The organism is Sphingobium aquiterrae (genome assembly GCF_037154135.1).
Taxonomy (GTDB): Bacteria; Pseudomonadota; Alphaproteobacteria; order Sphingomonadales; family Sphingomonadaceae; genus Sphingobium; species Sphingobium aquiterrae.
Genome location: NZ_JBANFL010000012.1, coordinates 114458 through 165996 on the forward strand (window position 1 = coordinate 114458; position 51539 = coordinate 165996).

Consider the following 51539-nt stretch of genomic DNA (forward strand, 5'->3'; position numbering starts at 1 on the left):
GTCGCCCCCACCATCCCCTGATCCGATCGCGCCATGGCCAAGCTCTATTTCTATTATTCCTCGATGAACGCGGGGAAATCGACAACCCTGCTGCAGTCCAGCTTCAACTATCGCGAGCGGGGCATGCACACCATGTTGTGGACCGCCGCGATCGACCATCGCTATCAGGCGAACCATATCACCTCGCGCATCGGGCTGGATGCCGGCGCCAACAGCTTTGACGAGGGGACGGACATCTGGTCGGCGGTGGCGGCGGAACATGCGCGGACCCCCATCGCCTGCATGCTGGTGGACGAGGCGCAGTTCCTGACGCGCGAACAGGTGCTGCAACTGGCGGCGGTGTGCGACCGGTTGAACGTGCCGGTGCTCTGCTATGGCCTGCGCACGGATTTCCGGGGCGAGTTGTTCGAAGGGAGCGCGCATCTGCTGGGGATCGCCGACACGCTGACGGAGATCAAGACGATCTGCGATTGCGGGCGCAAGGCGATCATGAACCTGCGTGTGGACGAAAGCGGGCAGGGGGTGCGCGAAGGCGACCAGACCGAGATCGGCGGCAATGACCGCTATGTCGCGCTGTGCCGGCGGCATTTCATGGAGCGTTCCGGGCGGGGATAGGCGCCCGCCGCCGATACGGTTTGCGACAGTTTTCCATGTCTTGCGACGGTTCCGCTCAGGCCCGGTTCAGCGCCGATGGGCTATGAAGATGCCGTTGTTCCGATTTGGAGAATGGACATGAAAAAGGCGCTTATCATAGCGCTCGCCATGGGTGCGGGCGTGCTGGCCGGCAATCCGGCCGTGGCTGCATCCGGATCGACGCCGCCGCTGATCGGGCACGAGCCGAGAATCGGCCAGGAAACCTCCATCCCCTTCGTCAACCATGGCGGCATCCGCAACTGGCAGGTGGTGGATGACGATATGGTACTGGTCGAGGGCACCGGCCATAAATGGTACAAGGTGGAACTGTTCGGGCCGTGCAACGGCCTGCGCTTCACGAACATCGCGCTGGGCTTTGAAACGCGCGGCGTCGACAGCTTCGACAGGTTCAGCGCGATCCGTACCCGCGACGGGCGTTGTGCGGTGAAGAGCGTGACCGTGGCGGCACCGCCGGCGAAGAAGGCGCGGAAGGGCTGAATTTGGTATCGGCAGGAAAAGGTGAGTAGGGCCATGCGCCTTGCGCCTGCCTTTCCGGCTGACATTGCCTCTGCGCGCGGATAAAGGCCGCGCATGACCGATGCGATGCCCATTTCTTCAGGCCCGGCGACGCCCATGCCGCGCCCTCCCGCCGACCTTGCCGCGCTGATCGCCCCGATTGACGCGGGCGACCTGCATCTGGAGCAGCTTGAAGACCAGCATCGCGCGGCATTGCGCGCGATCTGCCCGGTCGACGATCCGGTGTGGGAGGTCTATCCGGTCCGGCTGGCGGGCGAGGATTTCGACGCAGCCTTCGATGGAATCGTGCAGGACACGCAGCGTTATCCCTTCGCAATCTTCACGGGCGGCGCCCTGGTCGGGATGTCGGGCTTCCTGCATCTGGACAGGCCCAGCCGCGTGCTGGAAATCGGCGGCACCTATATGACGCCGGCTGCGCGTGGCACGGGTCTCAACAGCCGGATCAAGCCGCTGCTGATCGGCCGCGCCATCGCCGCCGGCTTCGACCGGCTGGAATTCCGCATCGACGCGCGCAACGCCCGGTCGCTGCGGGCGGTGGAGAAGCTGGGGGCGGTGAAGGAAGGCGTGCTGCGCAAGCAGCGCGTGACCTGGACGGGTCATGTTCGCGATACCGTGATCCTCTCCATCCTCGCCAGCGAGTGGCGGGCATGAGCCTGCACGGCTGGATCATCCTGGACAAGCCGCGTGGCCTTGGCTCGACGCAGGCGGTGAGCGCCGTCAAGCGCGCGCTGCGTGAGGCGGGCGAGGGGAAGACTAAGGTCGGCCATGGCGGGACGCTGGACCCGCTGGCGCAGGGCGTGCTGCCCATCGCGATTGGCGAGGCGACGAAGCTGGCCGGGCGGATGCTGGACAGCGACAAGATCTATGCCTTCACCATAGGCTTCGGCGCGCAGACCGATACGCTGGACATGGAAGGCGCGGTGATCGCGACGAGCGAGCATCGGCCGACGCTGGCGGAGGTGGAGGCGGTGCTGCCGCGCTTTACCGGCCCCATCGAACAGGCGCCGCCCGCTTATTCGGCGATCAAGGTCGACGGGCAGCGCGCCTATGACCGGGCGCGGGCGGGCGAAGAGGTGGAGATGAAGCTGCGGTCGGTGACGATCCATTCCCTCCTCATCCGTCATCCCCGCGAAGGCGGGAATGACGGCGATGGCATTGATGACATCACCCTCGTCGCCCATGTCTCCAAGGGCACCTATATCCGTTCCCTTGCGCGGGACATCGCGCTGGCGCTCGGCACGGTCGGCCATGTGACCATGTTGCAGCGGATCAAGGCGGGGCCGTTCACGCTCGACTCCGCGATTCCACTGGACAAATTGCGCGATGCTGCTAGGGAGCGCGCCATCGCGCAGCTTATGCTGCCGTTGACGGCGGGGCTGGACGACATCCCGGCTCTTCCCGTCTCTCCGCAGGATGCACAGGCGCTCCGCCAGGGGCGCGTGCTCATGGGGAAACCGCATACCGGCTTGTTACTGGCGATGGAGGGCGATGTGCCCGTCGCGCTGGTGGAGGCCAGTGGCCCGGAAATCCGGGTGGTGCGCGGCTTTAATCTCTAGTCTAGAAAGGAAGCCGATGTCGATTACTGCTGAGCGCAAGGATGCGCTGATCAAGGAACATGCCCGCGCCGAAGGCGATACGGGTTCGCCCGAAGTCCAGGTTGCGATCCTTTCGGAGCGCATTTCGAACCTGACCGAGCATTTCAAGGGTCATCACAAGGATAACCACAGCCGTCGCGGCCTGCTGATGCTGGTCAACAAGCGTCGCAGCCTGCTGGACTATCTGAAGAAGAAGGATCAGGCCCGCTACGCCGACCTGATCGCCAAGCTGGGCCTTCGCAAGTAAGCCCATAAAGGGACGGCCCCCGCGCGGGGGCCGTTTCTGATTCCGGGCCAGGGCGCAATTCGGCATCCTGTCCCGGTAAAGCCACCTCCGTTCGCCCCGAGCTTGTCGACGGGCTGCACTTCCGCGAAAAGGAAGGACGGGGCTTCGACAAGCTCAGCCCGAACGGGCTGGGGGGCACATTAAGGGGCAATGAGGCTCCACCAAAGGCCCCGCCCGGCAATAGGGCCCGGCGGGCGTAAGGAAAACACAGATGTTTGATATCAAGAAAGTCTCCATCGAGCTGGGCGGCAAGACCCTCACGCTCGAAACCGGTCGCATTGCCCGTCAGGCCGACGGCGCCGTGTTGGCCACCTATGGCGAAACCGTGGTGCTGTGCGCCGTGACCGCCGCCAAGTCGGTGAAGGAAGGCCAGGATTTCTTCCCGCTGACCGTTCACTATCAGGAAAAATTCTCCGCGGCTGGCCGCATCCCCGGCGGCTTCTTCAAGCGTGAGCGCGGCGCGACCGAAAAGGAAACGCTGACCAGCCGCCTGATCGACCGCCCCGTCCGCCCGCTCTTTCCCGAGGGTTTCTACAACGAGATCAACGTGATCGCGCAGGTCCTGTCGTTCGACGGCGAGACCGAGGCCGACATCGTGGCGATGATCGCCGCGTCGGCTGCGCTCACCATCTCGGGCGTCCCCTTCATGGGCCCGATCGGCGCCGCGCGCGTCGGCTACAAGGATGGCGAATATCTGCTGAACCCGTCGATGGACGATGTGAAGGCCGGTGAGCTGGACCTGGTTGTCGCCGCCACTCACGAAGCCGTGATGATGGTCGAATCCGAAGCCAAGGAGCTGTCGGAAGAGGTCATGCTGGGCGCCGTCGGTTTCGCGCATGCCGCCTGCCGCCAGGTTGTCGAGGCGATCATCAAGCTGGCTGAAAAGGCCGCCAAGGACCCCTGGCCGATGGCCGAGCAGGCCGATCTGTCCGCCGCCAAGGACAAGCTGAAGAAGCTGGTCGGCAAGCAGATCGCCGCCGCCTACAAGCTGACCGACAAGTCGGCCCGCTCGAACGCGCTGAACGAGGCCCGCGCCGCCGCGAAGGCCGCCTTCGCCGACGCCGCGCCGCAGGACCAGATGGCCGCGCAGAAGCTGATGAAGAAGCTGGAGGCGGAGATCGTCCGTGGCGCCATCCTGAAGGACGGCAGCCGCATCGACGGCCGCACCACCACGCAGATCCGCCCGATCGAGGCGATTGTCGGCTTCCTGCCGCGCACCCATGGTTCGGCCCTGTTCACCCGTGGCGAGACGCAGTCGATCTGCACCACCACGCTGGGCACCAAGGACAGCGAGCAGATGATCGACGGCCTGACGGGCCTGAGCTACGAGCGCTTCATGCTGCACTATAACTTCCCGCCCTATTCGGTCGGTGAAGTCGGCCGCTTCGGCGCGCCGGGTCGTCGCGAAGTCGGTCATGGCAAGCTCGCATGGCGTGCGCTGCACCCCGTGCTGCCGACCAAGGACGAGTTCCCCTACACGATCCGCGTCCTCTCCGACATCACCGAGTCCAACGGCTCGTCGTCGATGGCGACGGTCTGCGGCGGTTCGCTGTCGATGATGGACGCCGGCGTGCCCCTGACGCGCCCCGTTTCCGGCATCGCCATGGGCCTGATCCTGGAAGGCAAGGACTTCGCCGTCCTGTCCGACATCCTGGGTGACGAAGATCATCTGGGCGACATGGACTTCAAGGTTGCCGGCACGTCCGAAGGCATCACCACGATGCAGATGGACATCAAGATCGCCGGCATCACCGAAGAGATCATGCGCACCGCGCTCCACCAGGCGAAGGAAGGCCGCGCGCACATCCTTGGCGAAATGGCCAAGGCGCTGGATCACACCCGCACCGAGCTGTCGGCCCATGCCCCGCGCATCGAGACGATCCAGATCGACAAGACGAAGATCCGCGACGTCATCGGCACCGGCGGCAAGGTCATCCGCGAGATCGTGGCCGAGACCGGCGCGAAGGTCGACATTGACGACGAGGGCGTCATCAAGATCAGCTCGTCCGACATCGACCAGATCGAAGCCGCCAGGAAATGGATTCTGGGCATCGTCGAGGAAGCGGAAGTCGGCAAGGTCTACACCGGCAAGGTCGTGAACATCGTCGATTTCGGCGCGTTCGTGAACTTCATGGGCGGCAAGGACGGCCTGGTCCACGTTTCCGAGATGCGCAACGAGCGCGTCGAGAAGCCGACCGACGTCGTGTCGGAAGGCCAGGAAGTGAAGGTCAAGGTCCTCGAGATCGATCCGCGCGGCAAGGTGCGCCTGTCGATGCGCGTTGTCGACCAGGAGACCGGCGAAGAGCTGGAGGACACCCGTCCTGCCCGCGAACCGCGCGAGCCCCGTGGCGATCGCGGCCCGCGCCGTGACGGCGAAGGCCGTGGCGACCGCAACCGTCGTGGCGGCGGCCGCGGTGATCGTGGTCCCCGTCGCGAAGGCGGCAATGACGACGGCCCGAGCACGCTGCCGGACTTCCTGACCCAGGATTGATCCCGTCATCCCGAATGCAAGACAATGGGCCGCCCGGCATGTTCGGGCGGCCCATTTTCATGGTGTGGAGCTTTTCAGGGCGCGGGATGCGGGAAGGACGCGTCTTCGTTCCTGCTCGCCGGCAAATGGTCATTTGCGTGGCTTCCGCCGCAACGGCTTGATCCATATTGTGGTGGAGGGGTAACGATCGGCTATGATGCAGGCTTAACCGATATACGGGGGCAGGGCGTGCAGAGAAGGAATGAGCTGTTCGTAGAGCGCCTTCCGCTGGTCGTGGGCGGCCCGTGGCTGGCCTATGCGGCGGCGGCGGGGCTCAGCCTGCTGGCGCTGGCCGTCCGCTGGTCCGCATCGGGGATGCTGCATGCCGGATATCCCTATGTCAGCTTCTTTCCCGCGGTCATTCTGACATCCTTCCTGTTCGGCGTCCGGCCGGGCATCTTTGCCGGCATCCTGTGCGGCCTGTTCGCCTGGTATCTTTTCATCCCGCCCATCGGGACATTCCAGCTGGGCGCCGATGCGATCGTCGCGCTCGCTTTCTATTCCGCCGTCGTCACGATCGACATTGCGCTGGTATACTGGATGCAGCGCGCGAACCTCAATCTGGCGCTGGAGCGGGAGCGGAGCGCGGGACTGGCGGACCATCGCGAGCTGCTGTTCCGGGAATTGCAGCATCGCGTGTCCAACAATCTTCAGGTAGTGGCGGCGCTGCTTTCCCTGCACCGGCGGCAGGTGCAGGATGAAGCGGCCGGCAAGGCACTGGAGGAGGCCGCATCGCGGCTGGGGTTGATCGGGCGGATCAGCCGGGCGCTTTACGATCCGCGCGGGCAGGCCCTGGGCGTTGGCCCCTATATCGCCGATCTGGTGCGCGACATCATGGAATCGAACGGGCGCGATGACGTGGTGGTGGCAACGGATGTCGAGGACGGCGTGCTGGTGCATCCCGACACGGCGGTGCCGCTGGCGCTGATCGTCGCGGAAACGGTGAGCAATGCGCTGGAACATGGGTTCCCCGACCAGCGCGGCGGGCGAATCACCTTGCGGCTGCACAGCGGAGAAGGCCGCCGCCTGATCCTTGAAGTGGTGGATGACGGCAGGGGATTGCCCGACGGATTCCGCCTGGAGGATCGCCCGGACAGCATGGGCCTGCGGATCGCCACGGTCTTGGCGCAGCAGCTGCGCGGCAGCTTTCTACTCGTTCCGGACGAGGCGGGCGGTACGCGTGCCGTGCTGGAGATGCCCCTCAACGCCGTGTGATGACGCTCCCCGCAACTGCTGCTTGGCGACGCGGCTGGGCTGAGCTATGACCGCGCCCATGCAGATGTTCTCCAAGTCGCCGCTGGGCCGGATCGCTCGTGCGGCCAGTGCCCCCATCCTCGTCTCCGCCCTTGGGGTTGCGTTGCTTTCGGGCTGCTCCACGACCAAGAACAAGGCCGATACGCTCTATGTCGCGCGCGATGTGTCGACGCTGTACAATGCGGGCAAGTTCCGGCTGGATCGTGGCCAGTACAAGCTGGCTGCCGCCCTGTTCGACGAGGTGGAACGCCAGCATCCCTATTCCCCCTGGGCGCGCCGTGCGCAGCTGATGGCGGCGTTCAGCTATTATATGAACCGCGACTACACCGAGTCGATCGGGGGCGCGCAGCGCTTCCTGTCGATCCATCCGGGCAACAGGGACGCGCCCTACGCCTATTATCTGATCGCGCTCTGCTATTATGAGCAGATTGCCGACGTGACCCGCGACCAGAAGATCACGCAGGATGCGCTGGGCGCACTGGGCGAGCTGATCCGCCGCTATCCCGAAAGCCGCTATGCCGCCGACGCCCGGCTGAAGCTGGACCTGGTGAACGATCACCTGGCCGGCAAGGAAATGGAAATCGGCCGCTTCCACCAGCGGCGCGGACAGTGGCTGGCCGCGACCCTGCGGTTCCGCACGGTGATCGACCAGTATCAGACGACCACCCATGCGCCCGAGGCGCTGGAACGTCTGGTGGAAAGCTATCTCTCGCTCGGCCTGCCCGAGGAAGCGAAGAAGGCTGCCGCCGTGCTGGGCGCCAACTATCCCGGCTCCAAATGGTATGAGCGGTCGTACAAGCTGATCCGGGAACATGCGTCCAAGGCGTAGGACCGACCGCTATTCCGCTCATGCGGGCCAGCGATGAGCGTTGCCCTGCGTTCCGGGCCCGGCCTGGGCGCGATGCCGGCAAGTCCTTCGTTCATTTGTTCCCCTTTTGTGCGTTAGGGGGTAGAAGCATGCCATGCTGACGGCCCTTTCCATTCGCAACGTGGTGCTGATCGAGGCGCTGGACCTGAGCTTCGGGCCGGGTCTTGGCGTGCTGACGGGGGAGACCGGCGCGGGCAAGTCCATCCTGCTCGATGCGCTGGGGCTGGCGCTGGGCGCGCGGGCGGAAAGCGGGCTGGTGCGGCAGGGCGAGGCGCAGGCGAGCGTCACCGCGACGTTCGAGACGCCCGGCGCGGATCATCCGGTGCGGGCGGCGCTGGCGCAAAGCGATATCGAACTGGAGCCGGGCGAGCCGCTCATCATCCGCCGCACGGTGAAGGCCGATGGCGGCAGCCGCGCCTTTGTGAACGACCAGCCCTGCTCGGCGGCGCTGCTGCGGGAAATCGGGCCGGGGCTGGTGGAAATCCACGGCCAGCATGACGATCGCGGCCTGCTCAATCCACGCGGCCATCGGGCGCTGCTGGATGCCTTCGGGCGCTGCGATACGCGCGGCGTGGCGCAGGCGCATGACGCGTGGCGCGCGGCCGAGGCGCGGCTGGAAACCGCGCGGGCGGAGATTGCGGCGGCCGCGCGGGATCGCGACTATCTGGATCATTCCGTCAAGGAACTGGCGACCTTTGCGCCCGAGCCGGGCGAGGAGGCGACGCTGGCCGAGGAGCGCGGGGCGATGCAGACCGGCGCGCGGCTTGCCGAAGACCTGACCACCATCGACGGATTGATCGACGGATCGGATGGCGGCGTCGCGCGATTGCGGCAGGCGGCGCGCCGGCTGGACCGGATCGCGCCCGAGCATCCGTTGCTGGCAGAGGCATTGGCGGCGTTCGACCGCGCGCTGATCGAGGCGGGGGAAGCGGAGGAGCATCTGGCCCTGGCACGCGAAGCGCTGAGCTTCGATCCCGCACGACTGGATGCGATCGAGACACGGCTGTTCGAACTGCGGGCGCTGGCGCGCAAGCATCAGGTGCAGCCTGATGATCTGGCCGCGCTGATGGCCCAGATGCGTGAAATGCTCGGCATGATCGACGCGGGCGAGGAGGGGATCGCCGCGCTCGAGGCCGATGTCGCTGCGAAGGCCGCGACCTATCGCGCCGGGGCGCAGGCCCTGTCGGCGGCGCGCGCCGAGGCTGCGGCGCGACTCGACAAGGCGGTGGCCGCCGAGCTGGCGCCGCTCAAGCTGGACGCGGCCCGGTTCCGCACCGCTGTCGCGCCATTGCCCGAGGCGCAGTGGAGCGCGCAGGGCGCCGACCGGGTGGAATTCGAGATTTCGACCAACCCCGGCGCGCCCTTTGCGCCGCTGGCCAAGATCGCGTCGGGCGGCGAGCTTTCCCGCTTCATCCTGGCGCTCAAGGTCGCGCTGGCGCAACAGGGCGGGGCCGACACGATGATCTTCGACGAGATCGACCGGGGCGTGGGCGGCGCGGTGGCCTCTGCCATCGGCGAACGTCTGGCCCGGCTGGCTCATGGACAGCAGTTGCTGGTCGTGACGCATAGCCCGCAGGTCGCCGCGCGCGGACAGGCGCATATGCTGATCGCCAAGGCCAGCGACGGCACGGTGACACGCACCGGCGTGCGCCCGCTGGACGAGGCAGAGCGGCGCGAGGAGATCGCCCGCATGCTCTCCGGCGCGGAAATCACGGCGGAAGCACGGGCGCAGGCGGAACGGTTGCTGGAGCGGGTGTGAACCCGGACAGGTTCGGGTAGATGCTGGGGTGATGGAAACGAAGTTCATGACATCGAAAGCTCGTCACCCTGAACCTGGTTCAGGGTCTATTTCTCCCCACATTCTGCGTCACCCGGAGGCGAAATATGCAGGCGAGTCACGTGCCTCGACTGTACTGAAACGCGTTCAGCATGACGATCCTTATGTGACGAATTTCAGTTCCAGATGACTAGGCAGGGCTTCGACAGGCTCAGCCCGAACGGCTAGAGGAGCAGCCATGACTCACGACCGCCGCGATATCCTCGCCTTCGCCGCCGCCGGCCTTGCCGCGAGCGCCCTGCCCGGCAGCGCCGCCGCGCAGGAGGTTCCCGCTCATTTTGGCCTGATCGGGCAGATGCTGGCCGTGTCCGGCAAGCGCGACGAACTGGTCGCTTATCTGAAGGAGAGCATTGGCGACATGCCGGGCTGTCTTTCCTATGTCGTGGCGCTCGACACGGCGAACCCCGACGCCATCTGGATCACCGAGGTCTGGGACAGCCGGGAAAGCCATGCCGCTTCGCTCAGGCTGCCCGCCGTGCGCGCGGTGATCGCCAGGGCGCGGCCGATCATCGCGGGTCTCCCCCAGCATTTCGAAACGGTGCCGGTGGCGGGCACGGGCACGGGTGTCGCCGCCCGATGAACATGACGGAGATGAGCGAAGCCGAGGCTGCCAACCGCCTGATGCGCCTTGCGAAAGAGATCGCGCGGCATAACCGGCTGTACCACGATCAGGACCAGCCGGAGATCACGGACGCCGATTATGACGCGCTGATGCGGGAGAATAACGCGCTGGAGGCAGCCTTCCCGCATCTGGTCCGCGCGGATTCGCCCAATGCGCAGGTGGGGGCGGCGCCGACATCGGGGCTGAGGAAAGTGCCCCATGCCGTCCGCATGATGAGCCTGGACAATGGCTTTTCGGATGAGGACATCGCTGAATTCATCGCCCGCGTGCGCCGCTTCCTGAACCTTGCCGAGGACGTGCCGGTGGCGATGACGGCGGAACCCAAGATCGACGGCCTGTCCTGCTCGCTGCGCTATGAGAAGGGCGAGCTGGTGCTGGCGGCGACGCGCGGCGACGGGCAGACCGGCGAGGATGTGACCGCAAACGTCCGCACCATCGAAGATATCCCCCAGACGCTGTCCGGCCCCGGCATTCCCGATCTGTTCGAGATCAGGGGAGAGGTCTATATGGCCAAGGCCGATTTCACAGCGCTCAATGCCCGGCTGCTGGCCGAGGCGGACGAGCCGGAAAAGGCGCGGCAGTTCGCTAATCCCCGCAACGCCGCCGCCGGATCGCTGCGGCAGAAGGATGCTAGGGTGACGGCGAGCCGGCCCCTGCGCTTCCTCGCCCATGGCTGGGGCGAGCATAGCGCGGTGCCCGCCGACACGCAGCTGGGCGTGATGCACGCGATCCGCGACTGGGGCGTGCCGGTGTCCGACCGGCTGGCCTGCGTCGATGGGCTGGATGCCGTCATCGCCCATTATCGCGATATCGAGGCGGTGCGCGCGGAGCTGCCCTTCGATATCGACGGCGTGGTCTACAAGGTGGACCGGCTGGACTGGCAGCAGCGGCTGGGCTTTGTCGCCAAGGCGCCGCGCTGGGCGATCGCGCATAAATTCCCCGCCGAGCGGGCGCAGACGACGCTGGAGGCCATCGACATCCAGGTCGGGCGCACCGGCAAGCTGACGCCGGTCGGGCGGTTGACGCCGGTGACGGTGGGCGGTGTCGTGGTGTCGAATGTCACGCTCCACAATGCCGACGAGATCGCGCGGCTGGGCGTGCGGCCCGGCGACAGGGTGGTGGTGCAGCGCGCGGGCGACGTCATCCCGCAGGTGGTGGAAAATCTGACGCGGGACGAGGCGCGCGATCCCTATCCCTATCCGGATCATTGCCCGGTCTGCGGATCGGAGGCGGTGCGCGAGGAGGGCGAGGTGGATATCCGCTGCACCGGCGGCCTCATCTGTGCGGCGCAGCGGTTCGAACGGCTGCGGCATTTCGTCAGCCGCGTGGCGCTGGACATCGAGGGACTGGGCGAAAAGACGATCCAGGAGTTTCTCGATCTGGGCTGGATCACCGAGCCGGCCGATATTTTCCGCCTGAAGCGCCATCGCGACGATCTGGTCGGGCGCGAGGGGTGGCAGGCGAAGTCGGTCGACAATCTGCTGGCGGCCATCGAAGCGAAGCGGGAGCCCGATGCGGCGCGGCTGCTCTTTGGCCTGGGCATCCGCCATGTCGGTGCGGTGACGGCGCGTGACCTGTTGAGGCGCTATACGACGTTGCCGGCCATCCGCACGCTGGCGGAGGAGATCATCGCCCTGCGCGAGGCCACCCAGCCGCTGCCCGAAGAACTGGAGCATCGCTTCCATAATCGCCTGGACAAGGCGATTGCCGAGCTGATCGGGGTGGAGAATGTTGGCGCGGCCGTGGGCCATGCGCTCGCCGATTTTTTCCATGAGCCGCATAATGTGAAGGTCTGGGGCGATCTGCTCGGCGATGGGGAGAAGAAGGGGGAAGCCGCCCCGCCGCCCTATATCGTAGAAACGCAGGAGAGCAGTGTCACCGGCAAGACCGTGGTCTTCACCGGCAAGCTGGAGACGATGAGCCGCGACGAGGCAAAGGCGCAGGCCGAGCGGCTGGGCGCGAAGGCGGCGGGCTCCGTAAGCGCGAAGACCGATCTGGTTGTGGCCGGCCCCGGCGCGGGTTCCAAGCTGAAACAGGCGGCGGTACTGGGCATAGAGGTGATCGACGAGGCGGCCTGGGCGACGATCGTGGCGGCGGCGGGCGAGGCGGTATAAGAGGCGGTATAAGCTGGGGCTTGAACAAGATGTGGACGAAGGCGCGGGTTGGTGCTGTACTGACTTGCCCTTGGTCGCACATGGGCCATGCAACCGCGCATGGGGAAGGGGCCGGAATCCGGAGCGATGACGAGCAACGAAATTCAGCTCACCGATACATGGCCCCTGGTCCATAGCTGGCCGTTGCCCTCGCTGTTCGGTGCCGTTGGCACGGCGGCTGGAAATCTCCCGTCCATGGCTCCGGCCAATCTCGATCAGATGCGCGGGCTGGCGGACATCGGCTTTTGGGAGTGTGACCTGCGCGACAATGCGCTGAACTGGACGCCGGGGGTGTTCGACCTTTTTGGCCTGCCCAGCGATGTCCCGCTGCTGCGCGCCGACAGTGTCGCCTGTTATTACGAGGAATCGCGCGAAGCGATGGAGGTGCTGCGCGCCTATGCCATCCGCCATTGCCGGGGCTTCACGCTGGACGCGCGGCTCATGCGGCCGGACGGCGGGCAGCGCTGGATGCGGCTGACGACCAGTGTCGCATGCACGAACGGCCGCGCCCGGCGCCTTTATGGCACGAAGCAGGATGTGACGCTGGAATATGAGCGCCGCAACGCGCTGCAGGGCGCGACCGATATCGATGACCTGACCGGATTGGCCACGCGCGCCGCCTTCGAGCGCTATTTTGCAGAGATGCTGCTGGACGATCGCCTTGCCTCCGCCGCGCTCCTGCTCATGGATGTGGCGCAGGTCGAGCCCATCCGTGGCCGCTTTGGCGCGGCGGCGGGCGACGCATGCCTGGGCGCGATCGGGGCGGCGCTCACCCGCAATGGCGGCGAGGTGCTGATGGCCGGGCGGCTGGAGGATTGCCGGTTCGGCATTCTCGTCCAGGCATCGCCTGGACGGGGCGGGCAGGGGCGATCGGTGGCCCGGCTGATCCAGGCGGTGTCGCAGCCGATATTCTGGCAGGGTTATCTTTTGCGCGTGGTGCCGTCCTGCGGGATGGTGCTGATGTCGGAAGCGATAGCCAGCGACCCGGACGCGCTGTTGGCCGTGGCCGCGGAAAGGCTGAACGCCGACCGGCATTGCCGGGATGGATCGAAATGCGAAGGGCCGGCCGGTTCCCTGATGGCGCGCTGATGGCGCGCAGGCGCAGCGGCTGCCCGGTCAGCGGCGGGCGTGTGCCGCGTCGTTCGGGAACCAGCGCATCACGCTCCAGGCCGCAGGCGTCCAGATGCCGATGCGGACGCCGATGGCGCGCAGCCTTGCGCCCGTCCATTCATTGCATGTCCGCACCGCGCTGTACCGTCCATGTGACGGGTAGAAGGCGTCGTCGGCACCATAGCCGGGAATGGCCGGCCCCGGCACAAGGTCCGCTTCGATGGCGGTCAGCAGCAGGCGATATTGGGCGCGGGAAAGGGTGACGGGGCGCAGATCCGGCCCGCGCCACAGGCGGCGCAGATGATCGACATGGATAAGCGTGCGGTCGCTGCCGATGGCGGCACGGGCCACTGTCGCCATGTTGACATCCGCCCATGTCGGCGTGTTGAGATAGAAATCCCGCTGGCCCCATCCGACGATCACCCACTGCCCCGCATGGGTGGGATCGCGCAGATCCCGCGCCGGAAAGCGGCGGTGCCAGTCGTGCAGTCCATCGGCAATGGGCAGGACCAGCCCGGTGTGGACGCCGTTGGAATAGACGTGGATGGTAATGCCGCCGCCGCCATCGAGCAACGCCCGGTCGCGATTGGCGGGGGTCAGCGATCCCTCGATCACGGCGACCGTCCACAGCGAAAGGGCGAACAGCAGCACGCCGGCAAACCCCAGCAGGATGCGGCTCGCCCGGCGGATCACCAGCTGCCATAGCCCGGCGCTTCGCCCACCGCATCGGCGGCCCAGCGGCGCGGACGCTTCCAGCCGATGCGAGGGCGCTTGCGCAGGCGCAATGTCGGCCATGGCCCGGTATCGATCCGGTCGGCAAGGCGCATGCCCTGCTTGCGATAGGCGGCGATCACCCGGTCGGCCTGATTGTCGAGCAGGCCGGCGAGGATGAGCGTGCCGCCCTCCTCGATCATGGCGCAAAGCGATGGCGCGAGTTCGATCAGCGGCCCGGCCAGGATATTGGCGATCAGCAGATCATAGGGCGCGCGATTGACAATGCCGGGATGATCGACGCCCGCCGCCGTGAACAGTGCCAGATGGCCCGGCCCCATGCCCAGCGGCACGGCGTTCGCGACGGCATTTTCGTCCGTCACCACCACGGAGACGGGGTCGATGTCCGACGCGGTCGCATAGGCGCGCAGCCACAGATGCATGGCGGCAAAGGCGAGCAGGCCGGTGCCGGTGCCGACATCGGCGATATTGCCGAAACGGCCGCCGATCGCGCGTAGCCGGTCCAGCATGCGCAGGCAGCCGCTGGTGGTTTCATGCTGGCCGGTGCCGAAGGCGGCACTGGCGGGGATGAGGAAGGGGACGACGCCGGCAGGCACCGGATCGGCAGCGCCGTTACGGATATAGAAGCGCCCGGCGGTGACGGGTTCCAGCCCCTGCTGGCTCATCGTCACCCAATCTTCCTGTGCCAGCCTTTCCAGCACCGGCTTGGTGGCGCGGGCGCTGGGCACGAGGGCGCGGATCAGCTTGACCGTGGTCGCATTGGGCTTGCCCTCGAAATAGGCGTCGAGGCGCCAGCTGTCCGGATCGTCGGTCTCCGTCTCGCTGGTCATCAGCACCGGCGGACTGTCCAGCAACGCGAAGGCCGCGATGTCGCCATCCAATGCCTCGGCCTCGGCGCGGGTGCAGGGCAGGGTGAGTTTCCAGCTTTCAGCGGACATAGCTGGCGCCATTGGCGTCGAGGATCGCGCCGGTCATCGAAGGGGGCGCATCGAGCGCCAGGAAGGTGGCGACCGTGGCGATCTCGGCAGGATCGGCCACGCGGCCCAGCGGGATATCGGCGAGCAGTTTGTCGCCGCCCCGGCTGGCGAGATAGTCCGTCGCCATGCCGGTCATCGTGAAGCCGGGGCAGACTGCGAAGGCCAGGATGCCCTGCGCGCCATAGCCGCGCGCGATCGTCTTGGTCATGCCGACCATGCCGGCCTTGGACGCGGCATAATGCCAGTGCGCCGGGCTGTCGCCGCGATAGGCGGCGCGGCTGGCGATATTGACGATGCGGCCGCCGGACCCGCGCCCCTGCCAGTGGAGCACCGCCGCGCGGCACAGGATGGCGGACGCCTCCAGGTTGATCGTCATGGTACGGCGCCACTGGTCCAGCCAGACATCGTCCGGCCCGTCGAGCGGCGACGCCTCGAATATGCCGGCATTGTTGACGAGAACGTCGATCCTGCCGTCCAGCGCCTCCAGCGCCGTCTGCCACAGGGCGGCGGGTGCGCCCTCGACGGAAAGATCGGCGTCGGCGCTGGAGGCGGCGAACAGGGTGATGCCGCGATCTCGCAGCGCATCGGCAATGGCGGCGCCAATGCCCCGGCTCGCGCCGGTCAGAAGGATATGGGTGGTCATGCCGCCCGATTAGCCCACAAGCGTGCGGAACGAAAGGCGCCTGTGCGATGCGTTGGTCGGGCGCTGGCCGGTGACACGCCGAGACGCGCCGATATCCGGGGGCGTTGGCGCAATCCCTGCGGGAAAGCGCGGATGTCCCGCTCAGGATGTCCCGCTCAGGCGACCTTGCGACCGAACTCCGCCGATGCCTCGCGCAGGGCGGAAAGCTTGCCTTCGACCGTCACGAAGCCGCGTTCCAGCTGGTCGATTTCCGAAGCCACCACCTCGGTATCCTGACGGATGGCAAAGATGGTCGCGGACATCGAGTCCGCCGCCAGCGCGGTTTCATCGACGGCGGCGGTGATCATGGTCACGGTCCGCGCCTGGACATCCATGGTCTTGCGGATGCGGTCGGCGGATGTCTGCACTTCATCCACGGTATCGCGGATGCGCTGGTTGGTGAGCACCGATTGTCTGGTCGACGCCTGGATCGCGGCGATCTTGCCGACGATGTCGTCCGTGGCGCGCGCGGTCTGGTTGGCGAGGCTCTTCACTTCCTGCGCTACCACGGCAAAGCCTCGGCCGGCGTCGCCCGCCCGCGCGGCCTCGATCGTGGCGTTGAGCGCGAGCAGGTTGGTCTGGCCGGCGATATCGCGGATGAGGCCGAGGATCGATTCGATCGACTGGGCATGGTCGGACAGGGTGGAAGACATCTCCACCGCCTCGCCCGCCTGTGCCGAGGCGCGCTGGGCCACCTCCGCCGCGCCTTCCACTTCGGCGCGGGCGTCCTCGATGGCGCGGATGAGCCCGGCGGAAGTCTGGGCGGCTTCGCGCATGGCGAGCGCGGATTGTTCGGCCGCGGCGGCGACCTCCGATGCCTTGCCCAGCATGCCGCGGGTGGCGGCGGAAGCATCGCGGGCCTGCTCGCGCAGGGTGCTGCCAAGATGCGTGGCGCCATCCACTTCGCCGACGATGCGCTGCTTGAACAATTCGCTGTTGTGCCGCCGCTCGGCCTGTTCGGCATCGGCGATATCGCTGGCGAGGACGGAGCTGAGCAATTCGGCCTCGATCATGGAAATCCGCAGCAGGGCGCGCTGCAGGCGACGGCGCGTTTCCTCATCCTGGGTCGTGGAGTCCCAGATGATGTCGTTCACCTTCTCGTTCGCGGCGGAAAGCGCCACGAGCACGGTGCGGACCGAGATGCCGTGCTTGCGTGCATGGCGGATGCAGGCCTGGCCGGATTGCGTCCAGCCGTCCGACGCGATCGAAAGGAATTTCTCCTTCATGTAGTGATGCGCCGCCGTTGCCAGGCCGGAGATCGAATCGGCAGACAGCGTCTGGCCCAGCCGGGTGTGCGCCAGATAGGAGTCCATGAAAGTGGCGGAGACCGCCTTCCCCTGATCGGGCAGCAGGGCGAAAATGGCCGTGGCGTCGGCAGGCAGAACGCCGGCCGGATCGAATTCCGCAAGACGCTTGATCATCGTGACATCGGCTTTCACGTCTTCCCTCGTTGGATTCATGCCCGACCATCCTCGCACAGGGTTGATTTTATCATTGGCCCGCCTTGTAGCCCAAGCTGGTTAATCATCGGTTATGGCATTGCCGATTCCGGCGCCGGACGGTCTGAAAAGCCCGCTGCAAACAAAGACGCCTACAGGATTTGCACCTTGCGGGGGTGCGCGCTAAAGCGTGCGGGACTCATCAATGCCCAGGGGGTGCAGACCGCATGGCGCGATCAACAAGCCGACCGCTTTCGCCACATTTGACGATTTGGAAATGGGGCCCACATATGCTCATTTCCATTCTCCACCGCGTGACCGGGGATGGCATGGCCATCGTCGGCGCGCTTGGTCTTGTCTGGTGGCTGATGGCCGCCGCGACCGGCCCCGCCGCCTATGCCTATTTCATGAGCTGGGCGACATGCTGGGTCGGCTATGTGGTCATGATCGGCCTGACCTGGGCGTTTTTCGAACATCTGCTGTCGGGCCTGCGCCATTTCGTGCTGGATATCGGCGCGGGATATGAGCTGAAGGTCAACAGAAGCTGGTCCATCCTGCTGCCGATCGTGGCGCTGTTCATCACCGGGGCCATCTGGGCCTGCATTTTCGCAAGGGGTATGTGATGGGAACGGGAACCGGCATCGGCCGCGTCCGCGGGCTTGGCTCCGCAAAATCGGGTACGCATCACTGGATTCAGCAGCGTATCAGCGCGGTCGGCAATCTGTTGCTCGTCCTCTGGCTGATCCTCAGCCTCATGATGCTGCCGGGCCTGGATTATGCATCGGTCACGGGTTGGCTGGCGCATCCGCTGGTCGCCGTGCCGATGATGCTGATGATCGTCAGCGTCTTCATGCACCTCAAGATCGGCCTGCAGGTGCTGATCGAAGATTATGTCCATGACGACGGGCTGAAGTTCTTCGCGATCCTGCTGCTCAATTTCTATGCCATCGGCGGCGCGGCCGCCAGCATCTTCGCCATCGCCAAGATCGCATTCACGGGGGCCGCATCCTGATGCCTAATTCCTCAACAAACGCCGCCTACAAGATCATCGACCACACTTATGACGCGGTGGTCGTGGGTGCTGGCGGCTCCGGCCTCCGCGCCACCATGGGCATCGCCGAAACCGGCCTGAAGACCGCCTGCATCACCAAGGTGTTCCCGACCCGGTCGCACACCGTGGCCGCGCAGGGCGGCATCGCCGCGTCGCTGGGCAATAATACGCCGGACCACTGGACCTGGCATATGTACGACACCGTCAAGGGCTCCGACTGGCTCGGCGACCAGGACGCGATCGAATATATGGTGCGTGAGGCGCCCGCCGCCGTGTACGAGCTGGAACATGCCGGTGTGCCGTTCAGCCGCAATCCGGAAGGCACGATCTACCAGCGTCCCTTCGGCGGCCACATGCAGAATATGGGTGCCGGCCCGCCGGTGCAGCGCACCTGCGCCGCCGCCGACCGTACCGGCCATGCCATGCTTCACGCGCTCTATCAGCAGAGCCTGAAATATGACGCGGACTTCTACGTCGAATATTTCGCCATCGACCTCATCATGGAAAATGGCGAGTGCCGTGGCGTCATCGCGCTTTGCATGGAGGATGGCTCCATCCACCGCTTCCGCGCGCACAGTGTCGTGCTGGCGACGGGCGGCTATGGTCGCTGCTATTTCTCCGCGACCTCGGCCCATACCTGCACCGGCGACGGTGGTGGCATGGTGCTGCGTGCCGGCCTGCCGCTGCAGGACATGGAGTTCGTGCAGTTCCATCCGACCGGCATCTACGGCGCGGGCGTGCTCATCACCGAGGGCGCGCGTGGCGAGGGCGGTTATCTGACCAATGCCGAGGGCGAGCGCTTCATGGAGCGTTACGCCCCGTCGGCGAAGGATCTGGCGTCGCGCGACGTCGTTTCGCGCTCGATGGCGATGGAAATCCGCGAAGGGCGTGGCGTCGGCAAGAATGGCGACCATATCTTCCTGCACCTCGATCATATCGATCCCAAGGTGCTGGCGGTGCGTCTGCCGGGCATTACCGAGACCGGCAAGGTCTTCGCCAATGTCGACCTGACCCGCCAGCCTTTGCCGGTGGTGCCGACCGTTCATTATAATATGGGCGGCATCCCCTGTAACTATCATGGCGAAGTCGTGACCTTGAAGGATGGCAATCCCGATTCGGTCGTCCCCGGCCTGTTCGCGGTCGGCGAGGCCGCCTGCGTATCGGTGCATGGCGCGAACCGCCTCGGCTCTAACTCGCTGATCGACCTTGTCGTCTTCGGTCGTGCGACCGGCCACCGCATTGCCGAGATCGTGAAGCCCGGCTCCGCCCACAAGGCGCTGCCCACGGACAGCGCGGACATGGCGCTGGAACGTCTGGATCACTTCCGCAATGCCAAGGGCGGCACGTCTACGGCGAAGATCCGCCTGGAAATGCAGCACACCATGCAGAAGCATGCCGCCGTGTTCCGCGACGACAAGCTGCTGTCCGAAGGCGTGGACAAGATGAAGAATGTCTATGCCGGCATGTCCGACATCGGCGTGACCGACCGTTCGCTCATCTGGAACACCGACCTGATCGAGACGATGGAGCTGGACAATCTGATCAGCCAGGCGCGCTGCACGATCGAGGGTGCGTATAACCGCAAGGAAAGCCGCGGTGCGCATATGCACGAGGACTTCCCGAACCGCGACGACGCGAACTGGATGAAGCACACCATCAGCTGGTTCGACGGCTGGGGCGGCAAGGCCGGCAATGTGACGCTCGATTACCGCCCGGTACACGAATATACGCTGACCGACGAGATCGAATATATCCAGCCCAAGGCGCGCGTTTACTAAACGCCGTCAGCGGAATGAGAATGCGAAGGGCGGGCCGGAAGGCTCGCCCTTTTGCGTTGGCGCGGAGGGAGACGGATGCCGGCACTGCCCGTCGCCGGATCGATATGGCACTTTGGAAACCGGAGCCATGGCCGTAGCTCCGTCGCCAGTCGCTTTAGCAGGGCGTCTTCATGATGTCTCGCCGGGCCTCCGACCTGTTTTGCCAAGGGGGCATCGGGGCGAGTTACAAGAAGACCGCCGGCGCATTTCCCTGCCGGATGCCTTCATCTGGCTGCCTGGCCAATGCAGCAACCGGGCTCATCCGATCCCGTCATCTGACAGGATGGAGCATTGGCTTGTCCGTCGCCGGGTCAGGCCGCTTCCGCCTGCATCTCCACCAGCCTGATCCCCGCGCTGCGCAGGGGGGCAATGACGCTGCGGTCGCCATGATAGGCATGTTCGCAATAATAATCGCTGCCCCAGTCGATGAAGTCGAGATCGGGGCGGATCAGTTTCAGGGTGATGAGGCCGGTGGTGCAATAGCCGATCACCGTCTGCGCTGGGATTTCGGCGGCCATGTCTTCCAGCCGCCGGGGGTCGCCCAGCGGAGCCGATCGCTCGATCAGCGCTTCCACGCCGCCCGAAGGATAATGCGGATGCGGCTTCACCAGCACGCGCGCAAATTGCTGTTCATTCACCCATTTGGCAAAAGCATATTTGAAGGCATCGAAGGCTTCGGCCGTCATCCACTGGGCGATGCCGGTCATCACTACCAGCGCCGTCCCGGGGTCGGGCGCGATGCTGGGCGTCACCTGCGGAAAGGCGATGATCGCGGTTTTTGCCGGCGGCGCCATCAAGCCGGTCGCGCTATAGGCAAAGACGCGCGCGATCTCCGGCTCGAATGCGCCGGAAAGATGATTGTCGGGCTTGGTGTAGCGCAGCCGCATCAGCCGGGCGAGCGTCGGCTTGATCGCCCAGCGCCAGCCGGCCCGATCCTTGTCGGTGATGTCCTGGTAGTTCATCAGCCCTTCGGCAATCACCGACAGGCGCGGATCGCCGGGCAGGCGCCCCTTGCGCTTTGCCTGCAGGATATGGTTGTTCACGAGATTGTCGATATTGGGCAGATAGATGTCGCGCAGCGTGCCCTGGCCAAGGAGCCGGCGGATGCCGTGCAGCAGCTGCCGATAGAAACCGATCTGGTTCACCTGCCCCAGCATGGTGAGCGACGGCTTGCGGGTGAATTCGATCACCTGCGCGCAGTCGCCCGCCCAGTCGATATCGACCTTGCGCTGCTTGACCAGCACCGTGCGGGACAGCGGATAGCCATCCTGCGCCAGCGCGCCGCGCGCCATGGTGGCGGAAATGCCGTTGGTGATGAAGACCAGCGCCAGCGGCGCGGGGGTTCTACGATTCATTGACCGGCCTTTGATGGTGCGAGGAAAGGCGACGACGGGTGCTGCCCGAAGCCGGCGAACTGGACCAGCTGCCGATCCGCCAGTTGCGCTGCACGGCGGCAGCGCCATTGGTGGTCAGCAGCAACAGGTAGATGATGATCATGATCGGCAGGCGAATCTTGATGATTTCCTCCAGCGAGGCGCGGCTATAGGCGCCGATGGCCCAGAGCCACAGGTAGCTGGCGGGAAACAGCGCCAGCCAGGCGCCTTTCTGCAGCGCTTTCAGGATGGAATAATTGGCCAGCGCAATCGCGATGCCATGGGCGAAGCACAGCAGGGCGCCGCCGAACAAGCCGCCGAAGATCAGGAAGGAGCCCGGTATCGCGCCCTGCAAATTGACCCCGAGATCCATGAATTGTGCGGAACCGGACGCCGGCATGGTCTGCATGATCCAATATTCCCGGCCCGTCATGAGATCATGGAAGCTCATCGTCGCGCCGCGGAGCCACTGGTTGTAGATTTCCGCCGCCGCCGACCCCTGCAAAACCAGGATGCGATAGACGATGCCGGCCAGCACGCCGCCCTTATATTCGGAAATGCCGCGATCGCTGAAACTGTCGACCACGATGAACAGCACGGCAACGAAACCGGTGATGGCAAGCGTCTTGATGGGGACGCGCACCTGCGTCATCCCCTTGCGGACCAGCACATAATAGATGCCGACGATCATGGCGCCGGGCAGCAGCATCCCGTGAAAGACCTGGCCGATGCCGCGCAGATAGACGAAGTAAAGCGCGAGCGAGAGGCCGCCGATGATCCGCAGCGCGGCGGTGCTGCCGGCAATGGCCAGCGTCGTGCCCGCGATGGGGATGAAGAAGGCCAGGACGCCGAAGAGACTGGGCAGGAATTTCAGGACTGCATAATCCTCGAAGAAACGCGCCCGGCTGAAATGCACGCCGCTGAAGCCGTTGGGATAGGATAGGAGGACATTGGCAAGCTCGACCAGCACGACCAGAAGGCAGATGCACGCCACCACCATCTGATGTTCCCTGCGCGGCATCTGCCATGGTCCGGCAAGGCCGAAATCGAACTTTGCGATGACGAGCGACATTGCGGAAACCCCGAGCGCCATCATGATATTGAGCATCAGGTAGACGAGGAACGAGGCGTTTTGTGAGGAATACAGCCCTGTTTCGGTAACGAAGACGCTGTTGCGCGAAAGATAGATGGTGGATGTCTCGATCGAACTGGCGACGTAGAACAGGAACAGCAGCAAGTTTCGCTGCATCTTGTCCCAGATCATAAAATACATCAGCAGATAGATGCCGATCATCAGCGGAAGGTAAAACAGCAGGGAAAAGGCGTCATCCGTCATCATTGCGGCCCGATCATGCTGGTCGTGACGAGGATCGACGGATCGCTGTTGGCGGGGAGCGATCGCTGTGCCGCCGAAAAGGCACTGGGGGCGCCGAACCGGAATATGGACTCGACCGGCCTTGGCACGTCCCCATGCCAGTGGACGAGGCGCTGGAGGGCATGTGGCTGCCGGATGGTCATGTCGCTCCTGTTGTTCCCCATGTTGATGGTGAAATCGCCCGGCGCCTTGCCCCAGCGGGCATGGGGCTCATAGGCGACCCCGCATTCCGCAGGGCCGTCGAAACGGATGTTGTCGAAGGTACAGCGCGTGAAAAGGCCGCGGATAATCGCGAAGTTCGGCGTTGCGGGCGGCGGCGCGGTGAAGTTGATCGCGATATCCTCCATCGCCACATTCGCCGCGCGGTCCAGGGAGATGATGCCCATGCGATCGCCGCTTGCGCACGCGTCCTGTATCCGCACGTTGCTGATCCCGGCCTGCATCGCGCCCTGCGATTGCCCGGCGGAGGAGTGCACCCAGATCGCCGCGCGGCTCGCACGAACAATCTCCACATTGGACATGATGATATCGACGACACCATTGTCCGGCGCCGGGGGATGCGCCTCCAGCGTGAGCCCGATATCGCAGTCCGTCGTGCGGATATCGTCTGCCCGGACCTGGGAGCAGGCGCGCTGGATCGACAGGCCCTTGCCATTATATTTGCCGTTCCAGCTGGCAAAGTCGATGCCGGAAAACGGCTCCCGCACGGGCACCGAGACCCTTTCCCGCACGAGCGCGCGGCTGCCGTTGCGGCGCAGCGTCAGCATCGTGAACGGGTGGACCCGGTTGATGCGCCAGTCGACCGTCAGTCGCAATCCATCGGGCGCGATCTCGAATATGCTGCCCTCCACGGGGCGTCCGATGGAATCGGTGCCGTCGATCATGTCGCCAATCCGTGGACCGGCGAGGGGCGCCGCCAATATTACGGCTTCGCGGCGATTGATGTGAAAGCGGGCATTGGCAATGGCGATGTTGCGCAAGGTGACATTGCGCACGGGCGCGGGCGGGCCAAGTGCGATGACCTCTGGGAATTCCCTGCTGTTGCCGATGAGGACGAAGCCGTTCTGCACATGCCCGGCAACGTCGATGTTCAGCGCTTCGACATGGATGTCCGATGCATTGCAGATGGTCAGAACGCTGCCCTTGATGTCGCCTTGCGCCAGCACCAGCGTGCTGCCGTTGCCCATCAGGCGCACGCCGCTTGTCCGGATGAACAGGGCGCGATCGAGCATATAGGTCTTGCCCGATGTCAGTACGGCGGCTGCGCCGTTCCGGCCGGCGGCATCCAGCAGCGCCTGCAGCGCCGCGCCCTCGCCCGATGCGGGGTCTCCGCCCATGCCGAACATTTCGGGGCTGAGCGCGGCCGTGCGTATCTGCCTGATCCAGCTGCCCTTGCCGGACTGCCGCGCCAGCATGATGCCGCCATCGGTGACGACATTGTCCACAGTGAAACGGAAAATGCCCCCGCCGCCGTCGCCGGGGCGATGAAGCCCAAGCGCCGCGACCTCTCGTCCCGGCCACAGCCGTTCCGACGAGTTGACCAGATCATGCACCGTCGGCACCCAGAGATGGCAGGGCGCGGCCAGTTCGCCCAACGCGACGGCATTCAACGTCATGTCCCGATGCAGCGGCGCCAGATCGGCTTGTCCCTGCCGGATCGGACAGGCTGGCCGGATCATCCTGGGCGACCGGGCTGCACGGGGCTGCCGTCTGGAAGAGCGCTGTGGAGGATATGCCGAGTCGCTGGGGACGCGCCGCTGAAGCAACGCTCAGGACATGCCATGGTCATGCTGCGCAGCGCCATCTATCCGGTTGCCTGTGTGATGCCTGTCAGCCCCCGGAAATGCCGTGGGCATGGGATGATTAGCAGCCCAGCGTCCGCCTGCCTTTCAGATAAACCTCGGAAATGGCACGAGAATGATCTATTTTCGACCTAATCGCAGCATCGTTCCGGCATGGTTTGAGGCACTATCCGGCGACGGATCGGGATCACCGCCGCGCCGCTCGCGCTGCAGATGCTCCCGGCATCGAGCGCATGGGGAACATATGCAGGAGCGCGCAGCTCTGCCGATCATGGCGTGGGATGGCACGGAAGCCTTCGATGTGTGCGCCGCGCGAACGGCCTTGCGGGATCAGGGCGCGCTGCTGGTCCGCAATGTGCTGTCCGCGGAGGAAATCGCCTTTGCCCGCGCCCAGCTGCGCGATCGGCTGACGCGGGACGGTGAGCGCATTCAGCTGGGCCGCACGCAGCCCAATGCGGCAGCGCTGGCACCCGAGATCGCGTGGCTGGTGGCGCATCCGGACATCGCATGGATTTTCAAGGCGATGATCGGCCGGGATGCCTGTTTCACCGGACATTGCGATATCCACATGAACATGCTGTCCGGCTGGCATAAGGACTCCGGCGAAAGCATGGGCGGTTATTTCCGCGGCGACTATTTCGGCGCGCGTGAATGCCGCGTGTTCAATGCGGGCATCTACCTGCAGGATGTCGGCCCCAGGGACGGATTGACCGTGTCGCTGGGGTCGCATCGACGGCACAACCATGACGGTATGCGCCGCCATGTGCCGAGCAAGGCCGGCGACGTGATCTTCTTTGACGTCCGCCTCAGCCATGCCGGGCAGCTGCCCGACCTGGTGGAGCGCGGGCTCAAGGCGCTGGTGCGACCATTCCGGTCCCCGAGCCGAAACGAGCCCGCCTGGGCGACATTGGCCCGTGAACTTTACTGGCGGGTCATTGGCCGGCGCGACCGGCTTTCCGTCTTCTTCACCTATGGTCAGAATAATCCATTCACGCGGGATTTTTCGCGCGCGAACATGCGCCGGCAGATCGCCCAGACCGGCAAGGCCCGATCGCCCCTGCAGCCCGACCTGTCGATGGCCCTGGGGCAGGTGGATGTGACCATGGCCGATTTTCGATAGCGGTTGTGCTGATCCGGGCGCTTTTCGGGCGCTGGTTTTCTTCCGCTACGACACTGAATGCCGGCGGGCATGGCGCCAGTCGGCATTCAGTGTCGTCGGCGTTCCTGCACTCGGGCCTGCACTCGGGCGCGCCGCAGCGGCATTTCCAGAGCTTCCCTCAGGTCATAGACGCGGCCGTCTTCTTCGTTGAGGACGGCTTCCCCGGAGGCGAGGGCGCGGGCATTGAGCATGGCGGATATCCGCGCCTGGTCGATGGCCCAGCGTCTGCGCCGATAGCGGCTGATCGCATAGAGCATGGTCGGCCAGAAGAGGGTGGCGAACACGTCCTTGATCGTGTCGTCCCAACGCCATGTGCCGAAATAGAGCCGGTCGATGGCTTCGTTGAAAATCTCCGCGGCGATGACGACGTGAAGCGCCATAATGGAGGCTCTTCTTGTCCGGAAAAGCGCCTGCGCGCCGACATAGAGGACAAGGCCGGCGTTGATATGGGCGACAGTGTCCGACCCCATCCAGAGCGCGGCGGTTTCGGCCATGGCATGATAATCGGAGATGAAGTCCATGGGCTTTCCTTGCCATTAAAGCCTTGAAAAACGCTTACCTTCCATCGCCATCCCCGCAGATTTCGCCCGTTCTGGATGCTTGCCGCGACATCCGTGTCGGCGCGGCGATGACAGGAAGGCTTCCTCCCGCCCGGGATCTGGCAGGTTGCCGGATCAGTGAAGCGGAAATGGCGGGAACAAGAAGCGCTGATGTCACCGAAATAGGGGGTAAATATCGTCTGTAATGGCGTTAACTGTCACTTTACGGATGGGTGCTGCAGCGCAATAACCATGCTGCATGGCGGAAGAAACGGGGATTTCTTCGGATCATATCCGTCAATATGTCGCATTAAATCATGATTTTATTCATGTGCTGAACAAGGTGTTTTGCACAACGGATAATCTCGCACCTTGAAGGTGGCATGGTTTGATGTCCTATCCGGGGGTATCGACGTGATCATCGAGCATAATATCGGCCGTTTCGTGGTCTTCGGCGAAGATCCGCTTCTGGCCGCGCTTCAGAAGATCAGCGCGAACAAGAGCGGTTTCGTCAGCGTCGTGTCGGAGCAGGGGCTGCTGCTCGGCATGCTGACCGATGGCGACATCCGCCGCTGGCTCACCGAGGCGGATGGCATCGATCTGGACGTTGCGGCGTCCAGCGTCGCCAATGCGCAGGTGATGTCGCTGCCCGTCGACGCCGCGCCGGAAGAGATCGCGGCGCGCTTTTCCAGCAAGGTGCGGGCCATCCCGCTGGTCGATGCCTATGGACGCCTGACGGCCATTGCCCTTCCGGGTCGCAAGGAAGTGGCGATTGGCGATCGCCTGATCGGGCAGGAGCATCCGACCTTCATCATCGCCGAGATCGGCAACAACCATAATGGCGATCCGGAACTCGCCCGGCGGTTGATCGACCTGGCGGCGGACGCCGGTGCGGATTGCGCGAAGTTCCAGATGCGCGACGTGAAGAGCCTGTATCGGGGCGGGGGGCGCGCCGATGACGCGACGCAGGATCTGGGCGCGCAATATACGCTGGACCTGCTGTCGCGCTTCAACCTGGCGCCGGATATCCTGTTCGACCTGTTCGATCACAGCCGCAGCCGCGGGATGGAGCCGATGTGTACGCCCTGGGACGAGGTGAGCCTGGGCCTGCTCGAAGATTATGGCATGCGGGCTTACAAGGTGGCGTCGGCGGACATCACCAATCACGACCTGCTGGCCGCCATGGCGCGCACGGGCAAACCGCTGATCTGCTCGACCGGCATGGCGAGCGAGGCGGAATTGCGGGACAGCGTGGCGCTGCTGCGCGGGGCCGGCGCCTCCTTCGCGCTGCTGCACTGCAATTCCACCTATCCCGCGCCCTATAAGGATGTGAACCTCAATTATCTCAAGCGTCTGGCGGAGATCGGCGATTGTCCGGTCGGCTATTCCGGCCATGAGCGCGGCTGGACGGTGCCGCTGGCCTCCGTGGCGATGGGCGCGTGCATCATCGAAAAGCATTTCACCGTCGATCGCGGCATGGAGGGCAATGACCATAAGGTCTCGCTGCTGCCCGAGGAGCTGGCGGCGATGGTCGAGGGCGTGCGCGCCATCGAGGAATCGCGCGGGTCCGGCGCCGCGCGCGTGATGACCCAGGGCGAGATGATGAACCGCGAGATATTGGCGAAAAGCCTGCACGCGGCGGTCGATATCCGCCAGGGAACGGTCATCACCGACGCGATGCTGGCGGTGCAGAGCCCGGGGCAGGGCATTCAGCCCAACCGGCGCGCCGAACTGGTCGGGCGGATCGCGGTGCGCGATGTGGAGGAGGGCACGCCCTTCTTCCCCTCCGACCTTGCCGACGATGCGGTGGAGGCGCGCGATTACCGCTTCGACCGGCCATGGGGCCTGCCGGTGCGCTGGCATGACCATCAGGCGATGCTGGAGCGGTCGAACCTCGACCTGCTGGAATATCACCTGTCCTACAAGGATATGGACGCCAATCTGGAAGACTGGTTTTCGCAGCTGCTGCCGGTGGATTTCGCGGTCCATTCACCCGAGCTGTTCAAGGGCGACCATATCCTCGACCTCGCTTCGCCGGATGATGCCTATCGAGAACGCTCGATCATGGAACTGCAGCGGGTGGTGGACCTCACCCGCGCCCTGAAACAATGGCACAGCCATACGGGTCGTCCGGTCATCATCACCAATATGGGCGGTTTCTCCACCGCGCGCGCTTTTCCGGTCGCGGAGCGGGCGGCGCTCTATGCGCGGATGGAGGACTCCCTTAGCCGGATCGACGCGGAAGGGGTGGAGATCATCCCGCAGACGATGCCGCCCTTCCCCTGGCATTTCGGCGGGCAGAGCTTCCACAATCTGTTCATGGACCCGGACGAGATCCTGGCCTTCTGCCGCCGCAACCGGATGCGGGTGTGCCTGGATATTTCGCACTCGCAACTGGCCTGCAACCATTTCAACTGGTCGATGACCGAGTTCTGCGAAAAAGTGGGTCCGGTCACGGCGCATCTGCACATTGTCGATGCGGAGGGCGTGGACGGCGAAGGGCTGCAGATCGGGGAGGGCAGCGTCGATTTCGCGCTGCTCGCCCGCATCCTGGCCCGCACTTGCCCAACGGCCAGCTTCGTGCCCGAAGTATGGCAGGGCCATAAGGATGGCGGCGCGGGCTTCTGGTTCGCGCTCGACAAGCTGGAACCCTGGTTCGGCGGCCGCGCCAACCTCGCCTCGATCACCGCGGTGGTGTGACCATGGCTGTCGCGGTCAACAGCGGGGAGGTGCTTGCTCTGGTGCTGGGCCGGGGCGGGTCCAAGGGATTGCCGGGCAAGAATGTGAAGCCGTTGGGCGGCGCGCCGCTGATCGCATGGTCGGTGGCGGCGGGGAAATGCGCGTCATCGGTCGACCGGACGCTCTGCTCGACGGACGACGCCGACATCTTGGAAGCGGCCAGCCATTATGGCGCGGAGACCCCGTTCCTGCGCCCGGCGGCGCTGGCGCAGGACGGGTCGACCGACCTCGACGTCTTTCGCCATGCGCTGGAATGGCTGGGCGAGAAGGAACAGGCGGTGCCCGAATTCATGGTGCAGCTCCGCCCGACCACGCCCTTCCGGGACCCGGAGTGGATCGACGCGGCCATCGCGAAGATGAGGGATGATCCGGAGATTTCCTGCATGCGCTCGGTCGCGCCCGCGCCGCAGACGCCCTACAAGATGTGGCGGCAGGAAAAGGGCGGACGGTTGCAGCCGCTGCTCGATCTGGAGGGGGTGGCGGAACCCTATAACATGCCGCGCCAGCAGCTGCCGCCGGTCTATTGGCACACCGGCCAGATCGATGTCATCCGATCCAAGACGATCCTGAACGGGTCCATGACCGGTGCGACGATCCATGCGCTGGAGGTGCCGGCCGACAGCGCCATCGACATCGACCATGAGATTGATTTCCAGTTCGCCGAACTGGCCTTCGACCAGCAGATGGCGACCAGCCTGCGCAAGTGGATCGACGCTCATGCTTGATCCCCGCAGCAGGCTGGCGATCGTCATCGTCAACTATTTCAAGGCCGACCGCATCCTTGAGAATGTCGAAGCGCTGACGCGACAGACCATCGCGCCGCGCCTGCGCGTGGTGGTGGTGGATAACAGCGCCGACGAGGCGGAGCGCGCGCCTCTGCGCAACGGGCTGCCGGCGACGGTGCAGCTCATCATCCTGCCGCGCAATGTCGGCTATTCGCGCGGGGTCAATCTGGCGGCGCTGAATGCCCGGCCGTTCGAGGATATATTGCTGCTCAATCCCGACATCGTGCTGGACGATCCCGAGGCACTGGAAACATTGCTCGGCGAGTTTCAGGCCCAGCGCGACATCGGCGTCATGGCGGCGTTGCAGAGCAATGACGATGGCACGCCGGTGGAGGTCGCGCGCCGCTTCCCCAATCTGGTCAAGCAGGTGATCAGGCGGCTGAAGCCCGGCGCCTATACGGACCATGACGTGCTGCGCCCGCTGCTGGAACGGCCCCGCTCGGCCTTGCTCGACGTCGACTGGGTGCAATCCTCCTTCACCCTGGTCCGCGGCGATATCTGGGAACAGATTGGCGGGCTGGACGAGCGTTACGAGATCTTCATGTCCGATGTGGCCCTGTGCCAGTCCGTGCATGAGCTTGGCTATCGGGTGGTCGTGTCGTCTGCCGTCACGGTGCGCGCCGACGGGCTGCGGGCAAGCCGGGGTGGCCTCAGCGCGGTATTCCATAGCCGGGCGCTGCGCGTGCATGTGCGCGACGCGGTGAAATATCAGATGCGCAACTTCTTCCGCATCCCGCGGCGTGGCCCGGTCGCGATCAAGCGGCCTGCGGATTCAGAGCCGATATGGCATTGAAATCCATTCGCGCCTTTTCCAGCTTCGGCCTTCGGGCGGGCTCCCTTGGCAGTCGCTTCGTCTTCACGCTGTTCGCCGCCATGTGGATGACGCCGACGGACTTCGGCATCTACGGACTGGTGGCGAGCGCGTCGCCGATCATCCTGCAGCTTGTCGGGCTGGAAGCCTATCAGGTGACGTTGCGCAACATTTCCAAATCGGGAATGACCCCGCAGGCGATGGCAGACCGTGCCCATTATGGGCGGTTCATCGGGCTGGCGGCCTGCCTTGCGGGGCTTTCGGGACTGGCCTTTGCCCTCTGGTTCCAGTGGTCGCTGCAGTTGATCGCGCTGACGGCGGCGGTGTGCATCGCCGAATATGTGGGCACGGAAGCGACCCGCATCCTCGTGTCCGAGCAGCGGCCGGATTCGGCGATGTTCAGCATTTCGCTGCGTTACCTGCCATGGAATCTGGGGCTGCCGCTGCTCGCCCTTGCGAATGTCATTCCCAGGCACTGGTCCGCCGAAACGGTGCTGCTGTGCTGGCTGGTCTGCTCGGTGGCCGGCAGCCTGTTCCTGCTGGAGGTCGGCGGCCGATATGTGGCGCGGGTGGACAGCGCCTTTCGCGATTGGGCGCTCGCGCTGGTGCGGCAGGTGCCGCGCTGGGTGCTGATCGGCATATCGTGGCGGTTCCTGGAAACCGGCGTCAGGATCGTGCCCGGCGTCATGATCGACGAGAAGGCGACCGGCCATTTCGTGTTCTTCGCGACGCTCGCCTCGATCGGGTCGACGGGCCTGAAGGCCGCGATCGAACCCTTCTGGTTCGTGCGGATGATCCGTGGGGAAAGCGGCCGCCGGGCGCGGCGGGAATATGCCGGGATCACGGTCGTCTGGTTGCTGGTGGCCGCCTTGCTGTCCGCCGGGATCGTCTATGGCAGCGCGCGCTTTGGCGGGCGGGCAGTGACGCATGGGGATATCGCGATATTCGCCTTGCTGGTCGCATCCTGTGCCTGCCTCGCGCTGTCGCAAATCCCGCATTTCACGCTCTATGCGATGGAAGCCGACCAGTTGATCGAACGCGTTTCGGTGCTGGCGTTGATCGTTGGCCTGATTGCCTGTCCGTTCGGCACCTATGCCTTCGGACTGGTGGGCACCGCAGTCGGTGCGTTGATCGGCAGCTTCGTGCTGCTCATGGGAAAGGCGCTCGCCGCAATGGCGCTGCGCGAGTCAGGGCAGCAGGGGGCAAGCACCTATGCGGTGTGAGCACTCCCTTCTGGCCAGCGTCCGGCGTCCTTTCAACGCCCGAAGCACTTCCCCGCATCCTTCCCCCAGCATGCGGGGGGAAGGGCGCCGGACGCCTCCACTATTGGCAACAGATGCAAGGCCAGGATTATGATGAACCTCTTTTCTCCTTTGCTTGCGTTGGCGGCCTGCCTTTGCCTTTCGCTCCCGGCGGCGCATGCTCAGGTCAAGGCGCCGGCATCGGCCGCGATGACGCCGCCTGCCGGGACGATGCAGGTCGGCGGAGCGACCCTGGAAACCGACGATGCCTATACGCTGGGTGCCGGCGACATGGTGCGCATGCTGGTGTTCAACGTGCCGGGCATATCGGGCGAGTTCATCGTCAGCGACGCCGGCACGCTTTCGCTCCCGCTGGTCGGTGACATCCAGGCCGGGGGCAAGAGCGTGAAAGCCGTGAGGGAGGCGATCACGAAGGAACTGGCGAACGGCTATCTGCGCGATCCCCGCATCAGCCTGGAAGTGCTGACCTATCGCCCTTTCTACATCCTGGGTGAGGTGCAGAAGCCCGGCGAATATCCCTATTCCAGCAAGCTGACGGTGATGCAAGCGATCGCGAAGGCATCCGGCTTCACCTATAGCGCAGCGAAAGGCAAAATATTCATCAAGAATGCCGCGCAGCCAGGCGAGAAGAAATATAATCTGACGCCCGACCTCATGGTCCAACCTGGCGATACGATCCGTGTTGCAGAACGCCATTTCTAGGGTTTCGGCCAATAGCGCGGGTCGCTGGTGCTACAGCATCATGCCTTGGCAAATGGAAGCGCGGCAGGAAGCAGGCCATAGCTCTGCCGCGCGCGATGCGCGCCGCCATGTCTCTGCGGCGACTGGCTTTCGGAAAGGCCGGGAAAAACCTTCAGTCAACAGGGAAGATGTTTTGCCCAGACCGCGCTGGAAATGGTGTTTCCTCCTTCTGGCATTGCCGATGGCCGGGCACGGCAGGGCCTTCGCCCAGATCCAGCGCTCCCCGGCTGAAACCCCCATCCCGTTCAATTACGATCTTGGCCGCAATATCGCCGTGCTCGATCGTGAGCGACCGGAACTGCAGCCCGCCGGATTGCCGGTGGGCAATTTCACGCTGTTGCCATCGCTCGATCTGGGTTCGGAGATGTCGAGCAACGTCTACTCGACCCGTAATGCCGGGGTGAGCGACATATCGTTCACCATGGCACCGGCGATGACCCTTCGCTCCGTGTGGAAGCGGCATTTCCTGCGGTTGCGCGCCAGCGGCACATTCGTTCGTTTTGCGCAGCAGACATTGCGCGATCAGGATGGATGGAATGTCAGCGCCAGCGGCATTGCCAATATTGGCAGCGACCTGCGCCTATATGGCGATGGGGGCGCGGCCCGCCTGTTCGAAACCCGTTTTGCCGGTGCGACACCGGAGAATGCGGCGTCTCCGGTTGCCTTCGACCGGCGGTTTGCCGCCGTGCGGGGCCGCTATGCTTTGGGGCGGCTCAGCCTGAGTGCTGCGGCGGATGTCTATGATTATGACTTCAAGGCGATCAGGCTGTTCGACGGTCAGCGGGTAAACCAGGATTCGCGCGACCGCAGGGAGACGCGCGCCAGCGCCCAACTGGCCTATCGCCTGAGCGAGGTTGCCGGGGCGTTCATGCAGGCCACCTGGCTCGACACCCGCTATGACGGGCTTCTGGCCAATGGCTTGCCCAACCGCGATTCACGCTCATTGCGGGTGCTGGGTGGCGTGAGCGCCGACATGGCCGGGGTGCTGCGCGGCAGCCTGGGCCTGGGCTATGAAAAGCGCCGTTACGACGCGGCGATCTATGCCGATATTTCGGGCCTGTCCGTGGAAAGCGAGATCGAGCTTTTCCTCAGCCCCATCACCACGATGACGGTGGGCGCCCGCAGGATGTTCCGGGATTCCAATATTGCGGCCAGCAGCGGCTTCGTGGCCACGGGCGCGTCCCTCAGGATCGATCATGAGCTGTTCCGTTATGCGCTGCTCTTCGTGAACGCCGATTATGAGCGCGACCGTTATCGCGGCATCGACAGTGCGGCGCGGATCATGCGCGTCGGCGGTGGCGGGCAATATCACTTCAACCGCTGGCTCGCCCTGCGCGCGGAGCTGTCCCATGGGCGGCGGCGCAGTCAGGGCGTGCCGAACGGCCCCTATTTCGCGGAAACACGCGGTCTCCTTAGCCTCACCCTGCAACGGTAATGATGGGCGAATGATATGAATATGCTGAATACTACGCCACCCCTGGCCGAACATCAGGCCCCCGCGGCAACATCGAAACAGACGATCAGCGCCTTTGCCTGGAACCTGTTGCGTGTGTTGCGCCGCAGGTGGATGGTGTTGGCTGCCTTCACAGCCATCGTGGTTGCCGTTGCCGTTGCGGGTATATCCATCATCACGCCGCAATATGAGGCGCGCGCTTTGGTGAAGATCAACCCGACCCAGAATGCGCTGACCTCCATCGATGCGCAGGCAACCGGCGCGCCGGACCAGAACCTGATCGATACCGAAGTGGCGGTTATGCGATCGCGGGAGATCGCGCGGGTCGTGGTGAACGATCTGGCACTGGCGAAGGATGCGGAGTTCACCAAGTCGCTGCCGCCACGACCATCGGGCGCGATTGGCAACCCGAAGGTGAACGACTGGTATGACCTGCTCGCCGAAAATGTGCTCAATGGGCTGACGGTGCAGCGGGAAAAGGCAACCTATGTGATCCAGGTGAAGTTCCGGTCCATCTCACCGGAAAAGGCCGCGAAGATCGCCAACGCCTTCACGCGCGAATATATTCGCTTCAGCGTCGGCGCGCGCACCGGCACGGCGGAACAGACCGCCGATTTCCTGAACAACCGGCTCTCCTCTTTGGGCGCCGAGTTGAAAATGCAGGATACGCAGGTGGCGCAGTTGCGCGCCGATGCCGGGATATTGGAGGGAAGCGCCAGCGGGACCGCGATCAACCAGGAGGTGGCGCCGCTTTCCGCGCAACTTGCGACCGCTCAGGCGGAATCCGCGGCCGCGCAGGCCAATCTGGCGGCAGCGCGCCGGCAATTGGCAAGCGGTGGCATCGATTCCATCTCGGGCGTGCTGGAATCCAACGTCGTGTCGGACCTGCGGCGGCAGCGTTCCGAAGTGCTACGGGAAAAGGGCCAGGTGGATTCCCAGTTCGGGCCGAGATATCCCGAGGCAATCAAGATCAGGCAGCAACTCGACCAGCTCGACAAGCAGATCGATGAGGAAGCGCGACGGGTCATCAACAGCCTGGAAAGCCAGGCCACATCTTCGGCCGCCCGCGCCGCCAGCCTTGCAGCGCAGGTCGCCGCGCTGCGCGGCACGCAGGCCTCCGCCACCAAGGCCGCCGTGCTGGCCGACAGTCTTGCCAAGCAGGCTGACGCGAAGCGGGAAACATATAGCCGCATCGCGCAGAACCTGCAGCAGGCCACTTCGCAGGCCCGCAACACGATGACACAGGCGCAGATCGTCGAGGCAGCCTCCCCCCCGGAACGGCCCGCCTTTCCCAACAAGCCGCTGCTGCTGGTCGCCGGGATCGTCGCCGGGCTGGGTCTGGGGACAGGCGTGATCTTTGCCCAGGAGATGCTCGGGCGCGGTATTCGCAGCGCGGGCGAGGTGGAGGCGCGCTTCAACGTGCCCGTTCTGGCCTATGTGCCGGAACTGTCGCCCACGGCGCTGACCCTCGATGGCACGTTGCTCCATCCGGCCGATACGCTGATCGACAAGCCGCTGACCCTCTATGCCGAAGCGCTGCGGTTGATCCGTGGCGCACTGATGGCGATAGACGGCGCCAGGAAGGGCAGGGTGCTGACCATCGTGTCTGCCCTGCCCGACGAAGGAAAGACCAATACGACATTCTCGCTTGCCCGGGTGATGGCGATGGCCGGGGAGAAGATACTGCTGATCGACGGAGACTTGCGCAGGGCCGGGCTCAGCCGGATCTCCGGGATGAAGGTCGACCAGGGGCTGGTCGAGGTTTTGCGGGGCGGCGTGCCCGTTCGACAGGCGATCTATCCTGACCGGGTCGCGAATCTGGACATCCTGCCGGTCGCGCAATCGACATTCACGACGGAAGACCTGTTCAGCGACGATCGCATGAAGGCCCTGCTTGTCGATCTTTCCGGTCATTATGACCGCATCCTGATCGACACCCCGCCGATCATCGGGATCGCCGATGCGCGAACGCTGGCAGCGTTGAGCGATCTGTCGCTGTTGGTGGTGAAATGGAACGACACGCCGCTGGAAGCCGTGGAGGAAGCCATCGTGACGTTGCGGCGGGACCAGAGTCCGCTCGCCGGCATCTTGCTCAGCATGGTGAGCAGTCGCGCCGATGTGATGGGGCCGCTTGCCTATGCACGACGGTATCAGCAATATTATCAGGAAGATAAAGGCAATGTACATTGATATGCCTGCCCGGCTTGCCGGGGCATCCTCCCGGGCCTAGATTGCCTTGCCAATGAGGAGATGCTTTCATGACGACCGCCATCCAGCAGATTCCGCTCAAAACCATCCAGAATGAAGATAGCAGCCTGGCCGACTATGCGGGGCAGGTGGTTCTGGCCGTGAATGTCGCCTCCAAATGCGGTCTGACGCCGCAATATGAGGGGCTGGAGTCGCTCTACGAGAAATATAAGGGGCAGGGGCTGGTTGTCGCCGGTTTCCCCGCCAATGATTTCGGCGCGCAGGAGCCGGGGACGAATGAAGAGATCGTATCCTTCTGCACCACGAATTTCGGCGTCGCATTTCCGATGTTCGAGAAGATCACCGTGGTCGGGCCGGACAAGCACCCGCTCTATGCCGCGCTGACGGAGGCCGTGCCGGCGGCGCAAGGCGACCCGGAGACGTTCCGCGAAAAGCTGCGCGGTTATGGCATGACCCCGAACCCGGAACCGGAAGTGCTCTGGAATTTCGAGAAGTTCCTGATCGCGCGGGATGGTACGGTTGCCGCCCGTTTCGCGCCGACCACGGCGCCCGACGATCCGGCGCTGGTGGCGGTGATCGAGGCTGAACTGGCGAAATAATCCGTCTCGTTCGTTATTGTCCGATGGGCGCCACGAGCCTTGGATCGTGGCGCCCTTTCAGTGTTTCTGAAGGGGGTCTCATGCGTATTCCGACGGTTGCGGTGGCAATGATGGCATCGGCGATGGCGCTTGCCGCGCCGGTGCAGGCGGCGCTCGCCCCGGCCGAACGCAAGATGGCGACCACGGTCGATGCGGACTATGAAGGCGCGGTCGCGCTGCTGGAAAAGCTGGTGAACCAGAACAGCGGATCGCTGAATATCGCGGGCGTGACCAGGGTCGCGCAGATGGTGCAGCCGGAGCTTGAGGCGCTGGGCTTTGCCGTCACCTGGAAACCCCTGCCGCAGACACAGCGCGCCGGCCACATCATCGCTATGCACAAGGGCAAGGTGGGGACGACCCGGATGCTGCTGATCGGCCATCTCGACACGGTGTTCGAGGCGGATTCGCCCTTCCAGACCTTCGTGCGGGAAGGGCAGCGCGCCACCGGCCCCGGCGTGGGCGACGACAAGGGCGGCATGGTGACGATGCTGTTGGCGCTCAAGGCGATGAAGGTGGCCGGCACGCTGAAGGACGCCAATATCGAGATCGTTCTGACCGGCGACGAGGAAGCCGTGGGCACGCCCAGGGATGTCGCGCGGGCGGACCTGGTCGCGGCCGGCAAGCGTGCCGATGTGGCGCTGGATTTCGAAGGGCTGGCGCGGGAGGATGGCAAGGACATGGGCTCCATCGCCCGCCGTTCCTCCAATAGCTGGACGGTGACGGCGACAGGGAAATCCGGCCACAGTTCGCGCATCTTTTCCGATGGCGTGGGCGATGGCGCGATTTATGAGCTGGCCCGGATCATCGCGACGTTCCGCAAGGAATTGCCCGAGCCCAATCTGACGTTCAACGTCGGCCTGATCGGCGGCGGGCAGAGCGCCGATGTCGACAAGGACGGCGTGCGGATCGCGGTGACGGGCAAGACGAACATCATCGCCGGAACGGCCGTGGCTAAGGGCGATTTCCGTACCCTCTCACAGGAACAGACCGACCGCGTGATCGCCAGGATGAATGCGATCGTCGCGCAGCATGCGCCGGGCACCGATGCGACCATCAGCATCACGCAGGGCTATCCCGCCATGGCGCCAACGGAAGGGAGCCGGGCCCTGCTCAAGCGGCTGAATGCCGTCAACGCCAACCTTGGCCTGCCCGAAATGCCGGAACTCGATCCGCTGAAGCGCGGCGCCGGGGACATCGCATTCGTGGCGGCGGACACGGATGGGCTGGTGGGGCTGGGCATCTCCTCCTCGGGCGATCATGCGCCGGGCGAGAGTGCCGATCTCGACAGCATGAAGCGTCAGGCCAAACGCGCGGCCATCCTGATGACCCGGCTTTCGCGCGGCAAATATTGAGGGGAAGGCCGGGGTGTGCTGGACGGCTCCCCCATGTCGGGCACAACTGGCGAGGGTTTGTTGCGGCTAGAGGGCGCTGCGTTAAACCTGACGCAGCGCGCGCTCCAGGTTTTTGTTGTCGCATCGTTTTTTTCGGAAAACCGGCTCCCACTTTTCCGCACGATGCCTCTAATATCTGCTCGTCATCCTGAACTTGTTTCAGGATCTATCTCGCCTCCTCAGCTGTCGTGTGTGGGGAGGAATGGATGCTGAACATGTTCAGCATGACGGGTGGCAGCTATGTCCGTTCCATCAAGGCTGTCCTATGTCACGGCCAGCCATTCATGATTGCGCGGTGTCGCTCAACAGGTTGGCGCCCAGCAGCATCAGCAGCTTCACGTCCATCGCATAGCCCTCTGCCCGGCGGGCTTCGAGATAGGGCCTGATCTGCGTCAGCGGCACGCGGTGGACGACGATTCCTTCGCCTTCCACGCCGCCGCCCGGCCCGGTGCGGACAAGGCCGGTGGCGCGGAACAGGGTGAAGCTTTCCGAGACCATGCCGGGCGAGCTGAAATATTCCCCCAGCGATTCTATCGCGGCGGGGCGATAGCCGGTTTCCTCTTCCAACTCGCGGGCGGCGGCGATGCTGCTGTCTTCGCCTTCGTCATGATCGCCGACCAATCCGGCCGGCAGCTCGATGCAGCGGCGCCCCAACGGCACCCGATATTGATCGACCAGCAGGACATGACGGCCATCCGGCGCATCCTCCACGGCCAGGATCACCGCGGCGTGGATGCCCCGCGCACGGCCGACAAACTCCCACCGGCCGCGCTTCTTGGCGGTGATGAAGCGGCCTTCCCACATGATTTCCTCGGGGCAATGCGCATCGGCTTCCGGCGGCGGGACGTGATGGTGGGCATGACTGTCGCTCAAAGTTCGATCAACCTGTCTGGGAGTTCGTTGCTGTCATCCGCGCTGCGGGGAAAATGGGCCGCGAGAATGGCGCCGGTCTGCCGCACGGCTTCGGCAAGCCCGTGCGCCGGGCGGCCGGCACGGATTTCGCCGATAAGCGCCGCCATGGCATCGCCCCAGGCTTCCGGCGCGACCTTGGCGTTGATCGCCGCGTCGGCGACGATTTCGGCGCGATGCTCGTCCAGCGAGAGGTAGATGAGCACGCCCGTCCGCGCGCGGGTGCGTGCTTCGGCGGAGGTGCGGAACAGCAGTACGGCGCGGCGTCGCACCCGGCGCGCCCTGGTCGCGCGCGGGGTGAGCGCCATGCGCAGCGGCATCCAGGCGAAGATGTAGCGCACCGCCAGGAACTTCACGATGACGATGCCGAGCAGCCAGGTGAGCAGCGCCCGCTCCGACAGTTGATGTTCCCAGCTGCCGGTCAGCCGCAGGATGATGTCGCGGTAGAAATCCGGGAAGGCGGCAAAGACGCTGATCACCACAAAGACGGTGGCGATCGCCCAATGCAGCCCGACATCATGATAGCTGTCGGATCGGCGGGCGATCATGGTGACGATCTCGCCATCGGTCTGCGCCTCGGCGGCGGTGACGGCGTTCGTCACCAGATCACGATCGGCATCCGAAAGGGTCAGTCGCTTGCCCATCACCAATCCCCCGATGCCCCGCCGCCGCCGAAGCTGCCGCCGCCGCCCGAAAAACCACCGCCGCCGCCGCCCCAGTCGGAACCGCTGCCGCTCCCCCAACTCGAACCGCCGCCCCAGCCAGAACCCAGGCCCGGCCCCCAGATGACGACCGGGCCGCTGCCGCCGCGCCCATAGCGGCGCCCGCCACGTCCCCCGAACAGGAAGGAGAGGATGACGATGGTGATCACGATGCCCCAGAAGGCGCTCATGATGTCGCCGCCGCTGCTGCGCCGCTGCTTGGCCTCCTTCTCGGCGGCCAGCGCCTGCGCGCGGGCCTGGTCGGGGGGCAAGGCGAGCAGGGTGGCGATGGCCTCCGCGCCGGCGGAAATGCCGCCGGCCATGTCGCCGGCCTTGAAGCGCGGGGTGATCTCGTTGCGGATGATACGGGAGGACAGCGCGTCGGTCAGTATGCCTTCAAGGCCATAGCCGACCTCTATCCGCACCTTGCGCTCATGGGGGGCGACGATCAGCAGCGCGCCGTCATTCTTCTGCTTGTCGCCAATGCCCCATGCGCGGCCGAGGCGATAGCCATAGTCGTCAATCTCATAGCCTTCCAGGTCGGGGATGGTCGCAACCACCACCTGCCGCCCCGATTGCCTGGCCAGCGCCGACAGCTTGGCGGTGAGGGAGATTTCCTGCGCGTCGTCCAGCAGATTGGCGGCGTCCACCACCTGCCCGGAGAGCTTGGGGAAGGTCTGGGCATGGGCGAGCGCGGGAATGAACGCCAGCGCCATCAGGCACAGCGCCATCAAAAGCACCAGGGCACGGTTGCCGACCCGTACCGAAGGGACGTTCGCCCGTGCAGCTCCAGCATGGCGGCATGGAATCATGCTGCCACGCTGTGACGGTTGCAGGATGAGGGGCATCTGCGCCTCAGGCGCCGAAGTCGACCTTCGGCGCCTCCTCGGCACCCGGCGTGGTGGCCTGATAGGGGGTCATGGGCTTCGCGCCATGGATCAGCTTTGCGCCGATAGCGTCGGGGAAGGTGCGGATGCGGGTGTTATAGGCGCGCACCGCCTCGTTATAGTCGCGGATGGCCACGGCGATGCGGTTTTCCGTCCCCTCCAGCTGCGATTGCAGTTCGAGGAAATTCTGGTTGGACTTGAGTTCGGGATAGGCCTCCGCCGTCGCGATCAGCCGGCCGAGCGACTGGCTGAGCGCGGCCTGTGCCTGCTGGAACTGCTGCACCTTCGCCGGGTCGGACAGATCGTCGGCGCTGACCTGGATGGACGTGGCCTTGGACCGTGCCTCGGTCACGCGGACCAGCGTGTCCTGTTCCTGCTTGGCGGCGCCCTTCACGGTGGCGACCAGATTGCCGATCAGGTTGGAGCGGCGCTGATATTGCGCCTGGACATCGGCCCATTTCGCCTTGGCCTCCTCCTGTGCCGTGGGCACGCTGTTGATGCCGCAGGCCGAAAGGCTGAGCGCCGCAAAGGCGACGATGAGCGCGGGCGAAAAACGACGAAGACGAGAGAACATGGGCAATAACCTCCACGGCATGGACCGTGAGCGTTAGATAGATGGCGCGCCGGGTTGCCGCAACCGCCATTCCGGGTTTAACGCTATGGCATCATCGCTGGAACATGCAGGAAGGGAACACGCATATGGGCATGGCTTCGGAATTCAAGGCGTTCATCGCGCGCGGAAATGTGATGGATCTGGCCATCGGCGTCATCATCGGCGGCGCCTTCGCGACGATCACCAAGTCGCTGACCGACGACCTGATCATGCCGGTGCTGGGATGGCTTTTCGGCGGCGTGGATTTTTCACGCTACTTCATCCGGCTGGGTGAAATCCCGGCGGGGTTCAAGGGCAATATAGACAGCTATGCCGATCTGAAGGCCGGCGGCGTCGCGATGTTCGGCTGGGGCGAGTTCCTGACCGTCACGGTGAATTTCGTCATCCTCGCCTTCATCATCTTCCTGCTGATGAAGGCGGTGAACAAGATGATGCCAAAGCCGGAAGAGGCGCCGGCCGCGACGCCCGAAGACATCATGCTGCTGCGCGAGATCAGGGATTCGCTCAGGAAATAGGGCGTCGCCCCGGGGAAGTTTGCGACAAGTCGTTGGAACCATTGCGATTGCGGCCGGTTGAGCGGGGTTAACGACGACCGGGCAAGGCCGACGTCGTTCATGCCGACACTGTCTGCCCCCGGGGGCGCAACGGGAGAATATATTGTGAAGACCACACTCAAGTTCCTTGGCCTGGCCAGTCTCGCGCTCGTCGCGGCGTGCGACTCCAAGAAGGAGAATGCGGTCGAAAACGCCTATGAGAACCAGGCCGGCAATCTGGAGAATCAGGCCGACAATCTGGACGACGCCGCCGACAACCTGACCGGCAACGCCGCCAGTGCGATGGAGAATGCGGCGGACATGGTGGAGAACAAGGCTGCCGCCATGCGCGCGGCGGGCGACACGGCGGCCGATGCCGCCGAGGACGCGCAAAAGAAGGAATAAGCATCCCGGCTGCGTCCATCGCGCACCGGAAGAAAAAGAAAGGGAGCCTTGCCGATGATGGCGGGGCTCCCTTTTCCTTTGGCCGCGGGGCTGGCGGCGGGTCATCCATATTTCATCGGCCCGGTCACTTTTCATTCAGCGCGAAGCGCCTATATAGGGCGGGTCGGGTTTCGGCCCGACTATGGCGATAAATTGTGCCGTGTAATAGACGCAGCGGACCCGGGGGCAGTACCCGGCGGCTCCACCAGATGCCCCGATCGCGGCTTTGCCGTTCGAGGTGCCTGACGGGGCCGAACCAGGATCGACGTGTGTTCAAAGACGGTGTTTTTGCCCGGCCCGAGTAAGCCGTGAAACTGTTCAAAACACGTAAGTGCCAACGATAACGAGGCTCTTGCTCTTGCTGCGTAATTGAGGGGCTCACGCCCTGACATTACCCAAATAGAACGCGGTTGGACCCACCGGGCAACAGAAGGGATTCCAGCGGCCTCCGGGAGGGCCGGGCAACAGAACCTCCCGGACCTTTGCCTGGCGCCCCGACGCGCGCCAGCCTGTCCCGTCATGAGAATATCGCCCGTTTCGGTATCGCCGGAACGGCTGTTTCGCGTGCTTTTTCCGCCAGTTTATTGGTGCGGTGCGGGATGACAGATTTATTGCAGTGGAGTCATTAAACTGTCATCTTTTCTCCAAGACGCAAAAACGACTCGGCGTCGATAAGGCGAGTCTGGAGGATGTCATGAACAACAGGATCACGATATGTGCTGCTGGCGCAGTGCTTCTGTCCTTCTCGGGCGCGGCCATGGCGGCGCAACAGGAGGAGGTGGGCTACAAGGCGGGAGCGCTGGGTCTTTCGGCGATCGTCAGCGGCGATTATGCGACGGCCGTGCATCAACTCAACGCACCTGGCGGCGCGGGCGCGCACGACCCGGCGCGTCTGATCAACCTGGGCAATGCCTATGCCGGCATGGGCCGCTATGGCGATGCCCATGCCGCCTACAGCGCCGCCTATGCGGCCCCGGCGATCGACCTGACGCTGGCCGACGGCAGCGTGAAATCATCGCGCATGATTGCGCGTGAAGCCATGCGGCGGTTGCCGGCAAGCCACGCGGCGCGCTGAAACGCACGGGTTGGCATGTTGATCGGAGCGGGCGGCCGCCTGTCCCCTCCGCATTGAAAAGTGCTGCAGAGGAAATGCTGCGGCATGTGATGCATATTGTGTCGCTTTACGGCATGCGCATCATGACGGCGTTGGCCGGCCATAAGTTTGTCGTACCGAATCGGGCGAAGTCGATCGGTAGCACCATCGACAGGCTGCTGAAATCGACTGGTGACATCAGCAAAAACGCGACTAGCCGCTCGCGATGCCTGGCATCGCGCTGCTCGCTCGCGTCCGTTTTGCATTGTGGGTCGGAGCCTGCGCAATGAGGTTGAAAAAGCATGTTTCTCAACAACTGCGTGGCTCCCATTTCAGGATACGTCTAAAACAATTTTGCTATTCGTATCGGAGCAAGCCAAACAATCCATATCACGATACCGTGCTTTAGCGAGAAGCCCTTCATTTCAGCATCACGATTCATCCCGCAGATTTGCTGCAGATGCGCCCCTCGCTTCCCCACGAGAACCAACATATGGCATACGAAAGCGCGATCGTGATCGCGCAGAGCGCGTTAGGCTGGCGGCAGGATCGAAGCTGTCATTGAGAGAGCGCGCTGTAGCCTTCGCACGAGACCGAGGCGAAGTGAGGACGAAGGATCTCACAGATATCGGTATTCCCCGCTGCTATCTTTCTCCCATGTGCGACGAAAGACTGCTCATGAAGGTCGGCCATGGCCGCTATCGCGCTGCAAGCCAATAAGCCACATAGAAGTACTGTCTCGTAAGGATGCGGTACTTCATAATTCTTTGACACATTCGCCTTTGAGCCGCGGACCACACCTTGCTTGTCGACCATATTGATCCGTCCCCGCTGAGTGGACCAGAGACTATCATAGTCTGGACCACGTTCATCGCTGAATCTTCTCCCAGCGCGTTTCCTCGGGGCGCGGCTCGGCAATCCACCGGTCCATCATCGCGCAGACCTCTTCATGCGGAATCCCGGCCGCGGATCGTCGATCCCCGGCTGTATGATCCGGCGTAGCAGCTCGTTGCGCAGATCGCGGTGCGGCTCTCCGGAAAGGCTTTGTAGAGCCACGCCAGGACTTCCGAGACTTGCGCGGCATGATCGTCCATCGGCTGCGACTTACGATGCCGCCGTAAGGCGGTTCCTTAGCGACGTCGATACGGCAGGTCCGGCTGCGTACTTAGAAGGTGTAGGCAACGGACATGAAGCCGCTCGGCTGCCAACGGCGCTCGTTCAGCGGGCTGTCCGCGGCATCGCCTAGCAGCCGGGTGACCCCGCCGGTCGCGCCAAGGCTCCAATGGACGTCGAGACGATAGCTGGCGGTGATGAAGCCCGACACGTCCTTGAAGCCGCTTCCGACCCGATAGAAGGGCAGGCCAGAGGCGGTGGCTTCGCCTGCGTCGATCCCGAAATAGCGATTCATATGCTTGCCGTTCGCCCAGCTCGTGCCGACCGTCGGGATGACCGTCATCCGGTCCGAGAGGGGGAGGGCATAAGAGAGGCTGGCATCCGCCACCACGCCTCGGGTGCCGCCAGCCACCGCCCTGGTAGCGCCGACCGTGAAGGACAGATTGTCGAGCTTGAGGTTAGCGAAAAGCCGGCCGCCGGCCGTGGTCGAGACGCGCCGAACGCCATTGGGCACATCGCGCCGCCTGTAGCCGCCGACCAGCGCCACGCTCGCGCCCGCCATCAATGGACCGAGTTCAACGACGTTGACCCCGATGCCGTTGCGGAGTCTGACGAAGAACTGTCCGAACTGCGCGTCGATCACGGGGATCGGCAAGAAGCGATAATCATCGGAGCCCTGATAGTCGGGAACGACGCCGGCGCCGGCGCCGAGCATCACATGATCGCCGGACTGGGCACCGGCTGCTGCCGGCAATGTCAGCGCCGCGAGCAGCAGAGCTGGCGATGCGGGGCGAGCTATACGCCTGAATAAGATCATGCACAGATTCTCGCATCGTTTGGGGAAAGGGGCGCGCCGCGCCCCTGAATTAGGAAGGATACTATGGCGTCATGCCAGGCCTTGCTCGCGGCTTTCCTGTTCAGCTCGAAGATCACTCTTGGCATCGCCAAGATCACATCTTGCAGGTCTGGGGCTCCTTGCCAGGCCTGGTGAGCTCTATGGCGGCCCCGTCGCCGCTCACCGTATAATTGCCATCGGTGAACGCTTCGCCTGGTGCGGGCGACTTTAGCTGCGATACGGTGCCTTCTCTGCGCAGATTGATCGTCATATTGTCCGAGAGAAAATCGATCGTGACGACGCTATTATCCTCGCAGCGATAGGGGTGGCTCGCTTTGATCGATGGCGGCAGTGGCACCTGCACGTTCTCGGTCGCATCGTTCTCCGCGCCATTCGAGCCGGCGTCCCGCCCGCACCCCGTCAAGGCGACGGTGGTAGACGCCAGCAGGGCCAGAAGAGCGCCTGCCGAGGTTCTGGGACTATGAAATAGCCTCATGAGCGAGGCCCTCCTTCACGGCCCATCGAATCGGAAAAGATTGACCTGAGCGCGAGGACAGGCGCGGTCTGCACTCGGGAATGCAGCGTGTCGCTACTTATGACGCGCTTCATTCTTCGCGCCTGCCGCCTTGGAGCGTGCGCCGCGCGGCATTAGGCGGCGGATCTCGGCCAGTGCCTTGCCCCATCACCTGATCGGCAGGCCATAAGCGTGTTGGATCGGTCCGTGATGTTCTGGTCGAGCCGATCCCCTGGGGCAGATCCAGAATCAGCCTGTGACGGTCCGAGCTGGTCGTATCATGGCTCATTCAAACATCCTTCCGCCTCGGTCTGTCGGCCGACGAGGCAGCTCGGGAGCAATGCTCAAGGGTCCTGCCAGCCGACGCCTGTGAATCAGTGAGACACGCCGGGCGGCTTTGGGTTGATCGGCTGGCAGGACGGCGGGTAAAGGCCATGGCGGAGGAGGCGATCCGGCGGACGCTATGCCGACCAGCTGAGGAGGGCTGATAAAACAGTGGCAAGCGCTTGGGCGTGTAGATGGGGCGGGCCGTCCCCTCGCCCGGAAGCGAAAATCATCTGATCGCCGACCCCATGTCTCCGCGAGACAAGACAATAAGCCAGCTTCGTCCAAATCAGGTCCTTAACTGGAGTGAGTGCTCATTTCGCTTATGGGTTGTGCCTCAAGACAGCCTAGGGAACAAGGCGAAAACGGGTGAGAATCGACATATGGACCATCAGCCGCGACAAAAAGCTCCGCGACAGAGTATCATCAAGGCGGCACGCGAGCTGTTCGATGCCAAGGGGTTTCACGCGACGACGTCAGCCGGACTCGCCGCCGAAGTGGCGGTCAGCGTCGGCCAGATCTCCCGGCTGTTCGAGGCAAGGACGATCTCATCCTGGCCCTTGTCGAGTAGAATACGCAGGTGCGCGTCGCGAAGATGCAGCAGTTTTCAGCGCAGTCGAGGAGGACGGGCATTCGGTATTCGATGCGATCAAGGCGATTGCGAACAACTCGAGCGTCAAGAGCGACGGCGGGCTGTCCTTAGAGATTCTTGCAGAAACCTGCTGCAATCCTTCGGTCGCAGACCGACTATCTGCGCTTGTCGTCTGCTACCGCGATGACGTTCGCCGACTCGCCGCGCTCACCCGACTCGACGCAACGACAGGTGAGCTGGAGGCTTATGTCGAGATCATGAGGAGGGTGGGCTTTTTTGGCCTGGGCCAACGCATGTTGCTCGGGCCGACGACGGACGTCGATTAGATAAGCCACGAAACGGCATGTCCGCTGATGCGCGCGCTGGGCGCGCCGGATCAGCTGGCCTGCCTCGGAGTCACGGAATCCAGCACCTGCGGGGGAGCTAGGCCGGTCCGCGCGGAGTCTCCGCAATGTCGCGGAGGATACGGCGCTTCGCCACGAGGATCACCGCAATGCGCCGCCGAGTGCTCAATAGAGCTCGACCGCATTTATTTCCCGGACAAGCCGCGTGGCAAGTAGGCTACGCTCGGCGCTATACAGCGTGCGCTGGGAGTCGAGCGTCGTGAGAAATGGATCAATACCTGAACGAAAGCGCGCTTCGGCTAGTCGGTATGCCCGGCGGTCGCGGTGAGGAGCGAAACCTGGGCCTCGAGCTGTGCATCGATCGTGCCGCGCCGGGCGAGCGGGTCGGCCACTTCGCGGAACCCGCCTTGGATCGAGCGCCCATATTGCGCTAGCACAGCTTCGGGCGTCGCTTCGGCATAACGAAGATTGCCGCGATTTCTGCCGAAATCGAAGATCGGGAGCGATGCGGAGGGCGCGACGGACTTGGTTGTGTGGACACTTACCTGAGCCATAGGACGGTAGCGGCTAGCGTGATGATGGCGAGATAGTTGCGTGCGGTTTTTTCAAAGCGGGTGGCGACGCGACGGAACTGCTTGAGTTTGCTGAAACGGCATTCGACGAGATGGCGCTGGGCATAGAGATGCCTGTCGAGCGGATGTTTTCGGGTGCGCGACGGGTTATTGGGGATCACGGCAAGAGCGCCCTTGCCAGCGATGGCCTGACGAAAGTGGTCGGCGTCGTAAGCGGTATCAGCCATGATGACCTTGGCGGGTAGGCCGTCGATCAGCGGCGCGACTTGCGGCACATCGCCGCGATGGCCGGCGGTGAGCGCGAACCGGACCGGACAGCCCAGGCCGCGAACCGCAACGTGGATCTTGGTGCTCAGGCCGCCGCGGGAACGGCCAATGGCCTGATCTTCAGACCCCCTTTTTTGGCTCCCGCCGCATGTTGGGGGACTGTCAGATATTTTGTGCGCGAGGCCATAGAGATGGATAGAAAGGACCATCGATATGGCGATCGACAAGGACATGCTGGACCAGCTGCTGGCTGGTCGTGATCCGCAGGATTTGTTCGCGAAGGACGGGCTGCTCGACGAGTTGAAGAAGGCTCTGTCGGAGCGGATGCTGTCGGCGGAGCTGGAAGATCATCTGGAAGCCGAGAGCGCCGAAGGCGCAATGAACCGGCGCAACGGCTCGTCGCGCAAGACGATGCTGACGGGGACCTCGAAGGTGACGCTGGACGTTCCGCGCGACCGGGCGGGCACGTTCGATCCCAAGCTGATCGCCAAATACCAGCGGCGGTTCCCGGACTTCGACGACAAGATCGTGTCGATGTACGCGCGCGGGATGACGGTGCGCGAGATCCGCGGGCATCTTGAGGAGCTGTACGGCATCAACGTATCGCCCGACCTGATCTCGACGATCACCGATGCGGTGCTGGAGACGGTCGCGGAGTGGCAGGGTCGACCGCTCGATGCCTGCTATCCGCTGGTGTTCTTCGACGCGATCCGCGTCAAAATCCGCGACGAGGGCTTCGTTCGCAACAAGGCGGTGTACATCGCGCTCGGCATCCTGCCCGACGGCACCAAGGACATCCTGGGCATCTGGATCGAGCAGACCGAAGGTGCCAAGTTCTGGTTGCGCGTCATGAACGAACTCAAGAATCGCGGCGTCGCCGACATCCTGATCGCGGTCGTCGATGGCCTCAAGGGCTTCCCCGACGCGATCAATGCGGCGTTCCCCGAGACGGTGGTCCAGACGTGCATCGTCCACCTGCTGCGTAACTCGATGAGCTTTGCGTCATGGAAGGACCGCAAGCCGATCGCCCAGGCGTTGCGCGCTGTCTATCGCGCCGACACCGCCGAGGCCGGCTTGGCGGCGCTCGACGCGTTCGAGGCTGGCCATTGGGGCAAGCGGCATCCCGCGATCGCCCAGAGCTGGCGGCGGCACTGGGACCAGGTGATCCCGTTCTTTGCGTTCCCCGAAGGGGTGCGTCGGATCATCTATGCCACCAACGCCATCGAGGCGCTGAACTCCAAGCTGCGCCGGGCCGTTCGCACCCGTGGCCACTTCCCCGGTGACGATGCCGCGATGAAGCTGCTATACCTCGTGCTCAACAAGGCCGCCGAGGAATGGAAACGGCCGCCGCGCGAGTGGTCGGAGGCAAAGACCCAGTTCGCCGTGATCTTCGGCGAAAGGTTCGTTATCTGATGACGATAACCGGCCTCGCGCACAAAATATCTGACAGTCCCCATGTTGGTGGGCGCGAACCACGGTAGAATCGATGATGAGATACTCGAAGTCTGGATCATCGGACATCGCCTCGAATATCCGCCACCACACGCCTTTCGCGCTCCATCAGCTGAAGCGTCGGAACACGCTGTTCCAGTTCCGAACACCTCGGGAAGATAGCGCCAGGGCGAGCCAGTCCTTCCGATCCAAAGCACCGCTTCAACGAACATCTGGTTGTCCCTGCTGGTCGAACCTTTCTGATCAGGGCGCCCGATAATCAACGGAGCCATGCGCTCCCACGCCGTTCGCAAACTACGGGCCTATGCCCTGAAGCGTGACAAGCATCGCCTGCGGCGACGTCTCTGACATGTGGTCACGCTTGGCTTCAACGCGCTTGATCTGTTCGGTGAGCAGCTCGAGACGATCGAGCTCACGATTGAGCTGCGCCTCGAGATGCAAGGGCAACGGCTTGCCGCCGACGGTCCTCCTCCTCGATCGTTGGCACGCGAATCATCGAGCAAACCCTTGGCTCACTGCGCATCCACGCCATCAGGGTACGCACTAGCGTCTCGCTATTAATCCCGTCGGCCTTTGCCCGCCGGAGGCGGCGAGACCGCAACCGAAGCGGCGTCGACCACATGGCTGGTGATCCAATCTTCCGACTCCAGAGCGCGATGAATCCAAAAGCCGTGGAGCGCCGCTTCCTGAATAGCGATCACCGGATAGCGCTGGCCCTCGCGGGCCTGTGCCTTGTCACGCAGGGCATCCAGGCAGGCCAGCATCGCCGCCCGGCGCCGAGTGATGGGACATCTTTTCGCTACCCGGCGATAGAGAAGTCACCAGCCCGGTCGATTTCGCGAGTTCCAGCGAGACGAAAATTGCGCCAAGATCAACACGGATGGCGGCAGGCTGCGAGATGGGGTCTGCTGACATGGCAAATCCTTTCAGAGTGGTTGCTAGCAAACCGACTCTGAGCCCCCTCAGGCCGCTATCCAACTCTTATCATGGGATCTTTTCTAATGTCGGAAAATAGCGGTTCCTGGTTGTCGTCTTCGGCGCGACACGGAATTATGCGCGCCAGTTTGGCCTTGATCCACTCGTTTTCGAGGTCGCTGGAGCGGATAGGCGCGTAGCGCATGATCCGCTCGGCGGGCGATATGCCATCCCAATGAAGCGTTGGATCTTGACGTGCGGGCTCCGAGTTTGGCGGCCGCGTCCGACATCGCGAGCCATACGCCGTTCTTGTCAGAAGACCGGTAACCGCTGATCTTGCGCACCGCACGGCCCACCGGCTGTTCAGCCTACCAATTAAATTGCAAAAGCAATGATTGTATATTGAACGTAATCGGAAGATGGACTAGGTAGCCGAACATGGCCTGCGACCGATCCAGAACCAGCTCCGTCGCGCTTTTTGAACTCACGAACGCTTTACAGCCGATCCGGCGTGTCTGGGTTCAGGCAGTCAGTCTCGCACTCGCCGACTTCGGACTTCCCGCATCGCTCATTTCGGCGCTCATTCTGGCGTCCCGTCATGGAGACAAGGGTGTCAGGCAGAACGCGCTGGCCGAGGAAGTCGGGGTCAATCCGGGCGGCATGGTGCGTATTCTCGACCAGGCTGAAGCCGCCAGATTGCTCGAGCGGCGCGATTCTCCCAACGACCGGCGCATCAAGACGATCCATGTTCTGCCGAAAGGTCGTGACCTTGCGAAGAAGATGGAAAAGGCGGTCACGCGGCTCCGCGACGATCTCCTTGGTGATCTTCCTTCGCAGGACATCGAAACGACGACGCGCACGCTGCGTTTGTTCGAGGAACGGATCGGTCAGTTCCTGCAGCAGACGCGGACGGGCCGATGAAGGTCAGCGCCGATCAGCTGATCTTCTCTGTTAAGGAAACTCTGAACAAGTTGGGCTTGCAGGGCGAGCGCTGATCTGATTCTGTTTCTGGGAGGGGAATGGAATGAGACA

The 51539-nt window shown here is 64.1% G+C and carries 46 protein-coding genes, 1 other RNA gene and 4 pseudogenes (1 of these 51 cut by a window edge); 33 read left to right on the forward strand and 18 right to left on the reverse strand.

Annotation, left to right across the window (positions count from 1 at the left end; genetic code table 11):
- From WFP78_RS14175 to WFP78_RS14235, 13 genes are all read left to right on the forward strand, one after another.
- Positions 1–21: the 3' portion of an alpha/beta hydrolase family protein gene (locus tag WFP78_RS14175; protein WP_336963609.1), read on the forward strand. The gene continues 831 nt to the left of window position 1, outside the view; 21 of the gene's 852 nt are visible here — the last part of the coding sequence; its start codon lies beyond the left edge, outside the window; its stop codon occupies positions 19–21.
- Between the two features lie 12 nt (positions 22–33).
- Entirely contained in the window at positions 34–615 is a 582-nt protein-coding gene (locus tag WFP78_RS14180) for a thymidine kinase (RefSeq protein ID WP_336963468.1), read from the forward strand.
- Between the two features lie 117 nt (positions 616–732).
- On the forward strand, positions 733–1131 hold the full coding sequence (locus WFP78_RS14185; RefSeq protein WP_336963470.1) for a DUF6491 family protein: 399 nt from the start codon (positions 733–735) through the stop codon (positions 1129–1131).
- Positions 1132–1266: 135 nt separating this feature from the next.
- Entirely contained in the window at positions 1267–1821 is a 555-nt protein-coding gene (locus tag WFP78_RS14190) for a GNAT family N-acetyltransferase (protein WP_336963472.1), read from the forward strand.
- Between the two features lie 2 nt (positions 1822–1823).
- Positions 1824–2726, forward strand: coding sequence for a tRNA pseudouridine(55) synthase TruB (truB, locus tag WFP78_RS14195; protein WP_336963612.1), 903 nt, complete (start codon positions 1824–1826; stop codon positions 2724–2726).
- Positions 2727–2742: 16 nt separating this feature from the next.
- The gene (gene rpsO / locus WFP78_RS14200; protein ID WP_336963475.1) at positions 2743–3012 is read left to right on the forward strand and encodes a 30S ribosomal protein S15; all 270 of its coding nucleotides are present in this window, start codon (positions 2743–2745) and stop codon (positions 3010–3012) included.
- 250 nt (positions 3013–3262) lie between these two features.
- The gene (gene pnp, locus WFP78_RS14205) at positions 3263–5542 is read left to right on the forward strand and encodes a polyribonucleotide nucleotidyltransferase (RefSeq protein ID WP_336963478.1); all 2280 of its coding nucleotides are present in this window, start codon (positions 3263–3265) and stop codon (positions 5540–5542) included.
- Between the two features lie 228 nt (positions 5543–5770).
- Positions 5771–6796, forward strand: a complete 1026-nt coding sequence (locus tag WFP78_RS14210) for a sensor histidine kinase (RefSeq protein WP_336963481.1) — start codon at positions 5771–5773, stop codon at positions 6794–6796.
- Between the two features lie 46 nt (positions 6797–6842).
- Complete coding sequence (locus WFP78_RS14215) at positions 6843–7664, forward strand: outer membrane protein assembly factor BamD (RefSeq protein WP_419722970.1); 822 nt, start codon at positions 6843–6845, stop codon at positions 7662–7664.
- Between the two features lie 133 nt (positions 7665–7797).
- Entirely contained in the window at positions 7798–9462 is a 1665-nt protein-coding gene (gene recN, locus WFP78_RS14220) for a DNA repair protein RecN (RefSeq protein ID WP_336963484.1), read from the forward strand.
- Positions 9463–9718: 256 nt separating this feature from the next.
- Positions 9719–10120, forward strand: a complete 402-nt coding sequence (locus WFP78_RS14225) for a putative quinol monooxygenase (protein ID WP_336963487.1) — start codon at positions 9719–9721, stop codon at positions 10118–10120.
- A gap of 11 nt (positions 10121–10131) precedes the next feature.
- Entirely contained in the window at positions 10132–12276 is a 2145-nt protein-coding gene (gene ligA, locus WFP78_RS14230) for an NAD-dependent DNA ligase LigA (RefSeq protein ID WP_419722971.1), read from the forward strand.
- Between the two features lie 126 nt (positions 12277–12402).
- Positions 12403–13404: a GGDEF domain-containing protein gene (locus WFP78_RS14235; RefSeq protein WP_336963490.1), complete on the forward strand. Its 1002-nt coding sequence runs from the start codon at positions 12403–12405 to the stop codon at positions 13402–13404.
- A 27-nt stretch (positions 13405–13431) separates the two neighbouring features.
- Here WFP78_RS14235 and WFP78_RS14240 read toward each other — a convergent pair whose 3' ends face one another.
- The 4 genes from WFP78_RS14240 to WFP78_RS14255 form a co-directional block, all read right to left on the reverse strand.
- Positions 13432–14118 (reverse strand): TIGR02117 family protein, encoded by a 687-nt coding sequence (locus tag WFP78_RS14240; protein ID WP_336963493.1) that lies wholly within the window; start codon positions 14116–14118, stop codon positions 13432–13434.
- On the reverse strand, positions 14115–15095 hold the full coding sequence (locus tag WFP78_RS14245; protein WP_336963496.1) for a 50S ribosomal protein L11 methyltransferase: 981 nt from the start codon (positions 15093–15095) through the stop codon (positions 14115–14117). The genes WFP78_RS14240 and WFP78_RS14245 overlap by 4 nt, the downstream gene beginning before the upstream one ends.
- Positions 15085–15777 (reverse strand): SDR family NAD(P)-dependent oxidoreductase, encoded by a 693-nt coding sequence (locus WFP78_RS14250; protein ID WP_336963498.1) that lies wholly within the window; start codon positions 15775–15777, stop codon positions 15085–15087. Before WFP78_RS14250 ends, WFP78_RS14245 begins: the two co-directional genes overlap by 11 nt.
- Before the next feature lie 155 nt (positions 15778–15932).
- Positions 15933–17237: a methyl-accepting chemotaxis protein gene (locus WFP78_RS14255; protein ID WP_419722974.1), complete on the reverse strand. Its 1305-nt coding sequence runs from the start codon at positions 17235–17237 to the stop codon at positions 15933–15935.
- 245 nt (positions 17238–17482) lie between these two features.
- Here WFP78_RS14255 and sdhC point away from each other — a divergent pair, with 245 nt between their 5' ends.
- The 3 genes from sdhC to sdhA are packed head-to-tail and all read left to right on the forward strand — an operon-like array spanning position 17483 to position 20084.
- The gene (gene sdhC / locus WFP78_RS14260) at positions 17483–17878 is read left to right on the forward strand and encodes a succinate dehydrogenase, cytochrome b556 subunit (RefSeq protein ID WP_336963504.1); all 396 of its coding nucleotides are present in this window, start codon (positions 17483–17485) and stop codon (positions 17876–17878) included.
- Entirely contained in the window at positions 17878–18267 is a 390-nt protein-coding gene (gene sdhD / locus WFP78_RS14265; protein WP_336963506.1) for a succinate dehydrogenase, hydrophobic membrane anchor protein, read from the forward strand. Before sdhC ends, sdhD begins: the two co-directional genes overlap by 1 nt.
- Positions 18267–20084, forward strand: a complete 1818-nt coding sequence (sdhA, locus tag WFP78_RS14270) for a succinate dehydrogenase flavoprotein subunit (protein ID WP_336963509.1) — start codon at positions 18267–18269, stop codon at positions 20082–20084. Before sdhD ends, sdhA begins: the two co-directional genes overlap by 1 nt.
- A gap of 350 nt (positions 20085–20434) precedes the next feature.
- Here the strand turns inward: sdhA and WFP78_RS14275 are convergent, their stop codons facing one another.
- From WFP78_RS14275 to WFP78_RS14285, 3 genes are read right to left on the reverse strand one after another with little or no spacing between them, the layout of a single operon-like run.
- Positions 20435–21478, reverse strand: coding sequence for a polysialyltransferase family glycosyltransferase (locus WFP78_RS14275; RefSeq protein WP_336963512.1), 1044 nt, complete (start codon positions 21476–21478; stop codon positions 20435–20437).
- Positions 21468–22835 (reverse strand): DUF6418 domain-containing protein, encoded by a 1368-nt coding sequence (locus WFP78_RS14280; RefSeq protein ID WP_336963515.1) that lies wholly within the window; start codon positions 22833–22835, stop codon positions 21468–21470. Before WFP78_RS14280 ends, WFP78_RS14275 begins: the two co-directional genes overlap by 11 nt.
- Positions 22832–24487, reverse strand: coding sequence for a hypothetical protein (locus tag WFP78_RS14285; RefSeq protein WP_336963518.1), 1656 nt, complete (start codon positions 24485–24487; stop codon positions 22832–22834). Before WFP78_RS14285 ends, WFP78_RS14280 begins: the two co-directional genes overlap by 4 nt.
- Positions 24488–24917: 430 nt before the next feature.
- Here WFP78_RS14285 and WFP78_RS14290 point away from each other — a divergent pair, with 430 nt between their 5' ends.
- Positions 24918–25793 (forward strand): phytanoyl-CoA dioxygenase family protein, encoded by an 876-nt coding sequence (locus WFP78_RS14290; protein WP_336963521.1) that lies wholly within the window; start codon positions 24918–24920, stop codon positions 25791–25793.
- Between the two features lie 86 nt (positions 25794–25879).
- Here the strand turns inward: WFP78_RS14290 and WFP78_RS14295 are convergent, their stop codons facing one another.
- Entirely contained in the window at positions 25880–26353 is a 474-nt protein-coding gene (locus WFP78_RS14295) for a hypothetical protein (protein WP_336963525.1), read from the reverse strand.
- A 432-nt stretch (positions 26354–26785) separates the two neighbouring features.
- On the opposite strand from WFP78_RS14295, the gene WFP78_RS14300 reads away from it, so the two are divergent.
- The 9 genes from WFP78_RS14300 (at position 26786) to WFP78_RS14340 (ending at position 38360) form a co-directional block, all read left to right on the forward strand.
- Positions 26786–29071, forward strand: a complete 2286-nt coding sequence (locus tag WFP78_RS14300; protein WP_336963527.1) for an N-acetylneuraminate synthase family protein — start codon at positions 26786–26788, stop codon at positions 29069–29071.
- Positions 29072–29073: 2 nt separating this feature from the next.
- On the forward strand, positions 29074–29835 hold the full coding sequence (locus WFP78_RS14305; RefSeq protein ID WP_336963529.1) for an acylneuraminate cytidylyltransferase family protein: 762 nt from the start codon (positions 29074–29076) through the stop codon (positions 29833–29835).
- Positions 29828–30688 carry a glycosyltransferase family 2 protein gene (locus WFP78_RS14310; protein ID WP_336963532.1) on the forward strand — a complete coding sequence of 287 codons (861 nt, stop codon included), beginning with the start codon at positions 29828–29830 and terminating at the stop codon, positions 30686–30688. Before WFP78_RS14305 ends, WFP78_RS14310 begins: the two co-directional genes overlap by 8 nt.
- Positions 30679–31929, forward strand: coding sequence for a polysaccharide biosynthesis protein (locus tag WFP78_RS14315; protein WP_336963535.1), 1251 nt, complete (start codon positions 30679–30681; stop codon positions 31927–31929). The genes WFP78_RS14310 and WFP78_RS14315 overlap by 10 nt, the downstream gene beginning before the upstream one ends.
- Positions 31930–32157: 228 nt before the next feature.
- Entirely contained in the window at positions 32158–32670 is a 513-nt protein-coding gene (locus WFP78_RS14320) for a polysaccharide biosynthesis/export family protein (RefSeq protein WP_336963538.1), read from the forward strand.
- Positions 32671–32890: 220 nt separating this feature from the next.
- Positions 32891–34144 (forward strand): outer membrane beta-barrel protein, encoded by a 1254-nt coding sequence (locus tag WFP78_RS14325; RefSeq protein WP_336963541.1) that lies wholly within the window; start codon positions 32891–32893, stop codon positions 34142–34144.
- Between the two features lie 21 nt (positions 34145–34165).
- The gene (locus tag WFP78_RS14330) at positions 34166–36352 is read left to right on the forward strand and encodes a GumC family protein (RefSeq protein WP_336963543.1); all 2187 of its coding nucleotides are present in this window, start codon (positions 34166–34168) and stop codon (positions 36350–36352) included.
- A 68-nt stretch (positions 36353–36420) separates the two neighbouring features.
- On the forward strand, positions 36421–36969 hold the full coding sequence (locus WFP78_RS14335) for a glutathione peroxidase (RefSeq protein ID WP_336963545.1): 549 nt from the start codon (positions 36421–36423) through the stop codon (positions 36967–36969).
- Positions 36970–37049: 80 nt separating this feature from the next.
- Positions 37050–38360 carry a M20/M25/M40 family metallo-hydrolase gene (locus WFP78_RS14340; RefSeq protein WP_336963547.1) on the forward strand — a complete coding sequence of 437 codons (1311 nt, stop codon included), beginning with the start codon at positions 37050–37052 and terminating at the stop codon, positions 38358–38360.
- Positions 38361–38681: 321 nt separating this feature from the next.
- Here WFP78_RS14340 and WFP78_RS14345 read toward each other — a convergent pair whose 3' ends face one another.
- The 4 genes from WFP78_RS14345 to WFP78_RS14360 all read right to left on the reverse strand — a co-directional run bounded on the left by WFP78_RS14345 (position 38682) and on the right by WFP78_RS14360 (position 41470).
- Positions 38682–39203 carry an NUDIX hydrolase gene (locus tag WFP78_RS14345; RefSeq protein ID WP_336963619.1) on the reverse strand — a complete coding sequence of 174 codons (522 nt, stop codon included), beginning with the start codon at positions 39201–39203 and terminating at the stop codon, positions 38682–38684.
- A 65-nt stretch (positions 39204–39268) separates the two neighbouring features.
- Positions 39269–39952 (reverse strand): TPM domain-containing protein, encoded by a 684-nt coding sequence (locus WFP78_RS14350; RefSeq protein WP_336963549.1) that lies wholly within the window; start codon positions 39950–39952, stop codon positions 39269–39271.
- Complete coding sequence (locus WFP78_RS14355; RefSeq protein ID WP_336963552.1) at positions 39952–40740, reverse strand: TPM domain-containing protein; 789 nt, start codon at positions 40738–40740, stop codon at positions 39952–39954. Before WFP78_RS14355 ends, WFP78_RS14350 begins: the two co-directional genes overlap by 1 nt.
- Before the next feature lie 124 nt (positions 40741–40864).
- A complete protein-coding gene (locus WFP78_RS14360) occupies positions 40865–41470 on the reverse strand; it encodes a LemA family protein (RefSeq protein ID WP_336963555.1) in 606 nt (201 codons plus the stop codon).
- Between the two features lie 125 nt (positions 41471–41595).
- Here WFP78_RS14360 and mscL point away from each other — a divergent pair, with 125 nt between their 5' ends.
- The 4 genes from mscL (at position 41596) to WFP78_RS14380 (ending at position 43561) form a co-directional block, all read left to right on the forward strand.
- Positions 41596–42024 carry a large conductance mechanosensitive channel protein MscL gene (gene mscL, locus WFP78_RS14365; protein WP_336963557.1) on the forward strand — a complete coding sequence of 143 codons (429 nt, stop codon included), beginning with the start codon at positions 41596–41598 and terminating at the stop codon, positions 42022–42024.
- 144 nt (positions 42025–42168) lie between these two features.
- Complete coding sequence (locus WFP78_RS14370) at positions 42169–42447, forward strand: hypothetical protein (protein ID WP_336963559.1); 279 nt, start codon at positions 42169–42171, stop codon at positions 42445–42447.
- A 124-nt stretch (positions 42448–42571) separates the two neighbouring features.
- Positions 42572–42927, forward strand: a transfer-messenger RNA (tmRNA) gene (gene ssrA, locus WFP78_RS14375).
- A gap of 253 nt (positions 42928–43180) precedes the next feature.
- Complete coding sequence (locus WFP78_RS14380; RefSeq protein WP_336963561.1) at positions 43181–43561, forward strand: tetratricopeptide repeat protein; 381 nt, start codon at positions 43181–43183, stop codon at positions 43559–43561.
- A 1183-nt stretch (positions 43562–44744) separates the two neighbouring features.
- Here the strand turns inward: WFP78_RS14380 and WFP78_RS14385 are convergent.
- Both WFP78_RS14385 and WFP78_RS14390 read right to left on the reverse strand, forming a co-directional pair.
- The gene (locus WFP78_RS14385) at positions 44745–45509 is read right to left on the reverse strand and encodes a MipA/OmpV family protein (RefSeq protein WP_336963564.1); all 765 of its coding nucleotides are present in this window, start codon (positions 45507–45509) and stop codon (positions 44745–44747) included.
- Between the two features lie 133 nt (positions 45510–45642).
- Positions 45643–46023 carry a hypothetical protein gene (locus WFP78_RS14390; RefSeq protein WP_336963567.1) on the reverse strand — a complete coding sequence of 127 codons (381 nt, stop codon included), beginning with the start codon at positions 46021–46023 and terminating at the stop codon, positions 45643–45645.
- 725 nt (positions 46024–46748) lie between these two features.
- Here WFP78_RS14390 and WFP78_RS23445 point away from each other — a divergent pair.
- A complete protein-coding gene (locus WFP78_RS23445; RefSeq protein ID WP_419722972.1) occupies positions 46749–47144 on the forward strand; it encodes a helix-turn-helix domain-containing protein in 396 nt (131 codons plus the stop codon).
- 322 nt (positions 47145–47466) lie between these two features.
- On the opposite strand, the pseudogene WFP78_RS14395 reads toward WFP78_RS23445, so the two are convergent.
- Together WFP78_RS14395 and WFP78_RS14400 are read right to left on the reverse strand one after the other, a co-directional pair.
- Positions 47467–47831: pseudogene (locus WFP78_RS14395) on the reverse strand (TolC family protein); the annotation flags it as partial.
- An 11-nt stretch (positions 47832–47842) separates the two neighbouring features.
- Positions 47843–48294: pseudogene (locus WFP78_RS14400) on the reverse strand (IS5 family transposase); the annotation flags it as partial.
- Between the two features lie 59 nt (positions 48295–48353).
- On the opposite strand from WFP78_RS14400, the gene WFP78_RS14405 reads away from it, so the two are divergent.
- Positions 48354–49553 carry an IS256 family transposase gene (locus WFP78_RS14405; protein WP_336963570.1) on the forward strand — a complete coding sequence of 400 codons (1200 nt, stop codon included), beginning with the start codon at positions 48354–48356 and terminating at the stop codon, positions 49551–49553.
- Positions 49554–49595: 42 nt separating this feature from the next.
- On the opposite strand, the pseudogene WFP78_RS14410 reads toward WFP78_RS14405, so the two are convergent.
- Positions 49596–49864 (reverse strand): annotated as a pseudogene (locus WFP78_RS14410) (transposase); the annotation flags it as partial.
- 28 nt (positions 49865–49892) lie between these two features.
- Positions 49893–50507: pseudogene (locus WFP78_RS23450) on the reverse strand (IS110 family transposase); the annotation flags it as partial.
- Between the two features lie 438 nt (positions 50508–50945).
- On the opposite strand from WFP78_RS23450, the gene WFP78_RS14425 reads away from it, so the two are divergent.
- The gene (locus WFP78_RS14425) at positions 50946–51428 is read left to right on the forward strand and encodes a MarR family winged helix-turn-helix transcriptional regulator (protein WP_336963575.1); all 483 of its coding nucleotides are present in this window, start codon (positions 50946–50948) and stop codon (positions 51426–51428) included.
- Positions 51429–51539 lie beyond the last annotated feature (111 nt).

Coding starts and splice junctions, on each gene's coding strand:
- WFP78_RS14180 (WP_336963468.1), top strand. CDS start 34: ATGGCCAAGCTCTATTTCTATTATTCCTCGATGAACGCGGGGAAATCG.
- WFP78_RS14185 (WP_336963470.1), top strand. CDS start 733: ATGAAAAAGGCGCTTATCATAGCGCTCGCCATGGGTGCGGGCGTGCTG.
- WFP78_RS14190 (WP_336963472.1), top strand. CDS start 1,267: ATGCCGCGCCCTCCCGCCGACCTTGCCGCGCTGATCGCCCCGATTGAC.
- rpsO (WP_336963475.1), top strand. CDS start 2,743: ATGTCGATTACTGCTGAGCGCAAGGATGCGCTGATCAAGGAACATGCC.
- pnp (WP_336963478.1), top strand. CDS start 3,263: ATGTTTGATATCAAGAAAGTCTCCATCGAGCTGGGCGGCAAGACCCTC.
- WFP78_RS14215 (WP_419722970.1), top strand. CDS start 6,843: ATGACCGCGCCCATGCAGATGTTCTCCAAGTCGCCGCTGGGCCGGATC.
- recN (WP_336963484.1), top strand. CDS start 7,798: ATGCTGACGGCCCTTTCCATTCGCAACGTGGTGCTGATCGAGGCGCTG.
- WFP78_RS14225 (WP_336963487.1), top strand. CDS start 9,719: ATGACTCACGACCGCCGCGATATCCTCGCCTTCGCCGCCGCCGGCCTT.
- ligA (WP_419722971.1), top strand. CDS start 10,132: ATGAGCGAAGCCGAGGCTGCCAACCGCCTGATGCGCCTTGCGAAAGAG.
- WFP78_RS14235 (WP_336963490.1), top strand. CDS start 12,403: ATGACGAGCAACGAAATTCAGCTCACCGATACATGGCCCCTGGTCCAT.
- WFP78_RS14245 (WP_336963496.1), bottom strand. CDS start 15,095: ATGTCCGCTGAAAGCTGGAAACTCACCCTGCCCTGCACCCGCGCCGAG.
- WFP78_RS14250 (WP_336963498.1), bottom strand. CDS start 15,777: ATGACCACCCATATCCTTCTGACCGGCGCGAGCCGGGGCATTGGCGCC.
- WFP78_RS14255 (WP_419722974.1), bottom strand. CDS start 17,237: ATGATCAAGCGTCTTGCGGAATTCGATCCGGCCGGCGTTCTGCCTGCC.
- sdhC (WP_336963504.1), top strand. CDS start 17,483: ATGGCGCGATCAACAAGCCGACCGCTTTCGCCACATTTGACGATTTGG.
- sdhD (WP_336963506.1), top strand. CDS start 17,878: ATGGGAACGGGAACCGGCATCGGCCGCGTCCGCGGGCTTGGCTCCGCA.
- sdhA (WP_336963509.1), top strand. CDS start 18,267: ATGCCTAATTCCTCAACAAACGCCGCCTACAAGATCATCGACCACACT.
- WFP78_RS14275 (WP_336963512.1), bottom strand. CDS start 21,478: ATGAATCGTAGAACCCCCGCGCCGCTGGCGCTGGTCTTCATCACCAAC.
- WFP78_RS14280 (WP_336963515.1), bottom strand. CDS start 22,835: ATGATGACGGATGACGCCTTTTCCCTGCTGTTTTACCTTCCGCTGATG.
- WFP78_RS14285 (WP_336963518.1), bottom strand. CDS start 24,487: ATGACGTTGAATGCCGTCGCGTTGGGCGAACTGGCCGCGCCCTGCCAT.
- WFP78_RS14290 (WP_336963521.1), top strand. CDS start 24,918: ATGCAGGAGCGCGCAGCTCTGCCGATCATGGCGTGGGATGGCACGGAA.
- WFP78_RS14295 (WP_336963525.1), bottom strand. CDS start 26,353: ATGGACTTCATCTCCGATTATCATGCCATGGCCGAAACCGCCGCGCTC.
- WFP78_RS14305 (WP_336963529.1), top strand. CDS start 29,074: ATGGCTGTCGCGGTCAACAGCGGGGAGGTGCTTGCTCTGGTGCTGGGC.
- WFP78_RS14310 (WP_336963532.1), top strand. CDS start 29,828: ATGCTTGATCCCCGCAGCAGGCTGGCGATCGTCATCGTCAACTATTTC.
- WFP78_RS14315 (WP_336963535.1), top strand. CDS start 30,679: ATGGCATTGAAATCCATTCGCGCCTTTTCCAGCTTCGGCCTTCGGGCG.
- WFP78_RS14320 (WP_336963538.1), top strand. CDS start 32,158: ATGACGCCGCCTGCCGGGACGATGCAGGTCGGCGGAGCGACCCTGGAA.
- WFP78_RS14325 (WP_336963541.1), top strand. CDS start 32,891: ATGGCCGGGCACGGCAGGGCCTTCGCCCAGATCCAGCGCTCCCCGGCT.
- WFP78_RS14330 (WP_336963543.1), top strand. CDS start 34,166: ATGCTGAATACTACGCCACCCCTGGCCGAACATCAGGCCCCCGCGGCA.
- WFP78_RS14335 (WP_336963545.1), top strand. CDS start 36,421: ATGACGACCGCCATCCAGCAGATTCCGCTCAAAACCATCCAGAATGAA.
- WFP78_RS14340 (WP_336963547.1), top strand. CDS start 37,050: ATGCGTATTCCGACGGTTGCGGTGGCAATGATGGCATCGGCGATGGCG.
- WFP78_RS14345 (WP_336963619.1), bottom strand. CDS start 39,203: ATGTGGGAAGGCCGCTTCATCACCGCCAAGAAGCGCGGCCGGTGGGAG.
- WFP78_RS14350 (WP_336963549.1), bottom strand. CDS start 39,952: ATGGGCAAGCGACTGACCCTTTCGGATGCCGATCGTGATCTGGTGACG.
- WFP78_RS14355 (WP_336963552.1), bottom strand. CDS start 40,740: ATGGCGCTGTGCCTGATGGCGCTGGCGTTCATTCCCGCGCTCGCCCAT.
- WFP78_RS14360 (WP_336963555.1), bottom strand. CDS start 41,470: ATGTTCTCTCGTCTTCGTCGTTTTTCGCCCGCGCTCATCGTCGCCTTT.
- mscL (WP_336963557.1), top strand. CDS start 41,596: ATGGGCATGGCTTCGGAATTCAAGGCGTTCATCGCGCGCGGAAATGTG.
- WFP78_RS14380 (WP_336963561.1), top strand. CDS start 43,181: ATGAACAACAGGATCACGATATGTGCTGCTGGCGCAGTGCTTCTGTCC.
- WFP78_RS14385 (WP_336963564.1), bottom strand. CDS start 45,509: ATGATCTTATTCAGGCGTATAGCTCGCCCCGCATCGCCAGCTCTGCTG.
- WFP78_RS14390 (WP_336963567.1), bottom strand. CDS start 46,023: ATGAGGCTATTTCATAGTCCCAGAACCTCGGCAGGCGCTCTTCTGGCC.
- WFP78_RS23445 (WP_419722972.1), top strand. CDS start 46,749: ATGGACCATCAGCCGCGACAAAAAGCTCCGCGACAGAGTATCATCAAG.
- WFP78_RS14405 (WP_336963570.1), top strand. CDS start 48,354: ATGGCGATCGACAAGGACATGCTGGACCAGCTGCTGGCTGGTCGTGAT.
- WFP78_RS14425 (WP_336963575.1), top strand. CDS start 50,946: ATGGCCTGCGACCGATCCAGAACCAGCTCCGTCGCGCTTTTTGAACTC.